The organism is Cupriavidus sp. H18C2 (genome assembly GCF_049393795.1).
GTDB lineage: Bacteria > Pseudomonadota > Gammaproteobacteria > Burkholderiales > Burkholderiaceae > Cupriavidus > Cupriavidus pauculus_C.
This window is the reverse complement of record NZ_CP186010.1, coordinates 1-56624: the sequence shown is the minus strand read 5'-3', so window position 1 is coordinate 56624 and position 56624 is coordinate 1. Positions and strand designations below refer to the sequence as shown.

General features: G+C 68.8%; 50 protein-coding genes and 1 pseudogene (1 of these 51 running past the window's edge). 12 read left to right on the top strand and 39 right to left on the bottom strand.

What is annotated here, in order from left to right:
* From pxpA to EPAKOI_RS00230, 6 genes are all read right to left on the bottom strand, one after another.
* Positions 1 to 289, bottom strand: partial view of a 5-oxoprolinase subunit PxpA gene (gene pxpA, locus EPAKOI_RS00255; RefSeq protein ID WP_313838829.1) — the beginning only. 449 nt of this gene lie to the left of the window's left edge; only the first 289 of its 738 coding nucleotides appear in the window; the start codon lies at positions 287 to 289; its stop codon lies off the left edge, out of view.
* A gap of 35 nt (positions 290 to 324) precedes the next feature.
* Entirely contained in the window at positions 325 to 1344 is a 1020-nt protein-coding gene (locus EPAKOI_RS00250; protein ID WP_124682749.1) for a biotin-dependent carboxyltransferase family protein, read from the bottom strand.
* Positions 1341 to 1991, bottom strand: coding sequence for a 5-oxoprolinase subunit PxpB (gene pxpB / locus EPAKOI_RS00245; protein WP_313838825.1), 651 nt, complete (start codon positions 1989 to 1991; stop codon positions 1341 to 1343). The genes EPAKOI_RS00250 and pxpB overlap by 4 nt, the downstream gene beginning before the upstream one ends.
* Before the next feature lie 354 nt (positions 1992 to 2345).
* Complete coding sequence (gene lipA, locus EPAKOI_RS00240; RefSeq protein WP_313838823.1) at positions 2346 to 3353, bottom strand: lipoyl synthase; 1008 nt, start codon at positions 3351 to 3353, stop codon at positions 2346 to 2348.
* 64 nt (positions 3354 to 3417) lie between these two features.
* On the bottom strand, positions 3418 to 4140 hold the full coding sequence (lipB, locus tag EPAKOI_RS00235) for a lipoyl(octanoyl) transferase LipB (RefSeq protein WP_124682752.1): 723 nt from the start codon (positions 4138 to 4140) through the stop codon (positions 3418 to 3420).
* 163 nt (positions 4141 to 4303) lie between these two features.
* Positions 4304 to 4672 (bottom strand): DUF2917 domain-containing protein, encoded by a 369-nt coding sequence (locus EPAKOI_RS00230; protein ID WP_423192679.1) that lies wholly within the window; start codon positions 4670 to 4672, stop codon positions 4304 to 4306.
* 192 nt (positions 4673 to 4864) lie between these two features.
* Here EPAKOI_RS00230 and EPAKOI_RS00225 point away from each other — a divergent pair, with 192 nt between their 5' ends.
* Positions 4865 to 5821: a transcriptional regulator GcvA gene (locus EPAKOI_RS00225; RefSeq protein WP_124682754.1), complete on the top strand. Its 957-nt coding sequence runs from the start codon at positions 4865 to 4867 to the stop codon at positions 5819 to 5821.
* A 9-nt stretch (positions 5822 to 5830) separates the two neighbouring features.
* Here the strand turns inward: EPAKOI_RS00225 and EPAKOI_RS00220 are convergent, their stop codons facing one another.
* The 7 genes from EPAKOI_RS00220 to EPAKOI_RS00190 all read right to left on the bottom strand — a co-directional run bounded on the left by EPAKOI_RS00220 (position 5831) and on the right by EPAKOI_RS00190 (position 13922).
* The gene (locus tag EPAKOI_RS00220) at positions 5831 to 6892 is read right to left on the bottom strand and encodes a tyrosine recombinase XerC (protein ID WP_423192678.1); all 1062 of its coding nucleotides are present in this window, start codon (positions 6890 to 6892) and stop codon (positions 5831 to 5833) included.
* Between the two features lie 29 nt (positions 6893 to 6921).
* Complete coding sequence (locus tag EPAKOI_RS00215; RefSeq protein WP_124682756.1) at positions 6922 to 7593, bottom strand: DUF484 family protein; 672 nt, start codon at positions 7591 to 7593, stop codon at positions 6922 to 6924.
* A gap of 68 nt (positions 7594 to 7661) precedes the next feature.
* Positions 7662 to 8804, bottom strand: a complete 1143-nt coding sequence (rodA, locus tag EPAKOI_RS00210) for a rod shape-determining protein RodA (RefSeq protein WP_313838814.1) — start codon at positions 8802 to 8804, stop codon at positions 7662 to 7664.
* A gap of 12 nt (positions 8805 to 8816) precedes the next feature.
* Entirely contained in the window at positions 8817 to 11210 is a 2394-nt protein-coding gene (gene mrdA / locus EPAKOI_RS00205; RefSeq protein WP_423192677.1) for a penicillin-binding protein 2, read from the bottom strand.
* A gap of 34 nt (positions 11211 to 11244) precedes the next feature.
* Positions 11245 to 11757, bottom strand: coding sequence for a rod shape-determining protein MreD (mreD, locus tag EPAKOI_RS00200; RefSeq protein ID WP_124682759.1), 513 nt, complete (start codon positions 11755 to 11757; stop codon positions 11245 to 11247).
* Entirely contained in the window at positions 11754 to 12740 is a 987-nt protein-coding gene (gene mreC / locus EPAKOI_RS00195; RefSeq protein WP_124682760.1) for a rod shape-determining protein MreC, read from the bottom strand. The genes mreD and mreC overlap by 4 nt, the downstream gene beginning before the upstream one ends.
* A 138-nt stretch (positions 12741 to 12878) precedes the next feature.
* Positions 12879 to 13922 carry a rod shape-determining protein gene (locus tag EPAKOI_RS00190; protein ID WP_019450345.1) on the bottom strand — a complete coding sequence of 348 codons (1044 nt, stop codon included), beginning with the start codon at positions 13920 to 13922 and terminating at the stop codon, positions 12879 to 12881.
* Between the two features lie 847 nt (positions 13923 to 14769).
* Here EPAKOI_RS00190 and gatC point away from each other — a divergent pair.
* The 5 genes from gatC (at position 14770) to gatB (ending at position 19747) form a co-directional block, all read left to right on the top strand.
* On the top strand, positions 14770 to 15069 hold the full coding sequence (gatC, locus tag EPAKOI_RS00185) for an Asp-tRNA(Asn)/Glu-tRNA(Gln) amidotransferase subunit GatC (RefSeq protein ID WP_124682761.1): 300 nt from the start codon (positions 14770 to 14772) through the stop codon (positions 15067 to 15069).
* 49 nt (positions 15070 to 15118) lie between these two features.
* Positions 15119 to 16618 carry an Asp-tRNA(Asn)/Glu-tRNA(Gln) amidotransferase subunit GatA gene (gene gatA / locus EPAKOI_RS00180; protein WP_423192676.1) on the top strand — a complete coding sequence of 500 codons (1500 nt, stop codon included), beginning with the start codon at positions 15119 to 15121 and terminating at the stop codon, positions 16616 to 16618.
* Positions 16619 to 16634: 16 nt separating this feature from the next.
* Positions 16635 to 17114, top strand: coding sequence for a hypothetical protein (locus EPAKOI_RS00175; RefSeq protein WP_124682763.1), 480 nt, complete (start codon positions 16635 to 16637; stop codon positions 17112 to 17114).
* Positions 17115 to 17139: 25 nt separating this feature from the next.
* On the top strand, positions 17140 to 18216 hold the full coding sequence (locus EPAKOI_RS00170; protein ID WP_423192675.1) for a dienelactone hydrolase family protein: 1077 nt from the start codon (positions 17140 to 17142) through the stop codon (positions 18214 to 18216).
* A gap of 76 nt (positions 18217 to 18292) precedes the next feature.
* The gene (gene gatB, locus EPAKOI_RS00165) at positions 18293 to 19747 is read left to right on the top strand and encodes an Asp-tRNA(Asn)/Glu-tRNA(Gln) amidotransferase subunit GatB (protein WP_313838808.1); all 1455 of its coding nucleotides are present in this window, start codon (positions 18293 to 18295) and stop codon (positions 19745 to 19747) included.
* Positions 19748 to 19830: 83 nt separating this feature from the next.
* On the opposite strand, the gene EPAKOI_RS00160 is transcribed toward gatB, so the two are convergent.
* From EPAKOI_RS00160 to EPAKOI_RS00110, 11 genes and pseudogenes are all read right to left on the bottom strand, one after another.
* Complete coding sequence (locus EPAKOI_RS00160) at positions 19831 to 20913, bottom strand: YadA family autotransporter adhesin (RefSeq protein ID WP_423192674.1); 1083 nt, start codon at positions 20911 to 20913, stop codon at positions 19831 to 19833.
* 202 nt (positions 20914 to 21115) lie between these two features.
* Positions 21116 to 21817, bottom strand: a complete 702-nt coding sequence (locus EPAKOI_RS00155) for a tetratricopeptide repeat protein (RefSeq protein ID WP_423192673.1) — start codon at positions 21815 to 21817, stop codon at positions 21116 to 21118.
* Positions 21818 to 21948: 131 nt separating this feature from the next.
* Complete coding sequence (locus EPAKOI_RS00150) at positions 21949 to 22932, bottom strand: YadA family autotransporter adhesin (RefSeq protein WP_423192672.1); 984 nt, start codon at positions 22930 to 22932, stop codon at positions 21949 to 21951.
* 173 nt (positions 22933 to 23105) lie between these two features.
* Positions 23106 to 23801: a two-component system response regulator KdpE gene (gene kdpE, locus EPAKOI_RS00145; protein ID WP_423192671.1), complete on the bottom strand. Its 696-nt coding sequence runs from the start codon at positions 23799 to 23801 to the stop codon at positions 23106 to 23108.
* A 1-nt stretch (position 23802) separates the two neighbouring features.
* A pseudogene (locus EPAKOI_RS00140) lies at positions 23803 to 26737 on the bottom strand (DUF4118 domain-containing protein).
* Between the two features lie 442 nt (positions 26738 to 27179).
* Positions 27180 to 27800 (bottom strand): potassium-transporting ATPase subunit KdpC, encoded by a 621-nt coding sequence (gene kdpC, locus EPAKOI_RS00135; protein WP_423192670.1) that lies wholly within the window; start codon positions 27798 to 27800, stop codon positions 27180 to 27182.
* Positions 27801 to 27815: 15 nt separating this feature from the next.
* Positions 27816 to 30029, bottom strand: a complete 2214-nt coding sequence (kdpB, locus tag EPAKOI_RS00130; RefSeq protein ID WP_423192669.1) for a potassium-transporting ATPase subunit KdpB — start codon at positions 30027 to 30029, stop codon at positions 27816 to 27818.
* A 16-nt stretch (positions 30030 to 30045) separates the two neighbouring features.
* Entirely contained in the window at positions 30046 to 31878 is a 1833-nt protein-coding gene (gene kdpA / locus EPAKOI_RS00125; RefSeq protein WP_313838794.1) for a potassium-transporting ATPase subunit KdpA, read from the bottom strand.
* Positions 31878 to 31967, bottom strand: a complete 90-nt coding sequence (kdpF, locus tag EPAKOI_RS00120) for a K(+)-transporting ATPase subunit F (protein WP_124682774.1) — start codon at positions 31965 to 31967, stop codon at positions 31878 to 31880. The genes kdpA and kdpF overlap by 1 nt, the downstream gene beginning before the upstream one ends.
* Positions 31967 to 32122 carry a hypothetical protein gene (locus EPAKOI_RS00115; protein ID WP_423192668.1) on the bottom strand — a complete coding sequence of 52 codons (156 nt, stop codon included), beginning with the start codon at positions 32120 to 32122 and terminating at the stop codon, positions 31967 to 31969. The genes kdpF and EPAKOI_RS00115 overlap by 1 nt, the downstream gene beginning before the upstream one ends.
* A gap of 503 nt (positions 32123 to 32625) precedes the next feature.
* A complete protein-coding gene (locus EPAKOI_RS00110; RefSeq protein ID WP_124682775.1) occupies positions 32626 to 33597 on the bottom strand; it encodes a magnesium and cobalt transport protein CorA in 972 nt (323 codons plus the stop codon).
* A gap of 239 nt (positions 33598 to 33836) precedes the next feature.
* On the opposite strand from EPAKOI_RS00110, the gene minC reads away from it, so the two are divergent.
* The 4 genes from minC to EPAKOI_RS00090 all read left to right on the top strand — a co-directional run bounded on the left by minC (position 33837) and on the right by EPAKOI_RS00090 (position 37290).
* Complete coding sequence (gene minC / locus EPAKOI_RS00105) at positions 33837 to 34655, top strand: septum site-determining protein MinC (RefSeq protein ID WP_313837446.1); 819 nt, start codon at positions 33837 to 33839, stop codon at positions 34653 to 34655.
* A 52-nt stretch (positions 34656 to 34707) separates the two neighbouring features.
* The gene (gene minD / locus EPAKOI_RS00100) at positions 34708 to 35520 is read left to right on the top strand and encodes a septum site-determining protein MinD (protein WP_124682777.1); all 813 of its coding nucleotides are present in this window, start codon (positions 34708 to 34710) and stop codon (positions 35518 to 35520) included.
* Positions 35521 to 35536: 16 nt separating this feature from the next.
* A complete protein-coding gene (gene minE, locus EPAKOI_RS00095) occupies positions 35537 to 35791 on the top strand; it encodes a cell division topological specificity factor MinE (protein ID WP_008645119.1) in 255 nt (84 codons plus the stop codon).
* Between the two features lie 410 nt (positions 35792 to 36201).
* The gene (locus tag EPAKOI_RS00090; protein WP_124682779.1) at positions 36202 to 37290 is read left to right on the top strand and encodes a porin; all 1089 of its coding nucleotides are present in this window, start codon (positions 36202 to 36204) and stop codon (positions 37288 to 37290) included.
* Between the two features lie 8 nt (positions 37291 to 37298).
* On the opposite strand, the gene EPAKOI_RS00085 is transcribed toward EPAKOI_RS00090, so the two are convergent.
* Entirely contained in the window at positions 37299 to 38096 is a 798-nt protein-coding gene (locus tag EPAKOI_RS00085; RefSeq protein ID WP_124682780.1) for a response regulator transcription factor, read from the bottom strand.
* Positions 38097 to 38282: 186 nt separating this feature from the next.
* Between EPAKOI_RS00085 and EPAKOI_RS00080 the strand changes: the two genes are divergently transcribed.
* Positions 38283 to 39008: a response regulator transcription factor gene (locus EPAKOI_RS00080; protein ID WP_124682781.1), complete on the top strand. Its 726-nt coding sequence runs from the start codon at positions 38283 to 38285 to the stop codon at positions 39006 to 39008.
* 42 nt (positions 39009 to 39050) lie between these two features.
* Here EPAKOI_RS00080 and EPAKOI_RS00075 read toward each other — a convergent pair whose 3' ends face one another.
* The 3 genes from EPAKOI_RS00075 to EPAKOI_RS00065 all read right to left on the bottom strand — a co-directional run bounded on the left by EPAKOI_RS00075 (position 39051) and on the right by EPAKOI_RS00065 (position 41741).
* The gene (locus EPAKOI_RS00075) at positions 39051 to 40034 is read right to left on the bottom strand and encodes a Bug family tripartite tricarboxylate transporter substrate binding protein (RefSeq protein WP_423192667.1); all 984 of its coding nucleotides are present in this window, start codon (positions 40032 to 40034) and stop codon (positions 39051 to 39053) included.
* Positions 40035 to 40118: 84 nt separating this feature from the next.
* Positions 40119 to 40400 (bottom strand): hypothetical protein, encoded by a 282-nt coding sequence (locus EPAKOI_RS00070; RefSeq protein WP_313837437.1) that lies wholly within the window; start codon positions 40398 to 40400, stop codon positions 40119 to 40121.
* Positions 40401 to 40526: 126 nt separating this feature from the next.
* Positions 40527 to 41741, bottom strand: a complete 1215-nt coding sequence (locus EPAKOI_RS00065) for an MFS transporter (protein WP_124682784.1) — start codon at positions 41739 to 41741, stop codon at positions 40527 to 40529.
* A 230-nt stretch (positions 41742 to 41971) separates the two neighbouring features.
* Between EPAKOI_RS00065 and EPAKOI_RS00060 the strand changes: the two genes are divergently transcribed.
* A complete protein-coding gene (locus tag EPAKOI_RS00060; protein WP_124685001.1) occupies positions 41972 to 42790 on the top strand; it encodes an AraC family transcriptional regulator in 819 nt (272 codons plus the stop codon).
* Positions 42791 to 42825: 35 nt separating this feature from the next.
* On the opposite strand, the gene EPAKOI_RS00055 is transcribed toward EPAKOI_RS00060, so the two are convergent.
* The 11 genes from EPAKOI_RS00055 to dnaA all read right to left on the bottom strand — a co-directional run bounded on the left by EPAKOI_RS00055 (position 42826) and on the right by dnaA (position 56624).
* Positions 42826 to 44073 carry a M20 aminoacylase family protein gene (locus EPAKOI_RS00055; RefSeq protein WP_124682785.1) on the bottom strand — a complete coding sequence of 416 codons (1248 nt, stop codon included), beginning with the start codon at positions 44071 to 44073 and terminating at the stop codon, positions 42826 to 42828.
* A gap of 210 nt (positions 44074 to 44283) precedes the next feature.
* The gene (locus EPAKOI_RS00050; protein ID WP_423192666.1) at positions 44284 to 45132 is read right to left on the bottom strand and encodes a fumarylacetoacetate hydrolase family protein; all 849 of its coding nucleotides are present in this window, start codon (positions 45130 to 45132) and stop codon (positions 44284 to 44286) included.
* A 103-nt stretch (positions 45133 to 45235) separates the two neighbouring features.
* Positions 45236 to 45892, bottom strand: coding sequence for a glutathione peroxidase (locus EPAKOI_RS00045; protein ID WP_423192665.1), 657 nt, complete (start codon positions 45890 to 45892; stop codon positions 45236 to 45238).
* A gap of 89 nt (positions 45893 to 45981) precedes the next feature.
* Entirely contained in the window at positions 45982 to 47544 is a 1563-nt protein-coding gene (locus tag EPAKOI_RS00040; protein ID WP_423192664.1) for an MDR family MFS transporter, read from the bottom strand.
* Between the two features lie 254 nt (positions 47545 to 47798).
* Positions 47799 to 48239, bottom strand: a complete 441-nt coding sequence (locus tag EPAKOI_RS00035; protein ID WP_124682787.1) for a CBS domain-containing protein — start codon at positions 48237 to 48239, stop codon at positions 47799 to 47801.
* 211 nt (positions 48240 to 48450) lie between these two features.
* Complete coding sequence (locus tag EPAKOI_RS00030) at positions 48451 to 49140, bottom strand: DEAD/DEAH box helicase (protein WP_124682788.1); 690 nt, start codon at positions 49138 to 49140, stop codon at positions 48451 to 48453.
* A 28-nt stretch (positions 49141 to 49168) separates the two neighbouring features.
* On the bottom strand, positions 49169 to 50140 hold the full coding sequence (locus EPAKOI_RS00025) for a DUF72 domain-containing protein (protein WP_423192663.1): 972 nt from the start codon (positions 50138 to 50140) through the stop codon (positions 49169 to 49171).
* A 114-nt stretch (positions 50141 to 50254) separates the two neighbouring features.
* Positions 50255 to 50587, bottom strand: coding sequence for a nucleotide pyrophosphohydrolase (locus tag EPAKOI_RS00020; RefSeq protein WP_124682790.1), 333 nt, complete (start codon positions 50585 to 50587; stop codon positions 50255 to 50257).
* A 133-nt stretch (positions 50588 to 50720) separates the two neighbouring features.
* Positions 50721 to 53246, bottom strand: a complete 2526-nt coding sequence (gene gyrB, locus EPAKOI_RS00015) for a DNA topoisomerase (ATP-hydrolyzing) subunit B (protein ID WP_124682791.1) — start codon at positions 53244 to 53246, stop codon at positions 50721 to 50723.
* A 184-nt stretch (positions 53247 to 53430) separates the two neighbouring features.
* A complete protein-coding gene (gene dnaN / locus EPAKOI_RS00010; protein ID WP_124682792.1) occupies positions 53431 to 54546 on the bottom strand; it encodes a DNA polymerase III subunit beta in 1116 nt (371 codons plus the stop codon).
* Between the two features lie 329 nt (positions 54547 to 54875).
* Positions 54876 to 56624 carry a chromosomal replication initiator protein DnaA gene (dnaA, locus tag EPAKOI_RS00005; RefSeq protein WP_423192662.1) on the bottom strand — a complete coding sequence of 583 codons (1749 nt, stop codon included), beginning with the start codon at positions 56622 to 56624 and terminating at the stop codon, positions 54876 to 54878.

Sequence of the window (56624 nt, the reverse complement as noted above, 5' to 3'; positions counted from 1 at the left end):
CCTGCGCGCGCACCATGGCGTCGAGCGCGCCGATCTGGTACAGCACGTCGGCGTAGACGGCCTCGGGGTCGCGTTGCATCTCGGTGCGGCCGAAGTTGTCGCGGTCCGGAAAGCTCGGGTGCGCGCCGATGGCCACGTTGTTGTCCAGCGCCCACTTCACGGTCTGCAGCATCGTGGCCGCGTCGCCGGCGTGCCAGCCGCACGCGACGTTGGCGGAACTGATCAGCTTGAGCAGGGCTTCGTCGTTGCCGCAGCCTTCGCCAAGGTCGGCGTTCAGGTCGATTTGCATGGGAACGTTCTCCGGATGGATGGGGGCGGGGGAATTCATGCGACGAACCGCGTGGTGGTGCGGCGGCGCGCGGCAATCTGCATGCCGCCGTCCTGCCAGCGCAGCGCCTGGTCGATCTGGCGCAGGTAGCGGTCCACCTCGGCCTGCGCCGCGGCGGCCTGGTCCAGCGTCACCTGCGCAAACCGCACGGTGGCGCCCAGCGGCACCTGCGCCAGGCGCCACAGGTCGGCGCCAATCACGGTGCCGATCTTCGGGTAGCCGCCCGTGGTCTGCGCGTCGCTCATCAGCGCGATGGGCTGGCCGTTCGGCGGCACCTGCATCACGCCCGGCACCACGCCGTGCGACAGCAGGTCCGCAGACCGCTCGGCGCGGCGCGCCAGCGCGGGGCCTTCCAGCCGCAGGCCCATGCGGTTGCTCTGCGGCGTGATGGTCCAGTCAGCCGACCACAGCGCCTGCTGCGACGCGGGCTCGAAATCGGGATACTCGGGGCCGGGCAGCAGCCGGATGGTCAGCGCGTTGCCCTGGCGGTTGGCCGGCAGCGCCCAGCCCGGCGCGGCCACGCCGACCCAGTCCTGCGGCGCGGCCAGCCCCGGCCGGCCGGCGGGCAGGCGGTCGCCCTCCTTGAGCACGCGGCCTTCAAAGCCGCCGTAGCCGGACTTCAGGTCGGTGCTGCGCGATTGCATGACCAGCGGCACGTCGATGCCGCCGGCCACGCAGAGGTAGGTGCGGGTGCCGCCGCGCGGTGCGGGCAGCGTCAGGGTCTCGCCACGGCGCACGTCGAACGCATGCCAGGACCAGACCGGCACGCCGTCCAGGTTGGCGCTGCATTCGGCGCCGGTCAGCGCCACGCGCATGTCGGCGTCGAACCGCAACGCCGCGCGGCCGAGCGTGAATTCGATGGCCGCCGCGTTGGGGTCGTTGCCCAGCAGCCGGTTGCCCACGCGCAGCGCCAGGTCGTCGGCGGCGCCGGAGCGGCCCACGCCAAAGCGCCGGAAGCCCACGCGGCCCAGGTCCTGCACCGACGCCTGCGCGCCGGGTCGGATGATCTCGATCACAGCAGCACCTCCTCGGCAACGAAGCGGACGGTATCGCCCGGCGCGAACAGCGACGGCGGGTCGCGGTCGGCGACGAACAACTGGGCGTCGGTGCGGCCGATCAGCTGCCAGCCACCGGGCAGCACGGCCGGATAGATGCCGGTCTGCTCGCCGCCGATGCCCACGGCCCCGGCCGGCACGGCCAGGCGCGGCTCGCGGCGGCGCGGCGTGGCCAGCTCGGGCGCCAGCCCGCCCATGTAGGCAAAGCCGGGCTGGAAGCCCAGGAAATAGACCACGTACTCGCCCGCCGCATGGCGGCGCACCACTTCCTGCGGCGACAGGCCCGTGTGCGCGGCAACGTCGGCAATGTCGGGGCCGAACTCGCCGCCGTAGCGCACGGGGATCTCCACCAGCTTGCCCGTGGCGTTACGCGTCTCGCCGGACGCCCAGGCCAGCTTCAGGTTGCGCTCCAGCGCGTCGACGTCGGCGCTGGCGTCGAAGGTCAGCGTCAGGTTGTTCATGCCCGGCACCACGTCCACCACGCCGCGCCAGTCGGCGGCGCGCTCGGCCATCGCCCAGATGCGTCGCTGGACGTCCAGCGACGCGGGCGGCGCCACGCTGTACAGCAGCGCCTGCTCGGCCAGACGGTGAACGGTGCAGTGGGGCATGGACGGGCTCACAGGTTGGATCGGGTTCGGTGCATGCAGTGTAGGCGCCACAAGCACCGCGTTCCGGCGTCGTCGGGAATCCCCGCGTGACTCAAGAAAATTTCATCGACGATTTATCGATAAATTCATGGTATCGAAACATGGTCATGCCCGGCACCTCGGGGGAACCCTAGGTCGTTTTGCACGGAAATGCGGCAAACGGCGCCGAAACGGGGAGAAAGCGGCGCGGCGGGCGCCCCCGCTGAAAGGTGGCTGAAAGGCGCGATGCAGACATCCAGCCCCCATCAAGCAAAAAAGCCGCGCCCCCGGAGGGACGCGGCTTCTGTGCGGGGCAGGACGGGCCGGAGGGGCCGGTCAGGCAAACCCGGCCTGATGGGCCTGCTGGTCGGCGTGGTACGAACTGCGGACCATGGCACCCACGGCGGCATGGGTGAAGCCCATCTTGTACGCCTCTTCCTCGAACATCTTGAAGGTGTCCGGATGGACGTAGCGCATCACCGGCAGGTGGTGGTTCGACGGCGCCAGGTACTGGCCGATCGTCAGCATGTCGATGTCGTGGGCGCGCATGTCGCGCATGACTTCCAGGATTTCCTCGTCGGTCTCGCCCAGGCCCACCATCAGGCCAGACTTGGTCGGCACGTCCGGGTTGCGGCGCTTGAACTCCTGCAGCAGTTTCAGCGAGTGCGCGTAGTCGGCGCCCGGGCGGGCCTGCTTGTACAGGCGCGGCACCGTTTCCATGTTGTGGTTCATCACGTCGGGCGGCGACACCTGCAGGATGTCTAGCGCCTTGTCCAGGCGGCCGCGGAAGTCCGGCACCAGCACCTCGATGCGCGTGTTCGGCGACAGCTCGCGCGTCTGCGAGATGCAGTCGACGTAATGCTGGGCGCCGCCGTCGCGCAGGTCGTCGCGGTCCACGCTGGTGATCACCACGTAGTTGAGCTTGAGCTGGGCGATGGTGCGGGCCAGGTTGCCGGGCTCGTTCACGTCCAGCGGGTCCGGGCGGCCATGGCCGACGTCGCAGAACGGGCAGCGGCGCGTGCACTTGTCGCCCATGATCATGAACGTGGCCGTGCCCTTGCCAAAGCACTCGCCGATGTTCGGGCAGCTGGCTTCCTCGCAGACGGTGACGAGGTTGTTGGCGCGCAGGATGTCCTTGATCTCGTAGAACCGCGAATTGCCGGTGGCGGCCTTGACGCGGATCCAGTCCGGCTTCTTGAGCTTTTCGGCCGGCACGATCTTGATGGGGATGCGCGCGGTCTTCTCGGCGGACTTCTGCTTCTTCGTGGCGTCGTATTCGGCAGGGCTTTGCGCGGCAGGGCTTTGCGGGGCTTCGCTGGACGTGGCGATCAGGGCGTCGCTCATACTGTTCTCCGCACGCGCAGCCGCGTGCATGTTGGGCGTTGAATCGGGGCCGGGCGTGCCACGGTCAGGCAGCCTCGGCGGCGGCATTTCCGTGGGCCTGCCGCGCGCGCGACTCGCGCGCCGACAGGACCTCGCACAGGGCCGCCGCCAGGCGTCGTGCGATTGCGGGTTGTTGTGCCGCGGTAACGGGCAGCGGGCCGGCATCGTCCGCCGCCGCGAAGGTGGCGCCCGCCGTGGCCATGTCGACTGTTTCCAGCCCGGCATAGCCGCACGGGTTGATGCGCAGGAACGGGCCCAGGTCCATCTGCACGTTCAGGCTGACGCCGTGGTAGCTGCAGCCGTTGCGGATCTTGAGCCCGAGCGCGGCAATCTTGGCGCCCCGGTGGGGTCCGTCGGTCAGATAGATCCCGGGCGCGCCGGCCTTGCGTTCGGCTGCGAGATTATACGCCGCGAGCGTGTCCAGCACGGCCTGCTCGATATCGTGCACCAGCTCGCGCACCATCAGGTGGCGGCGGCGCAGGTCCAGCAGCAGGTAGGCCACGACCTGGCCGGGGCCGTGATAGGTGATCTGTCCGCCACGGTCGATCTGCACGACCGGAATGGCGTCGTCCGGGGCCAGCAGGTGGGCCGGGTCGCCGGCCTGCCCGAGCGTGTAGACGGGAGGATGCTCGACCAGCCAGATCTGGTCAGGCGTCTCGGGCGTGCGGGCCGCGGTGAAGGCCCGCATGGCGTCGAAACAGGGCGCGTACGGCTGGCGGCCCTGGTCGATGACTTGGATCGGATGCATGCCCGAGAGTGTAACGAAAAGGGCCGGGCTGCGCTGGCAGTCCGGCCCTGTGCCGGGTGGTGCGAGGGGGGCGCCAAGGTGCCGCGAAGATCACCTGCGCGGCTGCCCGCCTTCGCGGGGTGGCCACACCTGCTCCAGGTGCGGCCGGCCGTCGGCAGCGCGCTCAGGAGGCGTGTACCTTGTCTTTCCCCGGCGTCGATTCGGTGCCTCGAACCAGACGCTTCACGGCGCGGTACACCAGGTGCGGCACGTCGGCCAGCGTCAGCACCGGGCGGCGGGCTTCGGCGATCAGGGCCAGCCGCACCGGTCCGCTGGCGCGCGGGTCGATGCTCAGCACGATCTCGTCCCCGCGCCGCAGCAGCAGGCTGCCGCCGCAGCGCAGCCAGTAGTCCTCGGAATCATTCTCGCGGGTCACCCATACGTCCACGCCTTTGGCATCTTCCACGAACAGGCGCTGGGCGGCGTGCACCGACAGCGGTGCCACTTCGCCGGGGTTCAGCGTGAAGACGGTCGTTGTGAGTAGGGCTTTCATGATCGGTTCTCCGTGAGTCCGGGGCCCGGCGCGCGGCCGGCAGGTCCGGAACTGGCTTGGTCATTGGACCAGCACAGTTGGGGGCGCGTGTGGCGGGGTCCGGTGCATTGGATTCTAGGGAGGTCCACGCCACTATCAAAACGATATATATTCTTGGGTCTTGTTAGCTCATCTCACATAGCCGAGGTCATCATGGTCTGGAGCGGCGCCTGGCATCCCGACGAACCCCGTAGCTGGAAACGCGAATTTCCGCGCCTGCCCGCGCTGGCCGCGCTGCGCACGTTCGAGGCCGCCGCGCGCCACGAAAGCTTCTCGCGCGCGGCGGCCGAGCTGTTCGTCACCCATGGCGCGGTCAGCCACCAGATTCGCGCGCTGGAGGAGGAACTGGGCCAGCCGCTGTTCGAGCGCCGGGGCAAGCGCGTGATGCTGACCGCCAACGGCCGGCTCTACGCCGAGCGCGTGCGCGACGCGCTGCTGCAGATTGCCGACGCCACGCGCGCGCTGCAGGCCGGCAACCGCGAGAAGCGCCTGACCATCAGCACCATGCCGTCGTTTGCCGCGCGCTGGCTCACGCCGCGCATCGGCAGCTTCATCGAGCAGCACCCCGAGTTCGACGTGGAGCTGCTGTCGTCGAACTCTCTGGTCGACTTTGCCTCGGAGGAGGTGGACGTGGCGCTGCGGATGGGGAGCGGCCAGTATCCGGGCCTGTATGTGGAGCGGCTGCTCGACGACGTGTTCTTTCCGGTCTGCAGCCCGAACTTCAACGGCGGCCGCCTGCCCGAGCAGCCCGCGCACATGGCCGGCATGCCGCTGCTGCGCGGCGAGGGCGATCCGTGGAAACCGTGGTTCGAAGCCGCCGGGCTGACCTGGGCCGAGCCGACCAAGGGCCTGATGATGCAGGATTCGTCGCTGCTGCTGCAGGCCGCCGCCGAGGGCCAGGGCATCGCGCTGATCCGCTCGTCGCTGGCCTATAACGACCTGCTGTCCGGGCGCGTGGTGCGGCTGTTTGACGTGAGCATCCCGTGCCCGTGGCTGCTGCACTTTGTCTGCACGCACGCCAGCCTGGAAACCCCGAAGGTGCAGGCGTTCCGCCAGTGGCTGCTGCCCGAGATGGAGCGCTTCCGGAACATCCTGTCGCAGTGGACCTAGCCGACTGACCTACTCGTCGGCATCCGGCGCCTCGGCTGCCGGAGGCGGCGCGCTGGCGGCACCCTTGGCTGACCGCCCGGCGCGCGGATGGGCCTGGTCGTAGACCTTGGCCAGGTGCTGGAAGTCGAGTGAGGTGTAGACCTGCGTCGTGGCGATGCTGGCGTGGCCGAGCATTTCCTGCACCGCGCGCAGGTCGCCCGACGATTGCAGCAGGTGCGTGGCAAACGAGTGCCGCAGCATGTGGGGATGGACGTTGGTCGGCACGCCGGCCGCCAGCGCCTGTTGCTTGATCCGCGTCTGGATCGTGCTGCCCGACAGCCGCCGGCCGCGCGCGCCCAGGAACAGCGCGTGGGCGTCCTCGGGCAGCGCGCCGGGGCGCAGCAGCGTATCGCGCACCGCCAGCCATGCCCGCAGCGCCTCGATCGCCTTGCTGCCCACCGGCACGGTGCGGCGCCGCGACCCCTTGCCGATCACCGTCACCTCGGCGCCGGCCAGGTCCAGCCAGCCGGCCGAGCGGTAGTCGCCGTCCTCGGTGTAGCGCACGTCTAGCTGGGTCAGTTCGGACAGCCGCAGCCCGCTGGAATAGAACAGTTCGAAGACGGCCTGGTCGCGCGCGGCGTCGGCCGTGTCGCCGCGCCGGTGCGCCACCAGCGCCACCGCGTGCTCCACCGACAGCGCCTTGGGCAACGGCTGCCCGCGCTTGGGCGCGCGCACCCCATCGACGGGATTGGCGGCCACGCCATGCCCATGCCGCGCTGCCCACAGATAGAAGCCGCGCCACGCCGACAGCGCCCGCGCGATGGTCCGGGCCGACAGCCCGCCACCGTGCAGCCGGGCGGCGAACGACCGGATATGGCGCGTTTCCAGCGCCAGCAGCGGCACGCCGGGCGCCAGCCGCATGGCCGATTCCTGCAGCACGGCCAGGTCGTGGCCGTAGCCGACGAGCGTGTATTCCGAAAGTTTGCGGTTGGTTGCCAGCCAGTCCAGGTAGCGCGCCACGAGCGGATCGGGCGGCGGCTTCGGGGCCGTATCGGCCGCGGCGGGATCTGGCTTGGCCGGACGGCGGATCATGGCGGGAAGGTGGCGGCCCGGCAGGCCGCTCAGTCGCGCAGGCGGTTCAGGGCCGCGCCGGCCACCTCGCCAATCTGCGACAGGTAGGCCGTGCCCATGCCTTCGTGGAAGCGGCGCGGCTCGGGCGATCCCAGCACCAGCAGGCCGAACGCCGGGCCGGCGTCCTCCTCGGCCGAGCGGGCCGGCGCGCGCAGCGTCACCATGGCCAGCGACGCGATGTCGTCGCGCTCCAGCAGCCCGGCCGCCTCGAAGCCGCTGTTCGCGCCGCAGTACGGCGCGCGCAGCCCTTCGGCAAACAGGCGCAGGTCATCGCTGGCGCCCTGGGCCACTTCCATGTGCGCGAACGGCTCGGCCACGTTCCACAGGCGCAGGGCCACGGCCGGCACGTCGAACACCTGCTGCAGGCCGTCCTGCACCGCGTACGGCAGCGCGTGGGAATCGGCCTCGGCCAGCAGGCGCAGTTGCCACGCGTGCATGCGCTGCTGCGTGCGGTCGTTCTCGTGGCCGTGGCGTACCAGGTCGGCCAGCTTCAGCTCCAGGCCCTTGTTCTTCTCGCGCAGGATTTCCATCTGGCGCTCCTGCAGCGACACCGCGCGGTGGCTGTGCGGGCTGGTGAGCTGCACGGTGGCCAGCAGCTCGGCGTGGTCCTCGAAGAACTGGGGGTTGTTCTGCAGGAAAGCGGCAACGTCTTGCGCGTTCATAAGCTTCTACCGGTACGAATTCAGGTTTTTTCGGCTGGCAGTGTAGCAAAGTGCCTTTGCGGGCGGCTTCAGGTCTGGATCAGCCGCTTCTGCCGCGAAATACTCATCAGGATGCCGATGCCCATGCCCAGCGTCACCAGCGCCGTCCCGCCATAGCTCAGCAGCGGCAGCGGCACGCCCACCACGGGCAGGATCCCGCTCACCATGCCCATGTTCACGAACGCATAGGTGAAGAAGATCAGCGTGATGGCCCCGGCCAGCAGCCGCGAGAACAGCGTGGGCGCGTTGGCCGCGATATACAGCCCGCGGAAGATCAGCAGCAGGTACAGCACCAGCAGCACCGCGTTGCCAATCAGCCCGAACTCCTCGGAAAACACCGCGAAGATGAAGTCGGTGTGCTTTTCCGGGATGAATTCGAGGTGGGTCTGGGTGCCCTTGAGCCAGCCCTTGCCCGTCACCCCGCCCGAGCCGATGGCGATGATCGACTGGATCGTGTGGAAGCCCTTGCCCAGCGGGTCGGTGGTCGGGTCCAGCAGCGTGCAGACGCGGTGCTGCTGGTAGTCGTGCAGCACGGGCCAGTTCACGCCCGGCGCGCAGATCTGGCTCTCGTAGGCCACCAGCAGCGTGATGGCCACCACGCCCACCGCCAGCAGCGGCAGGATGATCTTCCACGACAGCCCGGCGAAGTAGATCACGTACAGGCCGGCGGCCAGCACCAGCAGGCCGGTGCCCAGGTCTGGCTGCTTGGCGATCAGGCCCACCGGGACGCCCAGGATGGCCAGCGCCACGATGAAGTCGAACCACTTGATCACGCCCTCGCGCTTCTGGAAGTACCACGCCAGCATCAGCGGCATCGAGATCTTCATGATCTCGGACGGCTGGATCACCATGCCCACGTTCAGCCAGCGCCGCGCGCCCTTGCGGATCAGGCCGAACATCGCCACGGCCACCAGCAGCGCCACCCCCACCGTGTAGAGCGGCACGGCAACCCGCATCAGCAACTGCGTGGGCATGTACGCGATGACGATCATCACCACGTACGACAGCAGGATGTTGCGAAGTTGGTCCTCCACGCGGCCGGGCATGTCGATGGCGGCCGAATACAGCGCCACGATGCCCGTGGCGAACAGCAGGAAGACGATCAGGGCCAGCGGCTTGTCGAAGCCGGTCAGGGCCGTCTTGATCATCGATGCGACGCGGCGTTTGTCCATGGCGCGTCTCCTTTACTCTGAAGCGGATTGGCCGGCGCCGGCCGGGGCGGCCTGCGCCACCTTGGCGGGCCGGGCCGGCTGGGTGCGGGGCTTGGGTGCCGGCGCCGACGCGGGCGTGGCCTTGGGGGCCGGGGCCTGCGGTGCCGACGCGGGCGGCTTGCTGTGGCCCAGCGCCTGCAGCATGCGGGCGTCGAGCGTCACCACGGCCGATGCCGGGGCGATCGCGGCGGGATCGAGCTGCGCGGCGATCGACTCCGACGCCGTGCGCGCCGCCGGCACCGCGCCGGACGCGGCGGCCACGGCGCTGGCCGCTCCGGCCGCACCGGCCACGGCGGGCGCGCTGGCCCCGGCGGCCGACGCCGCGGCAACGGTGCCCGGCGCGGTCTGCATGACCGTGGCCGTGGCCGCGTTGGCCGTGTCGCCGGTCGTGAACACGCTGGGCGTGTCCACCGGCGGGCGGTTGCCGGCCCGCAGCGCCTCCTCGGGCGGCGGCGCGGTGGCCTGCAGTTCCTCGGGCCATTTGCGCAGCAGGTAGTAGTCCATCACCTTGCGCGCGATCGGCGCCGCCACGGCCGCGCCAAAGCCGGCGTTCTCGACGATCAGCGCCAGCGCGATCTTCGGCTTGTCAGCCGGCGCGAAGGCCGTGTAGAGCGAGTGGTCGCGCTTGCGTTCGTCCAGCGCGTGGTGGTTGTACTTCTCGCCCTTGGCCAGCGTGTAGGTCTGCGCCGTGCCGGTCTTGCCGGCCGATTCGTACGCCGCGCCCGCGAACACGCGCGCCGCCGTGCCCGAATGGGTCACCGCCACCATCGCCTTCTTGATCACGTCGATGTCGGCCTGCTTGAACGGCAGCCGGTAGCTTTCCTTGGGCACCGTCAGCGCCCGCTGGCGCGTGACCGAGTTCTCCACCGCCTTCACCAGGTGTGGCTTCATCGCCACCCCGTTGTTGACGATGATCGACACCGCGTTGGCCAGCTGCAGGATCGTGAAACTGTTATAGCCCTGGCCAATGCCCAGCGAGATCGTCTCGCCTTCGTACCACTTCTGCTGCTCGGGCTTGCGGTACGCCTTGCGCTTCCATTCCGTGGAAGGCAGGATGCCGCGGCTTTCGCCCTCGATGTCGATGCCCGTCAGCTGGCCAAAGCCCAGCGGCTTCATGAAGTCGTGGATGCCGTTGACGCCCATGTCGCGCGCCAGCGCGTAGTAATAGGTGTCGCACGACTGCACGATGGACGTCTGCATGTCCACCCAGCCGTGGCCGCCCGGCTTGTCGTCGCGGAACGTGTGGTTGCCCAGCGTGAAGAATCCCGGGTCGTGCATGCCCCACGCGGCCGTGCGCTTGCCCGTCGTCAGCGCAGCCAGCGCCATGAACGGCTTGTAGGTGGACCCCGGCGGGTAGGTGCCGCGCAGCGGGCGGTTCAGCAGCGGCTTGTCGGGCGAATTGTTCAGTTCGTCCCAGGTCTTCGAGTCGATCCCCTCGACGAACAGGTTCGGGTCGTAGGTCGGCTTGGAGACGAACGCCAGGATGTCGCCGGTATCTGGTTCGATGGCCACCAGCGCGCCGCGGCGGTCGCCAAATAGCTGTTCGGCCAGTTGCTGCAGCCGGATATCGAGCGACAGGATCAGGTTGTTGCCCGGCGTGGCCGGCGACGTGGACAGCGTGCGGATGGGCCGCCCGCCCGCGCTCACTTCCACCTCTTCGAAGCCGGTCAGCCCGTGCAGTTCGGTCTCGTAGCTCTGCTCCAGGCCGATCTTGCCGATGTAGTTGGTGCCCTTGTAGTTGTCGGCGTCCTTGCGCGGGTCGTACCTGGCGGGATCGGCGTCGTTGGCCTCGTCCATCGCGTCGATGCGCTCCTGGTCGCGCTGCGAGATGCGGCCCAGGTAGCCCACCACGTGGCTGGCCGACTCGCCCAGCGGGTACTGGCGGAACAGCCGCGCGCGCACGTCCACGCCCGGAAAGCGGAAGCGCTGGGCCGAAAACTTCGCCACTTCCTCGTCGGTGAGCTGGCTGCGGATCGGCAGGCTCTCGAAGCTGCGCGATTCCTCCAGCAGCCGCTTGAAGCGGCGGCGGTCGCGCGGCTGGATGTCGACGAGCCGCGCCAGTTCCTCGATGGTGTTGTCCAGCGTGTCGGTCAGCTTGGACGGCGTGATTTCCAGCGTGTACGCCGAATAGTTGCGCGCCAGGATCACCCCGTTGCGGTCCATGATGATGCCGCGGTTGGGCTCGATCGGCGCCACGGAGATGCGGTTGTCTTCGGCCTTGGCCGAGTACTGGTCGTGCTTGTACCACTGCAGCCACAGGAAGCGGGTGAACAGCAGGCCAAAGCAGATGACCGTGAACAGGGCGGCCGCCGCCACGCGGATGCGGAAGCGGCCGATTTCCAGTTCGACGTTGCGGATTTCGGTCATGGCGGTACTGCGGCGGCTGGGCGGTAGGGTTGGACTAGATCGGCCGCGTCTCGTCGACGTCGGCCGAACGGCGCTGGGGCGCCAGCAGCAGCGCGGTGGCCATCGGCCAGAGCACCGCCTCGATCACCGGGGCCACCAGCAGTGGCCAGCCCGGCAGCGGCGCACCCATCGCCAGCCGGATCACTACCGGCACGGCATGGGTGATGAACAGCAGCGGCATCACGTGCAGCGCCTGGGTATAGACCGAGAACCACAGCACGCGGCGGTGGATGGTGATCGCAAAGTAGGCCAGCAGCGTGTAGGCCAGCGCGTGCTCGCCCAGCAGCCGGGCGTCATGCACGTCCATCAGCAGGCCCAGCAGGAACGCCACGCCCATGCCCACCTTGCGCGGCTGGTGGATGTTCCAGAACACCAGCACCAGCGCCACCATGTCCGGGATCCAGAGCGTGGTGCCCCACGGCATCAGGTTCCACAGGAAGGCCAGCACGAACGTCAGCGCGATGAAGACCGGGTTGACCGGACGCAACAGGTATTGGGACGTCGTCACTGGGCTCGCTCCAGGGATTTCTGGCGATCGGTGGACTTGTCGCCGGGCTTGTCGGCCGCCTTCTGCTCGGCGCCGGCGCGGGCGGCGGCGGAACGGGCGCCCTTCTCGGCCTTGGCCGGGGCGGTTTCCTCCTGCGGGCGCGGGCCCAGGCCCGACTCGTAGCGCACCACCAGCAGTTGCCGGTGCGAGCGCACGCCCGCCACCGGCTCGCAATAGACGCGCGAGAACGCGGTATCGGCCTTGCGCTCGATCTGCACGACCTTCGCCACCGGCAGGCCCGGCGGATAGGTGCCGTCCAGGCCCGACGTCACCAGCAGGTCGCCCTGCTGCAGGTCGGCCGATGCCGCCATGAAGCGCAGGTCCAGCAGCCCGGCGCGCGACCCGCCAAACGCCACGCTCCGCAGCCCGTTGCGCACCACCTGGACGGGGATGGCCTGGTCCTTGTCGGTCAGCAGCGTCACTTCGGACTGGAACGGCGACACCCGCGTGACCTGGCCGATCACGCCGCGCTCGTCGATCACGGGATAGCCGGTGCGCAGGCCCTGGGCGCTGCCGCGGTCGATCACGATGCGCTGGCTGTACGGGTCGCGGGCGTCGTAGAGAATCTCGGCCGCCGTGACCGGCGTGGCCGACTGCTGCTGCAGGTTCAGCAGCTTGCGAAGCTGGCCGTTCTCGGCCTCCAGCTGGGACTGGCGCACGTAGGCGTTGGCCTGCTCCACCGCGTGGCGGCGCAGTTCGCGGTTTTCATTGGCCAGCGTGACCGATGACTGGGCGTAGTCGAAGACGCCGCGCAGGGCGTCGCGCGGCACCAGTACCAGCCGCTCCACCGGCATCAGCACGGTAGCGGCCACCTGGCGGGCGATGCGCATGGCGTCGAAGCGCGCGTCGACGATCAGCAGCGCCAGCGCGATCGCCACGAAGACGACCAGCCGGGCGACAGCGGACGTGCCTTGCTTGAAGAGCGGCGGTGGAGAGTAATCCATTTACCGGTGGGCAGGCGAAACCCATCCGCCAGCGCGTCCGCGCCCCCCGGGCGGGGCGGGGCGGAACGGGCTGGCGGGCGTAGACATCGAAGGGCGCGGGGACGGGGCGACGCGGGTCACCACGGTCCCAGCCACGTATTACTCGTAGGAGAAGATGCTGCCGAGCTTGTCCATGCGCTCCAGGGCCATGCCCGAGCCGCGCACCACGCAGGTCAGCGGGTCTTCGGCCACCAGCACCGGCAGGCCGGTTTCCTCGGCAAGCAGGCGGTCCAGGTCGCGCAGCAGCGCGCCGCCGCCGGTCAGCATCATGCCGCGCTCGGCAATGTCGGCGCCCAGTTCGGGCGGGGTCTGTTCCAGCGCGATCTTCACGGCCGACACGATCTGGTTCAGCGGATCGGTCAGCGCCTCAAGGATTTCGTTGGACGACACGGTGAAGGCGCGCGGAATGCCTTCGGACAGGTTGCGGCCCTTCACTTCCATTTCGCGCACTTCCGAACCCGGGAACGCGGAGCCGATTTCCTTCTTGATCGCCTCGGCGGTCTGCTCGCCGATCAGCATGCCGTAGTTGCGGCGGATGTAGTTGACGATGGCCTCGTCGAACTTGTCGCCGCCCACGCGCACCGAACCCTTGTAGACCATGCCGCCCAGCGAGATGATGCCCACCTCGGTGGTGCCGCCGCCGATGTCCACCACCATCGAGCCCGACGGCTCCGAGACCGGCAGCCCGGCGCCGATCGCGGCCGACATCGGCTCCTCGATCAGGTACACCTGGCTGGCGCCGGCGCCCAGCGCCGATTCGCGGATGGCACGGCGCTCCACCTGGGTCGACCCGCACGGCACGCAGATGATGATGCGCGGGCTCGGGCGCAGCAGCTTGGTGTCGTGCACCATCTTGATGAACTGCTTGAGCATCTGCTCGGTCACCGTGAAGTCGGCGATCACGCCGTCCTTCATCGGCCGGATGGCCTCGATGTTGCCCGGCACCTTGCCCAGCATCTGCTTGGCTTCCTTGCCGACGGCGGTGATGGTCTTCTTGGCGTTGGGGCCGCCTTCCTGACGGATGGCCACGACCGACGGCTCGTCCAGGACGATGCCCTTGTCGCGCATGTAGATCAGGGTGTTGGCGGTGCCCAGGTCGATGGCCAGGTCGTTGGAGAAATAGCTGCGGAGAAATCCGAACATCAGGAATCCTGTCTTCTGTTGGTTCGCGGGTATGCGAAGCGGCCGGTGCCTGCGGCGGCCCGGCCACGAATACGTTTGCAAGGGTGATGGTTCACGGTTCCCCGGCGTGCGCGGCCGCGCCGGCCTGGCCGGCGCGCCCGGTACCCCTGGCACGGCAAAACCCCCGGTGCGCCAGCGGCGATCCGCTCGGGCCGGCGCGGTGTTGCACGCCGGACCTACGGGAACCTTTGATTAGACTCTGCGCGAAAGTTCGCCGCCAGATGCGCCGGACAGGACGAATACGTGAAGTACGCCTGACGATTGCAGTAGCCTAATCGGAGGAACCAGTTTCTTACGACCGAAAAAACGACGAAAACGGGCCGCTAATTGACGGCCAGGCCACGATCATGGCGCATTACTGTTGCATGCTCGCGACGCCCGGCGGTGCATGCCGTCCGTCTGGGTCCATCGGCACCGCTGGCGACGCTGCCTGCCGCGGTCTGCCGATGCGCGAACTGTGCCGACCGCATCACCGCCCGGCCGCCGCGCCGAAACCCAAGTGGAGCGCGCGCTGCGGCAAGACAGCAGCGCGTAATGATACCTTATAATTCCGGCTGTTTCGGGGCGTTCGGGCCCTGAAAAACTTGTAACTTCGACGATCCTGGGGTGCCCCCCGGGCGCACCCGTCCGGCACCCCCTGGCCATGGCGCCAGTTGCCGGACGCGCGGCGTCCTTGCGGGCCCCCCCGACGGCCACCCGACGACGGTTGGGTGGACGCCGGTCCGCGAACCGGCGCCCACCCGCGCGTCACGGCCGCAACACCCCCCGGTCCGCAGGACCGAACCCGGCGCGCGCGCCGTACCACGCCATGGCTCTCGAACTCTCCGACGTCAAGCGCATCGCGCATCTGGCCCGCATCGAAACCAGCGATGCCGAGGCCGAGCAGACGCTTGCCCAGCTCAACAACTTCTTCTCCCTGGTGGAACAGATGCAGGCGGTGGACACCACCGGCATCGAACCGCTGGCCCACCCGCTGTCGGCCGTGCGCGACATCGCCCAGCGCCTGCGCGACGACGCCGTGACCGAGTCCGACCGCCGCGACGACTACCAGCGCCCCGCGCCCGCCACCGAAGGCGGCCTGTACCTGGTGCCGAAGGTCATCGAGTGACGACGCCCGCCCAGCCGTCGCCCACCCTCCAGCCGCCTGCCGATCCGACATGACCTTTTCCGCCGACCAACAGATCTCCCTGCGCCAGATCGCCGACGCGCTGGCCGCCCGCACCATTTCCGCCGAGGAACTCGCGCGCGACTACCTGGCCCGCATCGACGCGGCCCGTGACCTGAACGCCTTTGTCGACGTCGACGCCGGGCGCACGCTGGCCCAGGCCCGTGCCGCCGACGAGCGGCGCGCCAACGGCCAGGCCGGCCCGCTGACCGGCGTGCCGATCGCCCACAAGGACGTCTTCGTGACGCGCGGCTGGAAGTCCACCGCCGGCTCGAAGATGCTGGCCGGCTACGAGAGCCCGTTCGACGCCACCGTGGTCGAGCGCCTGGCCGCCGCCGGCATGGTCACGCTGGGCAAGACCAACATGGACGAATTCGCGATGGGTTCGTCCAACGAGAACGCCTGGCAGGGGCCGGTGCGCAACCCGTGGGACACCAGCCGCGTGCCGGGCGGGTCGTCGGGCGGGTCCGCCGCCGCCGTGGCCGCGGGCCTGGCCCCGGCCGCCACGGGCACCGACACCGGCGGCTCGATCCGCCAGCCGGCGTCGTTCTCGGGCATCACCGGCATCAAGCCGACGTACGGCCGCGTGTCGCGCTACGGCATGATCGCGTTCGCGTCGTCGCTGGACCAGGGCGGCCCGATGGCCCACACGGCCGAGGACTGCGCGCTGCTGCTCAACGCGATGGCCGGCTTCGACCCGAAGGATTCCACGAGCCTGTCGCCCGAGCAGGGCGGCGTGGACGAGGACTTCACCCGCCTGCTGGGCCAGCCGCGCGCCGGCGCCAGCGCGTCGCAGCCGCTGGCCGGCCTGCGCATCGGCCTGCCGCGCGAGTACTTCGGCGAGGGGCTGTCGGCCGACGTCGAGCAGGCCGTGCGTGCCGCGCTGGCCCAGTACGAGAAGCTGGGTGCCACGCTGGTCGACGTCTCGCTGCCCAAGACCGAGCTGTCGATCCCGGTGTACTACATCATCGCGCCGGCCGAGGCGTCGTCGAACCTGTCGCGCTTCGACGGGGTGCGCTACGGCCACCGCGCCGCCGAGTACCGCGACCTGCTGGACATGTACAAGAAGAGCCGCGCCGAGGGCTTCGGCCCCGAGGTCAAGCGCCGCATCATGGTGGGCACCTACGTGCTGTCGCACGGCTACTACGACGCCTACTACCTGCAGGCGCAGAAGATCCGCCGCATCATCGCCGACGACTTCCAGCGCGCGTTTGCCGAGTGCGACGTGATCATGGGCCCGGTGGCGCCCAGCGTGGCCTGGAAGCTGGGCGAGAAGACCGCCGACCCGGTGCAGATGTACCTGGCCGACATCTTCACGCTGTCCACCAGCCTGGCCGGCCTGCCCGGCATGAGCGTGCCGGCCGGCTTTGGCGACGGCAACATGCCCGTCGGCCTGCAGATCATCGGCAACTACTTTGACGAAGCGCGCCTGCTGCAGGTGGCCCATGCCTTCCAGCAGGCCACCGACTGGCACCTGCGCCGTCCGGCCTGAACGGGGCGCCCGGACCATGCGCCTGCACGCCCTGCCCCGCCTGCCGCTGCGGCTGGCCGCCGCGCTGACGCTGGCCGTGATGGCCACGCTGCTGGCCGGCTGCCAGATCCCGTTCGTCGGCCGCTCCACGCCCATCGCGGCGCGTGACATCGACCTGGTCGGCAACTGCCAGCGTACCGAGGAAGATGGCTTCCGCGAGGACGCGCAGTTGCGCGTGGCCGACAACACCGTGCAGCAGCTGAACTGGAAGCTGTGGGTCGGCAAGCGCGGCTCGTGCAGCTTCAACCTGGCCGAGTTCCGCCAGGTGCGCAAGACGCCACACATCGAGCTGCGCGCCAACGACGGCAGCGCCTGCAAGCTGATGGTCTGGCAGGACCCGCGCCGCGTCACGCTGGCGCACGCGGGCTGCCAGGCGCGCTGCACGCCGGGCATCTACGAGGAAGCCTGGCCCGTGATGTTCGAGCCGGGCACCGGCGCCTGCGCCAGCACGCGCTAGCGGCCCGCCCAACCAGACCCAGACCATGGCGCTGCCCCAGCCCGCCTCTGCCCGGCCACCGACGGTTCCCACCGTGGTGGGCCGCTGGCTGCGCGGCACGCTGGCGGCGGGCGCCATCGCCATCGCGCTGATGCCATCGGCGCCGGCCCAGCCGACCGTGGCGCTGGCGCCGATGGCGCCCGCCGCGCCGCTGCCGGCCCTGTCGGCACCGGCCAGCACGCCGCTCGCGATGCCTGCCACGGCCAGCGAACCCGCCACCGCGCGCGTGCGCCTGCCCGCCGAGCCCGGCATGCCGGCGCTGACCGCTTACTGGTTCATGCCGCGCGAGGGCTCGGTCGCCCGCAGCCAGCCGCTGCCCGTGGTGGTGGCGCTGCACGGCTGCGGCGGGCTGGTCGACATGAAGGTGGCGGCCCGGCGCGCCGGCACCATCGAGGAAGTCATCGACCCGGCCGGGGGGCTGCAGACCCGCTACCGCGACTATGCGCACTGGCTGACCGAGCGCGGCTACGCGGTGCTGATGCCCGACAGCTTCAGCCCGCGCGGCAAGGCGCAGGGCATCTGCACCGAGGCGCTGGACAACCGCGCCATCGACGAGAAGACCCGCCGTGCCGACACGCTGGCCGCGCTGCGCTGGGTGGCCAGGCAGCCCGGCATCGACACGCGGCGCATCGTGCTGCTGGGCTGGTCCAACGGCGCGCAGGCCGTGCTGGCGACGATCGACGCCAGCCGCCCGTGGCCCGAAGGCACGCCCACCGTGGACCGCGCCGTGGCGTTCTACCCCGGCTGCAAGCGCGCCGTGCAGCAGCACGACTTCCGGCTGCGCACGCCGCTGCTGCTGATGATTGGCGGCGCCGACGACTGGACGCCCGCCACGCGCTGCGCGATGCTGCAGAATGCGGTGCAGAGCCGGCAGCCCAAGGCCCGTTTCCGCCTGGAGATCTATCCCGGCGCGTACCACGGCTTCGACGGCACCAGCGAACTACACGTGCGGCGCGACGTTGCCGCGCGCCAGGGGTCCGGTGTCACGGTCGGCGGCGACGCCGTGGCGCGCGTGGCCGCGCTGGCGCAACTCGATTCATGGCTGGCGAGCCCGGACCCCTGACGACACCCAGACGCGGGACCCGGATTCGACACCAAACGCACACCGATACAGCAAGACTTCATACAGGAATACCGCCATGCAATGGGAAGTGGTGATCGGCCTGGAGACGCATACGCAGCTCTCCACGGCCTCCAAGATTTTCTCCGGCAGCTCCACCGCGTTCGGGGCCGCCCCGAATACGCAGGCGTCGCCGGTTGACCTGGCGCTGCCGGGCGTGCTGCCGGTGCTGAACAAGGGCGCCGTGGAGCGCGCCATCCAGTTCGGGCTGGCGATTGGCGCCAGGATCGCGCCGCGCAGCATCTTCGCGCGCAAGAACTACTTCTACCCCGACCTGCCGAAGGGCTACCAGATCAGCCAGTACGAGATCCCGGTGGTGCAGGGCGGCCAGATCACGATCCAGGTGGAAGGCAAGCAGGGCGTCTACGAGAAGACCGTCAACCTGACGCGCGCGCACCTGGAGGAAGACGCCGGCAAGTCGCTGCACGAGGACTTCGCGGGCATGACCGGCATCGACCTGAACCGCGCCGGCACGCCGCTGCTGGAAATCGTGACCGAGCCCGACATGCGCAGCTCGGCCGAGGCCGTGGCCTACGCCCGGGCGCTGCATTCGCTGGTGGTGTGGCTCGGCATCTGCGACGGCAACATGCAGGAAGGCAGCTTCCGCTGCGACGCCAACGTGTCGGTGCGCCCGGTGGGCCAGGAGAAGTTCGGCACCCGGCGCGAGATCAAGAACCTGAACTCATTCCGCTTCCTGCAGCAGGCCATCGACTATGAAGTGCAATGGCAAATCGCCGAGATCGAGGACGGCCGCGAGATCGTCCAGGCCACCGTGCTGTTCGATCCGGACACCGGCGAGACGCGCGCGATGCGCACCAAGGAAGACGCGCACGATTACCGCTACTTCCCCGACCCGGACCTGATGCCGCTGGAGATCGACGCGGCCTGGATCGAGCGCGTTCAGCGCGACCTGCCCGAGCTGCCGGCCGCCATGCAGGCGCGCTTCGTGTCGCAGTACGGCCTGTCGGCCTACGACGCCAGCACCATCACGGCGACCAAGTCGATGGCCGCCTACTACGAGGCCGTGGTGCAGGCCGTGGGTGCCGCCAGCGCCAAGCCGGCCGCCAACTGGCTGATGGGCGACGTGGCGTCGCAGCTCAACCGCGACGGCATCGCCATCGACGAGGCGCCGGTCCAGCCGGCCCAACTGGCGAAACTGCTATCGCGCATTGCCGACGGCACGGTGTCGAACAACACCGCCAAGAAAGACGTCTTCCCGGCGATGTGGGCCGGCGAGAGCGACGGCGACGCCGACGCGATCATCGCCGCCAAGGGCCTGAAGCAGATGTCCGACACGGGCGAGCTGGAAAAGATCATCGACGACGTGCTGGCCGCCAACGCCAAGTCGGTCGAGGAATTCCGCGCCGGCAAGGAAAAGGCGTTCAACGCGCTGGTCGGCCAGGCCATGAAGGCCACCAAGGGCAAGGCCAACCCGGCCCAGGTCAACGAACTGCTGAAGAAGAAGCTGGGCTGAGCGGGATCGGCATCCTGGAATGAAAGCCGGCCACGCCCGAGAGGGGGTGGCCGGCTTTTTTCATGGGTGCGGATGGCTGCCGGTCAGCCCCGCCCTTCCAGCGCGGCCAGCCGTGTCTGCAAGCCGGCCAGTTGTTCCAGCAGGGCGTTGAGCTGCCCCAGGTTCACGGCGTCGTTGGCCTCGGTGCCCGCCGCCACGTTGACGATCTGCCGCGGCACATCCGGCGCGCCGACGGAAACGGCCTGCGCGCGGTCGCACGTGGAGCCAGCGCCAAGTGCCACGCTGCCGGTTGCGGTCGCCGATGCCGCGCTGCCGAGTGCCACGGTGTTGCCGCTGGTGGCGCTGGCGTTGGAACCCACGGCGAGCGCCGCGTTGCCCGCGCCGCTGGCGCGGGCACTGACGCCCACCGCAACGTCGCCGGTGCTGGACGCGTGCGCGCGGCCGCCGATGGCCTGCGCGCTGTCGGCGGTGGCGGCGGCGCCGGACCCGATCGCCATCGCGCTTTCCCCGCCCGGCGCCAGCGCGCCCCGGCCGATGGCGATGCTGTTGGGGCCGCCCGCGCCGGCACCGGGGCCGAAAGCGATCGATTCGGTGCCCGCGGCCACCGAATCGCGCCCGGCGCTGTTGACGTGCAGGTACTTGGGACCCCGCGTGCCATCCTCCAGCGCGGTCACCCGCTTGGCGGTGGCATCGAGCTGGCTGCCGTTCACGGCATCGGTACTGGTTTCGGAGACCGCGCCCGGCGCCACGTTGACGATTATCCGGCGCGTATTGGCGTTGCCCACCGATACCACGTCGTCGGCGTCGGCCGTGCTGTGGGCGCCCAGCGCCACGCTGCGCGCGCCGGCCGCCGAGGCGTGATAGCCCAGCGCCAGCGCGCTTTCGGCGTTGGCCGACGCATCGACGCCGAACGCCTGGGCCGCGTGGGCGGCCGCCACCGAATGCCCGCCGATGGCCAGCGCCCGCGTGCCGCTGGCCTGCACCACGCCGCCGATCGCAATCGAATTGTGTTCGCCGGTGGCCCGGGCCATGACGCCGAATGCCATGTTCTCGACGCCGCTGGCCACCGCCACCGGCCCCACGGCCACCGAATCGGCGCCAGATGCATTGGCATCCTCGCTCCAGCCCGGGTTCACTCGAAAGTACTTGATGCCTTCCTGCGCCATCGCGTTGCTCCTGATCGTCCGTATTTGTAGGGATGCCCGCCGTCTCGGCCTGCGATGGCCGGCGACGTGGCAAGGCCATCGTGTCAGACAACCTTTTCGGACGACATGGAAGCGGATGGAGCAACACTGACCCATGCCGCCTGCCGCCGGCATGGCAGCGCGGAGGCGGCAACCAGGGCGATGGGACGGCCGTCGCGGCCGGTTACATCGGGCTCTTGGCGCGCAAGCCCTCTTCCAACAGCGACCGCAGCTTGGCCAGCGCGCCCGGGTCGCCATGCGCGGCGGCGCGGGCGTACCAGATCTTGGCCTGCTCGATGTCCTTGTCGACGATGCCGGGATAGCCGCGCTCGTAATAGCTGCCGACGATGTACTGCGCGCCCCCGTCGCCGGCCGTGGCGGCCTTGCTGTACCACGTGAACGCCTGCCCGTGGTCGCGTGGCACGCCGCGCCCGGTGAAGTAGTTGGTCGCCAGCGCCATCTGGGCCTGCGTGTGGCCGCCCTGCGCGGCACGGGCGTACCAGCGGTTGGCATCCTCCAGCGATTTCGGCACCAGCTCGCCGCGCTCGTGCAGGTCGCCTAGCGTGTACTGGGCGTGGGTCATCTGGTTGTCGGCAGCCTTGCGCAGCCAGACCAGCGCCTCCTGCGGCTTGGCGGTCGTGCCTTCGCCGCGCAGCAGCATCATCGCGTAATTGAACTGGGCGAGCCGGTTGCCCTTCTGCGCGGCGGCGGCAAAGCCCTGCAGCGCGGCATCGAAATGGCCAGCCTCGTAGGCGGCCACGGCGTCGCGGGTCTGGGACTGGGCGACAGCGGGTGGCTCACCCGCCGCATTCACGCTGCCGGTCAACAAGGCGGCATAAAGGATGGCGATCAGGCAGAGACGGGCGTAGGCGGGGGTCCGTGGCATGGAAGGCTCCGGAACCTCTGTCGAGTCGAGGTCCTGATTTAGTGTAGGCGGCTTCCAGGCGCCCTCTTATGCCACGGACAAATTACTTAGATCTCGCTATCCCATTTATATTCTTCGCGCGAATATCAATCTCAACTCGCCCCGGTCAGGCTGGCAACGCGGTCGCTCAACGCGGTCAACTGCGCCTGCAGCGCCTGAAGCTGATCGACGTTCACGGCGTCCGTCCCCTGCTCACCGGGTGCCACATTGACGATCTGGCGCGTACGCGCGCCTTCGGCGCCGACCGAGACCGCGCCCGCGCGATCGCATACCGAACCGTAGCCAATCGCCACACCGTAGTCCACATTGACCCGCGACTGGCTGCCGAGCGCCGATCCATAGAGCGCGGGAGCCGCCGAACTGGCGCCCAGCGCCACAGTGCCAACCTGGCTCGCCTGGGTGTTGGCGCCGATCGCGCACGCGAACATCTGGCTGGCGCCCGAATTCGCGCCCAGCGCCACACTCTGCGATGCCGTCACCGACGATTGGTCGCCGATTGCCACGGCCCGCACCGCCGAGGCAACGGCGACGCCGAGGGCAATGGCATTGGCGCCCGATGCGCTGGCCTTGCTGCCGACAGCGACGGCGTCGTTGCTGCTGGCCACCGCGCCTGCGCCGGAAGCCACGCTGTACGGTGCCGATGCATTGGCTTGTCGCCCGAAAGCCGAGGCACCCTCGGCAGCGGCCACCGCCAACGTGCCCACGGCCGTGGCGAACAGCGCCGTGGCCGACGTCGTAGACCCCACGGCCGTGCTGCGGTCGCCCGATGCGTTGGCCTCGGCGCCCAAGGCCGATGCGCGCCCCACCGTGGCCTGCGCGGCGCGTCCCACCGCCACGCTGTAGATGCCGGAGGCGCGCGCTATCGTGCCGACTGCCACGGCATTGTTGCTTCCCTCGGCCACCGATTCGGTCCCGATGGCAATGCCGTCGGCGCCGGGGGCATTGGCCGACTGCCCGATCGCGATCGCCGTGCTGCCCGTCGCCGTGGCGTCCGGCCCGGTCGCGTTGGCGCGGAAGTAGGGAATGCCGCTCGCGAGCGCGGCCGAGGTAGCCGTTGCTTGGAATTGGTCTGCCATTGTCTGCTCCACAGGTTCGATATCTGGAAGCCATCGGCCCTGCCGATGGCGGACCCCCATCGTTCCAAAGGGCGTTGGCAGTTGCCATGGAAAGGGATGGAACAGACCGCTTCCATCGCCACGCCGCAAACGTGGCGCGAATTCTCCGGCGATGGATTCCCGCGTTCCCCGCCCTACCCCGCAAACCGGTACCCCACCCCCACCTCTGTCAGCAGGTGCACCGGCTGCGCCGGGTCGGCTTCGAGCTTGTGGCGCAGGTGGCCCATATACACGCGCAGGTAGTGGCTGCTTTCCGAATGCGACGGCCCCCAGACCTCGCGCAGCAGTTCGCGGTGGGTCATGACCTTGCCGCGATGGGCGATCAGCACGGCCAGCAGCCGGTATTCGATCGGCGTCAGGTGCACGGCCGCCTCGCCGCGCGTGACCAGCCGGTTGGCCAGGTCCACGCGCACGTCGCCAAACGCGATCTGCGGCGTGCCCTGGGGGTTGGCCCTGGCGTGGCGGCGCAGCAGCACGCGCACGCGCGCCACCAGTTCGCCCACGCCAAACGGCTTGGTCAGGTAGTCGTCGGCGCCGGCGTCCAGCGCGGCGATCTTGTCGGCCTCGTCGGTGCGGGCGGACAGCACCAGCACGGGCACCTCGGTCCACGTGCGCATCTCGCGGATCAGCGTCATGCCGTCGCCGTCGGGCAGGCCCAGGTCCAGGATGACGATGTCCGGCTGGCGCGTGCCGGCGTCGATCAGGCCGCGCCGCAGCGTGTCGGCCTCGTGCACGGCGCAGCCCTCGGCCTGCAGCGACTCGCGCACGAAGCGGCGGATATGGGGTTCGTCCTCGACCAGCAGGACGGTCGGCGAATAGTCGAAAGGCATCTCAGTGCGGCGTGGGTTGGGGCGGCGCGGCCAGCCCGGGCTGGTCGGACGATTCTGGCGATTCGGGGGCGATGTCGGGCGGATTGCCGCGCGGCAGCGCCATGACGAAGCGCGCGCCGGGGCGGCCGGGCTCGACCCAGATGCGGCCCCCCGTGGGCCTGCACGATGGCCTCGCAGACGGCCAGCCCCAGCCCGACGCCGGCCGTGGCCGACTCGCGCTCGCCGCGCGTGAATTTCTCGAAGATCCGGCGCTCCTGGCCGGCCGGCACGCCGGGGCCGTCATCGGCCACCACCAGCCGCACCTCGCCGTCGCCGGGCGCGCCGGTGGCCTCGCCCGACACGCGGATCGTGCTGCCCGGCGGCGTGTACTTGGCGGCGTTCTCGAACAGGTTGCACAGCACGCGCTCGACCAGCACGGCGTCGCACTCCACCAGCGGCAGCGCCGACAGGTCGTCCACCTGCACGCGATGGCCGCGCAGCGTGTCGCGCATCGACGCCAGCGCCGCGCCCACCAGTTCTTCCAGCGACTGCCAGCCGCGCTGCAGCGCCACGTCGTGCTGCTGCAGCCGCGCCATGTCGAGCAGGTTGACCACCATCGTGCGCATGCGCCGCGCCTGCGCGTGCAGCGCCGCCACCGTCTCGGCGGCCGCCGGCGGCAGCGGCGGGCTGGCGCGCTGCAGCGTCTCGGCCATGCCCAGCAGGCCGGTCAGCGGCGTGCGCAGGTCGTGCGACACCGCGGCCAGCAGCGAACTGCGCAGCCGTTCCGATTCGATCGACAGCAGCGCGCGCTGCGCCACGTCGACGTAATGCAGCCGCTCGATGGCGATGGCCACCAGCGTCGCGAACACGTCGGCCTGCCGGCGCAGTTCGGGCCGCGCCAGCGCGTGCCACGCGCTTGGCTCCACGGCCAGCACGCCGCGCGTCTGCATCGGCGCCTTCAGCGGCAGGTACAGCACGGTGCTGCCGGGCAGCGTGTGCGTGCCGGTGCCGGCCGGCTCGCCGTGGTCGTAGACCCACTGCGCCAGCACCGTGTCCACGGCCTCGCGCCGGGCCGTGCGCGAGCCGGCATCGGGCGACGACGGACCCGCCACCGGCGCCAGCCGGCCGCCCGCATCGGGCAGGAAGAACGTGGCGTGCGCGTCCAGCGCGGCGCGCAGGAACCGGCTGCCGATCTCGACGATCTGGTCCGGCGTCAGCACCGCCGACAGCTCGCGCGCCAGTTCGTACAGCGTGCGCGCGTCGGTCTCGCGCTGCACCGCCACGCGCGCCTGCTCGCGCAGCCCGGCCGTGAGCTGGCCGATGACCAGCCCCACGGCCAGCAGCACCAGGAAGGTCAGCAGGTACTGCACGTCGCTGACCGCGAACGACAGCCGCGGCGGCACGAAGAAGAAATCGAACGACGCCACGGCCAGCACCGACGCCAGCGCCGCCGGGCCGCGCCCGTGGCGCAGCGCCACGCCGACCACGGCCACCAGGAACAGCATCGCGATATTGACGATGTCGAACCACGGCCGCGCCAGCGTGGAAACCCCCGTGGCGCCGGCGCACCACACCACGGCCCAGGCGTAGTCGCGGCGACGCAGGCCGGGGCGGGGGGCGGCGTCGGCATCGGACAGCGCCACGCCGGGCGGCGGCGCGATGCCGGGTGCCATGCCGGGGGTGATGCCGGGCGCATCGAGCCGGGTGGCGTCGGCGCGCGTGGTATCGGCGGCCACGCGGATCACGTCGATCTCGGGACAGTTCGCGGCCAGCGCATCGGCAAACGACGGCCGGCCGATCAGCCGCCCGCCCGCGCCCAGCAGCGGCGCCATCGTCCGCGCCAGCCACATGCGCGCGCGTTCGACCGGGCCGCCGTCGGCACGCCATTCCGTGGGCGCGCGGCCCACCAGCACCTTGGTGAGGTTGTGGCGGCGGATATAGCCGGCCACGGCCGCCACCATGTCGTGCCCGGCCAGCGTCTCGGTGCGGGCGCCGAGCGATTCGGCCAGTTCCAGCGCGGCGCGCAGCCGCACGCGCGGCGGCTCGGCCGGCGGCAGCAGGTGCGACGCCGCCACGGTCACCACGTGCCAGTCGCAGTCGAGCTGCCCGGCCAGCCGGTGCGCGCTGCGCACGACCTGCGCGGCATCGTCGCCGGGGCCGATGCACGCCAGCACGGCCTCGCGCGTGCGCCAGACCGGCGTGATGCGCTCGGCGTCGCGGTACGCGCGCACATCGTCGTCCACGCGGTCGGCCGTGCGGCGCAGCGCCAGCTCGCGCAGCGCGATCAGGTTGCCCTTGCGGAAAAAGTTGCGCGCGGCGTGGCGGGCCTGCTCGGGCAGGTAGACCTTGCCTTCGCGCAGGCGCCGCAGCAGTTCGTCGGCCGGCAGGTCCACCAGCACTACTTCGTCGGCGCCATCGAACACGGTGTCGGGCACGGTTTCCCAGACGCGCACGCCGGTGATGCCGCCCACGGCCTGGTTCAGGCTGTCCAGGTGCTGCACGTTGACGGTGGTCCAGACGTCGATGCCCGCGGCCAGCAGCTCGTGCACGTCCTGCCAGCGCTTGGGATGGCGGCTGCCCGCCGCGTTGGAATGCGCCAGTTCGTCGACCAGGATCAGCGCCGGCCGCCGGCCCAGCGCACCATCGAGATCGAACTCGCGCAGCACGCGGTCACGGTACGGCACGTCGCGCAGCGGCAGTTGCGCCAGGCCGTCGAGCAGCGCCTGGGTCTCGGCCCGGCCATGCGTCTCGACCACCCCGACCACCACGTCCACGCCCTGCTCGCGCTGCGCCCGCGCCGCGGTCAGCATCGCATACGTCTTGCCGACCCCCGCCGATGCACCAAAGTAGACCCGCAACCGCCCCCGCGCCGCACGCACGTCTTCCGCCTGCATGCGTTGCAGCAGGGCGTCGGGGTCCGGGCGATGGGGGTCAGTCATGGTTGGGGATTTTGCCATGGGGCGCGGGACGACATCGCGGGTATGGTTTGGCTTCCCTCTCCCGCAGCGCGGGAGAGCGGAGCGAAAACCGTGCGATGTGTCATACGTTCCCGCTTGTTGGCTCCCCTCTCCCGCCTTGCGGGAGAGGGGTCGGGGGAGAGGGCCGGCGGTTCAACTTGCGATGTGGTTGGCAAGCAGAACCTCGACGCCCTCTCCCCCAGCCCCTCTCCCGCGTTGCGGGAGAGGGGAGCGAGAACCGTGCGATGCGTCATGCGTTCCCGCTTGTTGGCTCCCCTCTCCCGCGTTGCGGGAGAGGGGTCGGGGGAGAGGGCCGGCGGCTCAACGTGCGGCGTGGTCGGCAAGCAGAGCCTCGACGCCCTCTCCCCAGCCCCTCTCCCGCGTCGCGGGAGAGGGGAGCGAGAACCGTGCGATGCGTCATGCGTTCCCGCGTGTTGGCTGCCTACCCCCCAACCTTCGCGCTATCGAGCGCCAGGTTCAGCTTCAGCACGTTGACCCCTGACTCGCCGAGGATGCCCAGCGTCGGGGTTTCGGTGTTGGCGGCGATCAGCGCTTGCACCGTTGCCAGGGGCAGCCCGCGCAGGCGGGCCACGCGGCTGGCCTGGTAGCGGGCGGCGGCCGGGCTGATGTGGGGGTCCAGGCCGCTGGCCGAGGCGGTGACCAGGTCCACCGGCACCGGCGCCGTGTTGCCGGGATCGGCGGCGCGCAGGGCGTCCAGGCGGGCGCGGGCGGCGTCGGTCAGGGCGGGGTTGGTCGGGCCCAGGTTCGAGCCGACCGAGGCCGCCGCGTTGTACGGCATCGGCGCCGTGGCCGAGAGTCGGCCCCAGAAGTATTTCGGGTCCGAGAACGGCTGGCCGATCAGCGCCGAGCCGACGGTCTTGCCGTCCTGCACGATCAGCGAGCCGGCGGCCTGCTGGGGAAACACCGTGCGGGCGATGCCGGTCACCACGCCCGGATAGAGCAATCCGGTGAGCACCGACAGCCCCACGAAAATCGTCAGCGCCGGGCGCAGCATGCCGGCCTGGCGCGCCGGTTCGGTCATGGGATGGGCTTGCGTAGACATAGCAATTCTCCTAAATCAGATCCAGCCGAACATCGTCAGCAGCAGGTCGATCAGCTTGATGCCGACAAACGGCACCAGGATGCCCCCCAGCCCGTAGACCAGCAGGTTGCGGCGCAGCAGCACGGCGGCGCCCAGCGGGCGGTACACCACGCCGCGCAGCGCCAGCGGAATCAGCACCACGATGATCAGCGCGTTGAAGATCACCGCGGACATGATGGCCGACGCCGGCGTGGACAGGTGCATCACGTTCAGCAGGTTCAACTGCGGATACGTGGTGGCGAACGCGGCCGGGATGATTGCGAAGTACTTGGCCACGTCGTTGGCCACGCTGAACGTGGTCAGCGACCCGCGCGTCATCAGCATCTGCTTGCCGATCTCGACGATCTCGATCAGCTTGGTGGGGTTGCTGTCCAGGTCGACCATGTTGCCGGCCTCGCGCGCGGCCTGGGTGCCGCTGTTCATCGCCACGGCCACGTCGGCCTGGGCCAGCGCCGGGGCGTCGTTGGTGCCGTCGCCGGTCATGGCCACCAGCCGGCCCTGGCCCTGGTATTCGCGGATCAACGCCAGCTTGGCCTCGGGGGTGGCTTCGGCCAGGAAGTCGTCCACGCCGGCTTCCGCCGCGATGGACGCCGCCGTCAGCCGGTTGTCGCCCGTGATCATCACGGTGCGGATGCCCATCTTGCGCAGTTCGCCAAAGCGCTCGCGGATGCCGGTTTTGACGATGTCCTTGAGCTCCACCACGCCCAGCACGCGCACGGTGTCCTCGGTGCCCTGGGCCACCGACTCGGCCACCACCAGCGGCGTGCTGCCGGCGCGCGCCACGTCGTCAACAGCCTGCATCACGGCGTCCGGGAACTTGCCGGCGCGCTCGGTCACGTAGCGGCGCAGTGCATCGGCCGATCCCTTGCGCACGCTGCGCACCACGTGGCCCTGCGCCACGTCCACGCCGCTCATGCGCGTCTGCGCCGTGAACGGCACGAACACGGGCGCGGCCACGCCCCGGCCGCCCATCTCGGGCGACGCGGTGCCGGGACGCTGGCGGGCCAGCGCGACGATGCTGCGGCCCTCGGGCGTCTCGTCGGCCAGCGACGCCAGCCACGCGGCCTCGGCCAGCTGGCGCTCGGTCACGCCCGGCGCGGCGATGAAGCGCGACGCCTGGCGGTTGCCGTGCGTGATCGTGCCGGTCTTGTCGAGCAACAGCACGTCGACGTCGCCGGCCGCTTCCACGGCGCGGCCCGACGTGGCGATCACGTTGGCCGCCATCATCCGGCTCATGCCGGCCACGCCGATGGCAGACAGCAGCCCGCCGATCGTGGTCGGGATCAGGCACACCAGCAGCGCCACCAGCACCGTCACCGACACCGGCACGCCCGCCTTGGTCACCAGCACCGCGTAGAGCGAGTACGGCTGCAGCGTGGCGGTGGCCAGCAGCAGCACCAGCGTCAGGCCCACCAGCAGGATCGTCAGCGCCAGCTCGTTGGGCGTCTTCTGGCGGCGCGCGCCCTCGACCATGCCGATCATGCGGTCGATGAAGCTTTCGCCGGGGTTGGTGGTGATGCGCACGACGATCCAGTCGGACAGCACGCGCGTGCCGCCCGTGACCGACGAGAAATCGCCGCCCGATTCGCGGATCACGGGCGCCGATTCGCCTGTGATGGCGCTTTCGTCGACCGAGGCGACGCCTTCGATGACCTCGCCGTCGCCGGGAATCATCTCGCCGGCCTCGACCAGCACCACGTCGCCGCGCCGCAGGTCGGTGGCCGGGCGCGGCTCGGTGGCGCCGGTGGCGCGGGCGTCGGCGCAGCCCTGGCGCACCACGCGGGCCATCGTGGTGGTCTTCAGCCCGCGCAGCGCGGCGGCCTGCTGCTTGCTGCGGCCCTCGGCCAGTGCCTCGGCAAAGTTGGCGAACAGCACCGTGAACCAGAGCCAGACCGTCACGGCCAGGATGAAGCCGGACGATTCGCCGCCCGGCGACGGCTGCAGCCAGGCGCGCAGGAACAGGATCGTGGTCAGGATGCTGCCCGCGTAGACCACGAACATCACCGGGTTGCGCAACTGCGCGCGCGGGGTGAGCTTGCGCAGCGCGTCGAGCATGGCCGGCTTGACCAGCTCTGGCGCGAACATGCCGCGCGCCGGGCGCGGATGGTGCGGCACGCCGGCAACGGTGGTGGCGGGTTGGCGGGACGGCGCGGCGGCGGGGGTGCGGCTGGCCGGAGTGTGTTGTGACATGCGAATTCTCCGCGGATTACCGGGCAGCCGCCGAGGCGGACTGCAGTTGCTCTGCCACCGGCCCCAGGGCCAGCGCGGGCACGTAGGTCAGCGCGCCAACCAGCAGCACGGACCCCGTGAGCAGCACCACGAACAGCGGGCCGTGGGTGGGCATCGTGCCGGACGTGGCCGGCGTGCGGCGCTTGGCGGCCAGCGATCCGGCCATCGCCAGCACGGGCACGATGATCCAGAAGCGGCCGAACCACATGGCCGCGGCCAGCAGCACGTTGTAGAACGGCGTGTTGGCGGACAGCCCGGCAAAGGCGCTGCCGTTGTTGTTGGCGGCCGACGACAGCGCGTACAGGATTTCAGAGAAGCCGTGGGTGCCCGGGTTGAACACGCCCGCGCGCCCGGCCCCGGCCATCACCGCGATGGCCGTGCCCACCAGCACCAGCAGCGGCGTGACGAGGATGGCCACGGCGGTCATCTTCATCTCGTACGCCTCGATCTTCTTGCCCAGGTACTCGGGCGTGCGGCCGATCATCAGGCCGGCGATGAACACGGCCAGCACGGCGTAGACCAGCATGCCGTAGAGCCCCGATCCCACGCCGCCGAACACCACCTCGCCGAGCTGCATCAGCAGCATCGGCACCAGCCCGCCGATGGCCGTGAACGAGTCATGCATGGCGTTGACGGCGCCGCACGACGCGGCCGTGGTGATGGTGGCGAACAGCGCGCTGGCCGAGATGCCGAAGCGCAGTTCCTTGCCTTCCATGTTGCCGCCGGCCTGCAGCGCCGACGCCGCGTGGTCGATCGGCAGCCCGGCCAGCGCGGCGTTGACCTGCGATTCGGACGCCATGGCCGCCAGCGCCATCACCACGAAGATCACTGTCATCGACGCAATCACGGCCACGCCCTGCCGGCGGTCCTTGACCATCTCGCCGAACGTGAAGCACAGCGCGGCGGGGATCAGGAAGATCGCCAGCATCTCGATCAGGTTCGCCAGCGGCGTGGGGTTCTCGAACGGATGCGCCGAGTTGGCGTTGAAGAAGCCGCCCCCGTTGGTGCCGAGCATCTTGATGGCCTCCTGCGACGCCACCGGGCCCATCGCCAGCGTCTGCGTGGCGCTGCGCGCGGCCTCGGTCACGGGCTGGCCGGCGGCGTCCAGCACCGGCTGGCCGGCCGCGTCCACCTTGGGCTGCGTGTATTCGACCGGCGTGACGAGCTGCACGTCGCGGTATGCATCGAAGTTCTGGATCACGCCCTGGCCGACCAGCGCCACGGCGACGACCACCGACAGCGGCAGCAGCACGTAGAGCGTGGTGCGCGTCAGGTCGACCCAGAAGTTGCCGATGGTCTGCGCACTGTGCCGCGCGAAGCCGCGGATCAGCGCGAACACCACGGCGATGCCGGTAGCGGCCGAGACGAAGTTCTGCACGGTCAGCGCCAGCATCTGCGTCAGGTAGCTCATCGTCGACTCGCCGGCATAACCCTGCCAGTTGGTGTTGGCGACAAAGCTGACGGCCGTGTTGAACGACGAGTCCGGCGAGACCGCGCCAAACCCCTGCGGGTTCAGCGGCAGCACGCCCTGCAGCCGCTGCAGCGCGTACACGGCCACCACGCCGAGCACGTTGAAGACGATCACGGCGATGGCGTACTGCTTCCAGCCCATTTCGGCATCGGCGCGCACGCCGGCCACGCGGTACAGCCCGCGCTCCAGCGGACGGCCCCAGGCCGTGAGCCGGTAGGTGCCCTCCTCGATCGCGCGGCGCATGTAGCGCCCCAGGAAGGGGCCGGCGACGAACAGGATCGCCAGGAACAGGGCCAGCAGACCCAGAAACTGGGCCCAGGGAATGGCAGGCGTCGACATCAGAATTTCTCCGGCCGGAACAGGGCTACGAGCAGGTAGACAAAAAGCGCGACGGCCAGGCCGCCGCTGAGCAGGTCGGTCCAGTCCATCAGAGCCCCCTGTCGGCGGCCGACTGCTTGGAAGACGCACCGTCGGCGCCATTGCGCCCCGCCGGCAGGTTGGCGCCCAGCGCGGCGCACAGGGCCAGCAGCGCACCCGTCAGCGCGCCAAAGGCCAGCAATACGAGGAAATAGATCCCGTCCATGATGTGTTTGCAGGCCGGGCGCCTGCAGAGTGATTCACGGATTGGAGGTTAGGGACCGGGGGGTAAAAACGGGGTAGAGAGGGAGGGAGGGGGTGTAAAGGAGATATAAAAATGCGGGTGGGCTGGTGGGCTGGTGGGCTCGAAGGCTGGGGGGCTGGTAGCTGGTAGCTGGTAGCTGGTAGCTGGTGGTTGGGGGGCTGGTGGTTGGGGGCTGGTGGTTGGGGGCTGGTGGTTGGGGGCTGGTGGTTGGGGGCTGGGGGGCATCCGCCTGCCGCCGGGTTGCTCCCCTCTCCCGCCTGCGGGAGAGGGGGTTGGGGGTGAGGGCCGGCGGCTCAAGATGCGACAGTGGCAGTTTTGGACCGCTGGCCCTCACCCCCGGCCCCTCTCCCGCGCGCGGGAGAGGGGAGCAAACCAGCGGCCCAGGTTCACGCCGGCACAACAACCAACCAGAGGCCCGCACTACAACCACCCGCGACCCACCCTACAGTAACCCGCGGCCCACCCTACAACCACCCCGCCCGCCTCAGCTTGCTCCACAGCAGCCCGCAGGCCGTGGCGGTGACGCCGATGACCACCGGGTAGGCGTAGTGCCACTTGAGCTCGGGCATGAAGTCGAAGTTCATCCCGTACAACGAAAACACGACGGTGGGAATGGCCAGGATGGCGCCCCAGCCGGCCAGGCGCTTGACCACCTCGTTCTGCCCCACGGTCACCAGCGCCAGGTTGACCTGCACGGCCGTGGTCAGCATCTCGCGCACCACGTCCAGCGAGCGGACGATGCGGCTGCAGTGGTCCTCGATGTCGCGGAAGTAGGCGCGCAGTTCCTTGGGTACCAGGTCCTCGTGCAGGCGGATCAGCTGGCCGCACATGTCCTCCACCGGGTAGACGGCGTTGCGCAGGCGCAGGACCTGGTGCTTGACGTGGTAGAGCCGCTGGATGGCCTCGCGGTCGAATTCGTCGCGGAAGATGCCCTGCTCCAGCTGCTCGAAGGCGTCTTCCAGCCGGGTGACGATGGGCAGATAGTGGTCCACCACGAAGTCCATCAGCGCATAGAGCACGTAGCCGGGGCCGTTGGCCAGGCCCTGCGGGTCCTGCTCGCAGCGCTCGCGCACCGGCGCGTAGGTGGAGCTGGCCCCGTGCCGCACCGACACCACGTAGTTCGGGCCGACGAACAGGTGGGTCTCGCCGACCACCACTTCCTCGCCCACGAGCTGGGCGGTGTTCAGCACCACGAAGACCGAATCGCCGTAGGTTTCGAGCTTGGGCCGCTGGTGGGCGTCCAGCGCGTCCTCGACGGCCAGGTCGTGCAGCCCGAACGACTGCTGCACGCGGCGCAGCAGCGCCAGGTCCGGCTCGTGCAGGCCCAGCCAGACAAAGGTGCCGGGCTCGGCCAGCACCGGGCCGATGTCCGCGAAATCGACCTTGCCCAGCTTCTTGCCCTGGCGATAGGCCGCGCAGTTGACGATGGCGCCCATGGGTGCTCCGCTTCAAAAGATGCGCCATGCTAGCAAGCGCGCGCCGGGTGCGCGATAGGCGTTGCGCTGACAGCCCGATGCGCCCGGCGCGGCCGCCGGCGGACCGGTGCGCGGCCCGCGCGGCGCACCCGGCGCGGGCATATGGTCCGCATCGTCCACCCCCGGCCGGCGAACCAACATTTGTTACAGTTCCCCCGAAATCCGACGTTAGAATGTCCCATTTCCACGGTCACCCGGCTATGTCCCAGAAGAAATCGCCACGTTTCGAGCTGCGCAGTGGCAATGTCGACGCCCTCCTTCTCGCACTGCAGACCGCGGACATGGACGCGCTGCGGGACGATCTTCTCTCCCGCTTCGAATCGACCCCTGACTTCTTCTCCGACGATGTGGTGGCGCTGGACCTGCGCCGGCTGGACGGCGACGGCGCGCTGGCGCTGGACCGCGTGATCGACACGCTGGCCACGCTGAACGCCCGCGCCATCGGCGTGGTGGCCCGCGCCGACCAGCGCGCCTGGGCCGGCGGCTTCGGCCTGCCGCTGCTGGACAGCCAGAGCCGGCGCGGCGGCCGCGAGGAACCAGCGGCCCAGCCAGACGCCGCCGCTGCCAGCGAGGCCCCGGCCGATGGCGCCCCGGCCAGCGGCAGCACGCCGGTCAATGGCGCGGCGTCCGAGATTGCCGAGATCATGGCCGCCGCCAACGCCGCGGCCGCCACGCCGCGCGCCATCCCCACCCTGCTGATCGACAAGCCGCTGCGCTCGGGCCAGCAGGTCTACGCGCAGGGCGACGTGGTGATCCTGGACCTGGTGAGCTACGGCGCCGAGGTCATCGCCGAGGGCAACATCCATATCTATGCCCCGCTGCGCGGCCGCGCGCTGGCCGGGGTCAAGGGCAACCCGGACGCGCGCATCTTCTGCACGTGCCTGGAGCCCGAGCTGATTTCCATCGCCGGCATCTACCGGACCGCGGAGCAGACGCTCCCGCCCGACGTGCTCGGCAAGTCGGCCCAGGTGCGCCTGGCCGACGAGAAGCTGATTCTCGAACCGCTGCGGATGAAATGACCGCCGCGCCTGTCAGAACGAACCAGATCCACACATACCGGACCCAAGAGCCATGGCAAAAATCATCGTAGTGACCTCCGGCAAGGGGGGCGTTGGCAAGACCACCACCAGCGCGAGCTTCGCGGCCGGCCTGGCCCTGCGCGGCCACAAGACGGCCGTGATCGACTTCGACGTCGGCCTGCGCAACCTCGACCTGATCATGGGCTGCGAGCGCCGCGTGGTGTACGACCTGATCAACGTGGTGCAGGGCGAAGCCAACCTGAACCAGGCGCTGATCAAGGACAAGAAGTGCGAGAACCTGTTCATCCTGCCGGCCTCGCAGACGCGCGACAAGGAAGCGCTGACCCGCGACGGCGTGGAAAAGGTCATCAACGACCTGAAGGCCATGGATTTCGAGTACATCGTCTGCGATTCGCCGGCCGGCATCGAGACCGGCGCGCTGATGGCCATGTACTTTGCCGACGAGGCGCTGATCGTGACCAACCCCGAAGTGTCGTCGGTGCGCGACTCCGACCGCATCCTCGGCATCCTGGCGTCGAAGACCAAGCGCGCCAGCGAGGGCGATCCGATCAAGGAACATCTGCTCATCACGCGCTATAACCCCAAGCGGGTGCACGGCGGCGAGATGCTGTCGCTGACCGACATCCAGGAAATCCTGCGCATCAAGCTGATTGGCGTGGTGCCGGAATCGGAAGCCGTGCTGCATGCGTCGAACCAGGGCACGCCGGCCATCCACCTCGACGGCACCGACGTGGCCGACGCCTACGGCGACGTGGTGGACCGCTTCCTGGGCAAGGACAAGCCGCTGCGCTTCACGGACTACCAGAAGCCGGGACTGTTCTCGCGCATCTTCGGCAACAAGTAACGGAGGGCTCATCCACATGTCGATCCTGTCCTTCCTGCTGGGGGAGAAGAAGAAGTCCGCGTCGGTCGCCAAGGAGCGGCTGCAGATCATTCTCGCCCACGAGCGGTCCGGCCATTCGGCGCCGGCCGACTATCTGCCGGCCCTGCAGCGCGAGCTGGTGGCCGTCATTTCGAAATACGTGAAGATCAGCGACCAGGATCTGCGCGTGAGCCTGGAGCGCCAGGACAACCTGGAAGTGCTCGAGGTCAAGATCGAGATTCCGCAGGCCTGAGCCTGCCGTGCCCCGGTCATCGCGCGCCGATGACCGTTCCCTGATCCCGTTCGAGGGATAACCCTGCCCCACGTTCGTTGGGGTTTTTGCACCGCAGCAACCGCCCCGCGTGGCGGTTGCCACGCGTGCCGGCGTACGCCGCCATCCCCGCCCTCTTCTGGCCTGTTCCCGCCGATGCACCGCCGTGGCGCGTGCTGCCATGCACCATTTCGTCAGCCCTCAGGCATTGTGTAGCGGCAAACCAACGAATTTGCACCAAATGTCTTCTCGAAGCCTGCCTCGGCTTCGGATTTATGTCGGAACTATCCGCGTTTTGTTAAATTTTCGCGGCGTTTAGTGCAAACGTTATCCACAAAGCTGGACGCGCCGTGATCCGGGGCGATCCAACCACAAGACAGAAAAGGAGCACCATGAAGAAATCGCTACTGACCCTCGCCATTGGCTCGCTGTGCTGCGGCAGCGCCTTCGCCCAGACGTCGGTCACGCTGTACGGGATTGCCGACGTCAGCGTCCGCTGGACCAACCACGCCAACGCCGCCGGCAACAGCCAGGTTCAGATGACGGACGGCGCCGTGACGCAAAGCCGTTGGGGCCTGAAGGGTTCGGAGGCCCTGGGCAACAACCTGAAGGCCATCTTCCAGCTGGAAGGCGGCTACAGCCTGGACAACGGCACGATGAACTCGTCGGGCCAGATCTTCAACCGTCAGGCATACGTCGGCCTGGCCGGTGACTTCGGCGCCATCAAGCTGGGCCGCCAGTACACCGAGGGCTTCAACCTGTTCGGCGACTTCGACCCGCTGACCATCGGCAACTACACCGCCAACGCCTGGCCGTTCTTCCTGACGCAGTTCCGTCAGAACAACGTCGTCAGCTACTCGGGTTCGTTCGCGGGCCTGAACGTCGGCGCCAGCTACGGCTTCGGCGAGCAGCCGGGCAGCCAGACGAAGAACCAGTACTGGGGCACCCGTGCCGCGTACGACATCGGACCGTTCGGCATCGGCGCCGTGTACCAGGAAATCAAGGACATCAACAGCAACAAGCAGCAGATGTGGGGCGTGGCCGGCAAGTACGGCATCGGCCCGGCCAAGCTGTTCCTGGGCTACGTTGGTGGCCGCGACAGCACCGGCGTGATCGACAACAGCTTCCTGAACCAGGCTGCCATCGTGTCGACCCCGGCTGCCCGCACGGCCATCGCCGCCGGCGCTGCCAGCAACCCGCGCAAGGACACGCTGGGCTACGTGGGCGTGACGTACAACGTCACCCCGGCCCTGGCCGTGACCGGCGTGTTCTATGCCGATCGCGTCGAGAACAAGAACGGCGTCAGCGGCAACGACGGCAACCGCTACACCGGCGTGCTGCTGGCCGAGTACTCGCTGTCCAAGCGCACCCAGGTCTACGGCACGGTCGACTACAACAAGCTGACCAAGGGCGTGGCGACCGAACTGCCGGGCAACGGCACCCAGATGGGCGTGGCCGCAGGTATCCGCCACATCTTCTGATCGCCGCTTCATCGGCTGTTTGGGGAAAGGCACCTTCGGGTGCCTTTTTTTCTTGGCGCGGGCGCCGGCGCGGCCGGAATGCCGGCGGCGGGCCGCTGGTCCTCCAGCAGTTCCAGCCGGTAGCCGTGGGTGTAGACCGGCACCACGCGCACGCCGTTCTCGTCCCACAGGCCGAGCTTGTTGCGCACGCGCGAGATGTGGGTGTCGATGGTGCGCGACATCGGCGAGAACTCGCGGCCCCAGACCGCCGTCACCATGTGCTCGCGCGGCACCACCCGGTTGGCGTTGCGGAACATCAGCAGCGCAAGGTCGAATTCCTTGGGCGTCAGCGGCACCGTCACGCCGTTGCGAGCGGTCTGGCGCGTGACGAGGTCGAACGTGTAGCGGCCCCAGCCCAGCCGGTCGTCGTCGCGCTGGCGCGTGTCCGGGTAGACCCGCCGCAGCAGCGCGTGGATGCGGGCGGACAGCTCCACGGCGCGGATCGGCTTGGCCATGTAGTCGTCCGCGCCGGCCGCCAGCGCCGCCGCGATCTCGGCCTCGCCGTTGCGCCGGGCCACGAACATCACGGGCAGGCGCGGGTCCAGGTGGGCGCGCGCCCAGTTGTGGACCTCCAGCCCGCTCACGTGCGGCGCGTCCCATTCCAGCAGCAGCAGGTCGAAGGCCACCTTGCGCAACGTCAGCAGCATCCGCCGGCCATCGGCAAAGGTCACGCATTCGTGCCCGGCGCCGGTGACAACGGCGCGGATCATGGCCGCCTGCGCGGCGTCGCTCTCCAGCGAGGCGACCCTGAGTCCTGTTCTTGTCATGCATCGTCGCGCCGTGCCGGGCGCGCAGGTAATGTGTCCAGCGCTCATTAGATGCCGAGACGCGCACAAACCCTATAAGACGATGCTCAAAATTAGATCCGCCACAAATGTTTACTTCGTCCGCAACGGGGCGCGGCCTACCATGGGCCGCACCCGAAGACTGAGCAAGGAACGGAAGGAACGACCGTGAAGATCGCCGCGCTTGAAGACAATCCGGCCCGCATCCTGGTGCTGCAGCGCGCCCTGGAGCGGGGCGGGCACTACCTGACGCGCTTTCGCGGCGCGCCGCCGCTGGTGTCCGCCATCCGCCGCCAACCGTTCGACATGCTGCTGCTGGACCGCGACGTGGCCGACGTCGATGCCGAGGCGTTGCTGGACTGGGTCCGACGCACGCTCGGACATGGCCTGCCGGTGATGATGCTGGGCGCCAGCGACGCCGAGGCCGACATCGCGCGCTGCCTGATGGCCGGCGCCGACGCCTACGTGCCGCAGCCGGTGCGCGACGGCGAGCTGCTGGCCCGCATCGAGGCGCTGGCCCGTCGCGCGGCCGCCGCGCCGATGCGGCCCGTGCCGGCACCGGCCGCCGCCGCGCTGGACAACGTGCCGGACCAGATCATCTGCGGCGAATACCGCTTCTCAGTGCCCGAGCGGCAGGTGTGGGTCAAGGGCGCGCCGGTGACGCTGTCGCCCAAGGAGTATGCATTGGCGCTTTTACTATTCCGGAACATCGGCACGCTGATCTCGCGCCGCACGATGATCGACAAGGTCTGGCACGGCGCGCCGATGCGCGAGCAGGCGCGCACCATCGACAGCCACCTGTCGCGCGTGCGCACCAAGCTGTCGCTCTGGCCGTTCAACGGGGTGATGCTGCGCACGGTCTACCGGTTGGGCAGCCGGCTGGACGTGGCCTGAGCCACGCCGGCCATGCGGGCGGGCGGGCGGTCGGTCAGGGGGTCAGTCGGCCTTGATGCCGGCTTCCTTGACGATGCGGGCGTTTTCCTGCGATTCGGCGCGGATGGCCGCGGCGAACTGCCTGGCCGAGCCGCCGGTGGGCACTTCGCCGCCGCGCATCAGGCGGTCGCGCACCTCGGGCTCGGCCAGCGCCTTGTTCAGCTCGGCGTTGAGCCGGTCGACGATAGCGGCCGGCGTCTTGCCGGGCGCGAAGACGCCGAACGTCGACGTCAGGTTGGCCTTCGGGTAGCCGAGTTCGTCGAACGTCGGCACGTTGGGCAGGCTGTCCAGCCGCTTGGGCGCGCCCACGGCGATGGCGCGCAGCCGGCCGGCCTGCATGTGCTGGGTCAGCATCGGGCTGGCGTTGGTGCTCATGGCCTCGAACTGGCCGCCCAGCGCGTCGTTGAGCTGCTGGCCGGCGCCCTTGTACGGAATCAGCGTGATGTCGGCCTGCGACTTGGCGCGAATCTGCTCCAGCATCACGTGGCCGACCGTGCCCAGGCCCGACGTGGCCCAGCGTACCGAGCCCGGCTTGGCCTTCGACTGGGCGATCAGGTCCTGGAACGTCTTGCCCGTGAAGCTGGACGTGGCCACCACCAGCACCGGCGAATACATGACGCTCATCACGGGCGCCACATCGCGCTGGGGGTCGTAGTTGACGTGGCCGACGTGGGGGTTGAGCGTGAGCGGGCTGGTCGACGCGAAGCCGAGCGTGTAGCCGTCCGGCGCGGCCTTGGCCACGGCGTCGATGCCGATGCTGCCGCCGGCGCCGACCTTGTTCTCCACCACGACCGAGGTGCCCATCTGGGCCGACAGCTTCTCGCCCAACGCGCGTGCCACGGCATCGCTGATGCCGCCCGTGGGATAGGCCACGATCATGCGGATCGGCCGGCTCGGGTAGTTGTCGGCGGCGAACGCGGGGGCGGTGGAAATCAGTGCGACGGCCACGCAGGCGGCGCGCAGCGGCAGGAGGCGGAAATCGGCCATGGTCGGGCTTCGAATGGGGATGAACGGGGGAGAGACGCGCGCTATCTTAGCCGATCGGCCTCTGCGGCCGGCCGCCGCGCGCGGCTATCGCACCAGCGGATGCTCGGGCACCCAGGAGACGAACAGCTCGTTGGCGCGGTCGTAGAGCCGCCACGCGGTGCCGCACTCGCGGCAGGTGAACGCCATCATGCTGAACGGCACCCCGGCCGCGCTCTGGCTGACCAGCGGCGCCGTGTTGCGCAGCGCCAGGCACGCATGCGGCTCGCGCCGGCGCGGATCGTCGGCCAGGGCCAGGCAGTGGGCGCAGGCGCGACGGGCGGGCACGGGGGGTGTGGCGGCGGAGGACGGGGGCACGGCGGACTTCATGACCGAGATGATGCCGCAAAACCGATGCCAGGGTATGCGCCGTGGCCGCCGCTGTGGTTTCCGCGCTGGTTTCTCCCCTCCCCCCGCGATGCGGGCGGAGGGAAGCCAGCCGTCGGCGCTGCCCCGTCAGGCCGCCTTGGCCCGCTCCCGCAGGTCTGGCAGGAATACCGCCAGCAGGCCCAGCAGCGGCAGGAAGGCGCAGAACTGGTAGACGGCCTCGATACCGTGCACGTCGGCCAGCTTGCCCAGCACCGCGGCACCGATGCCGCCCATGCCGAACGCAAAGCCGAAGAACAGGCCGGAGACCATGCCCACCTTGCCCGGGATCAGCTCCTGCGCAAAGACCAGGATGGCCGAGAACGCCGACGCCAGGATGAAGCCGATGATCACGGTCAGCACGGCCGTCCAGAACAGGTTGGCGTGCGGCAGCATCAGCGTGAACGGCGCCACGCCCAGGATCGACGCCCAGATCACGCGCTTGCGGCCGATGCGGTCGCCAATCGGGCCGCCCAGGATGGTGCCGGCCGCCACCGCGAACAGGAACAGGAACAGGTAGACCTGCGAGGTCTGGCGCTGGAGCCCGAACTTCTCCATCAGGTAGAACGTGTAGTACGTGTTCAGGCTGGCCATGTAGAAGTACTTGGAGAAGATCAGCAGCAGCAGCACCGTGATGGCGCGCACCACCGTGGACGTGGGCAGGCGGCTCGCCGCCACGCCGGCCGTCTTCTTCCTGGCGGCGCGCTCGGCCAGGTGCCGGCCGTACCAGCCGCCAATCTGCCACAGCACGGCGATGGCCAGCAGCGCGGCCAGCGAGAACCACGCCACGCTGCCCTGCGTATGGACGATCCACGCTGCCAGCAGCGGCCCCATGGCGCTGCCGCCGTTGCCGCCCACCTGGAAGATCGACTGCGCCAGCCCGTGCTGACCGCCGGACGCCAGCCGCGCCACGCGCGACGATTCCGGATGAAAGATCGACGATCCCGTCCCGACCAGCGCGGCGGCCACCAGCAGCACGCCATAGGTGGGCGCCACTGACAGCAGCAGCAGCCCGGCCAGCGTGAAGCCCATGCCGATGGCCAGCGAATGGGGTTTCGGATGCTTGTCCGTGTACAGGCCGACGATGGGCTGCAGCAGCGAGGCGGTGATCTGGTACGTCAGCGTCAGCAGGCCGATCTGCGTGAAGCTGAGGTTGAAGCCGCCCTTGAGCATCGGATAGATGGCCAGGATCAGCGACTGGATCATGTCGTTGAGGAAGTGCGCGAAGCTGATCGCGTACAGCACGCGGAAGCGCGTGCCTTCCTCGCGTTGCGCCGGGGTGGCGGATTGGACGGTTGTGCTCATGGTCGGGGGGCGCATTGGCCGAGGGCTCTTCGGAATTCCGTCCCGGCGGGCTCGTACGGCCTTCTGGACGTTTGGTGATGCTAATTGGCAAATCGGCGCCTGTCCTGCGAGAATGAGGCCGCAACCTTGGAGAAAAGGACATGCCCGGTGCCCAGCGCCCTCCTCCCGGCCGCGCGGCCGGCCGCCCGACGGTGCCGTGGGTGGATCACGACCCGCCCGGCAGCAAACCCCTGCCCGCCGACGCCCCGACCGACCCCGCCATGGCGGGCCGCGCCGACACCTACGCCGACCATCCCGCGTACCTGCGCTACGACCGCAGCCCGATGCCGGTCACGGCCATGGCGGCCGACTACGTGCCCGGCCACGTCACCAAGCCGCACCAGCATCCCCACGCCCAGCTGATCCATGCGATGCATGGCGTGATGGTCGTCTCCACGGCCGAAGGCCAGTGGACCGTGCCGCCCACGCGCGGCATGTGGATGCCCGGCGGCACCGTGCACTGGATCCGCATGGTCGGCCGCGTGCAGATGCGCACGGCCTATATCCGACCCGATGCGGCGCCGGACCTGCCCACCGGCTGCACCGTGCTTGGCATCTCGCCGCTGCTGCGCGAGCTGATCCTGGCCGCCATCGACATTCCGCCGCACTACGACGCCGACTCGCGCGACGGCCGGCTGATGCGGCTGCTGCTGGACGAGGTGAAGCTGGTGCCCACGCTGCCGCTGCACCTGCCCCGCCCGGCCGACGCCGCCCTGCGCAGCATCTGCGACCAGATCGTCGACACCCCGGACAGCGCGCTGACGCTGGCCGACTGGGGCGCGCGGCTGGGCGTGGACCCGAAGACGATCCAGCGGCGCTTTGCCAGGGAAACGGGGATGACCTTCGGCCAGTGGCGCCAGCAGGCGCGGCTGCTGGCCGCGCTGGAACGGCTGGCGGCCGGCGACAAGGTGCTGGATGTGGCGCTGGAGATGGGCTACGACAGCCCCAGCGCGTTTGCGACAATGTTCCGGCGGCAGTTTGGCGTGCCGCCGAGCGCTTTCTTCCGCTAGGCCGGCCGGGTCGGCTCGGTCGGCTAAGACAGCGCTCAGTCGGCCAGGTACCGCTCGACCAGGCGCGTCCAGTACGCGGCGCCGACGGTCAGGTTGTCGTCGTTGAAGTCGTAGCCTGCGTTGTGCAGCAACGGCTGGTTGGCGCCGTTGCCCATCCGCACGAAGCAGCCGGGCCGCTGCTGCAGGAAGTACGCAAAGTCCTCGCTGCCGGCGATGCGGTGGAAATTGCCGATGGCGCGCTCGGGGCCCACCAGTTCCTCGGCCACCTGCCGGGCGAACTCGGTCTCGGCCTCGCTGTTGACCAGCACCGGATAGCCACGCACGTAGTCGATCTCGGCCGTGGCGCCGTACCCTTCGGCGTGCGACGTCACCAGTTGGCGGATGCGCGCCTCCATCGACGCCCGCACCTCGGCGCTGAACGATCGCACGCTCACTTCCATGCGCGCGCTGTCCGGAATCACGTTCGGGGCATGGCCCGCGTGCAGCGTGCCGATGGTGACCACGGCCGTCTCGTTGGGGTCCACGTTGCGCGCCACGATGGACTGCAGCGCCATCACCAGGCTGCCGGCCACGAGGATCGGGTCGATCGACTGGTGCGGCCGCGCGGCATGGCCGCCCTTGCCCTTGATCGTGATGGCGACGGTGTCGCAGGCGGCCATGAACGGGCCGCTGCGGAACATGAAGGTACCGGCTTCGACACCCGGATGGTTATGCAGGCCGAAGATGGCGTCGCACGGAAAGCGTTCGAACAGGCCGTCGGCCAGCATCCGCTCGGCGCCGCCACCGGCGCCGATTTCCTCGGCCGGCTGGAAGATCAGGTGGACCGTGCCGTTGAAATGCCGCGTGCGGGCCAGCTGGCGCGCCGCGCCCAGCAGCACCGCGGTGTGGCCGTCGTGGCCGCAGGCGTGCATCTTGCCTTCGTTGACGCTGGCGTACGGCAGGCCGGAGCGTTCGTGGATCGGCAGCGCGTCCATGTCGGCGCGGATGCCGACACTGCGTTTGCCGCTGCCGGACCGCAGGGTCGCCACCACGCCGGTGCCGCCCACCCCGCGCGTCACCGTGAAGCCCCACCCTTCCAGCTTGCTGGCGACAAGCTCGGCGGTACGGACTTCGTTGAACGCAAGTTCGGGATGCTGGTGGATGCTGCGGCGGATGTCCTGCAGTTCGTCACGCGAGTCGAGCGTGTCGTGAACGGTGCAGTAGGAGCGCGTGGGGGCGTCCTTGGCGAGGCTGACCGATACGGTCTTCAGTATCGATTCGATTTCGGGGGCGTGTTCAGACATGGCATTGCTCTTATCTGGCAGACATGTATGAACAGTATTTCACGCAGGCTCCAGAGGGAAAACCCCGAATGCGTATTTCGTGCGAAAGCGCCCCATATGGGCCCAAAACCGTTGCCCTAATCGTACGCTTTGTTTGCAAACGCGACGCTTTGCAAGACTATGTTTCAGCGGGGAACCCCGTGGGGCCCCGCATTTTTCACATCGCAGAATCTAGCGTTCGCCGTAGGCCACCACGGCCTGCGACTGCTCGCCCAGGCCCTCGATGCCCAGGCGCATGACATCACCGGCCTTCAGGTAGCGCGGCGGCTTGAAGCCCATGCCCACGCCGGGCGGCGTGCCGGTGGCGATCAGGTCGCCGGGTTCCAGCGTCATGAAGCGGCTGACATAGCTGACGATGGTGGCCACGTCGAACACCATCGTGGCCGTGCTGCCCTTCTGCATGCGCTCGCCATTGACGTCGAGCCACATGCCCAGCTGCTGCGCGTCGGGCACCTCGTCGCGCGTCACCAGCCACGGGCCGACCGGGCAGAACGTGTCGCAGCCCTTGCCCTTGTCCCACGTGCCGCCGCGCTCAAGCTGGAATTCGCGTTCCGACACGTCGTTGACCACGCAGTAGCCGGCCACGTGTTCCAGCGCCTGGGCCTTCGACACATTGCGCGCCGTCGTGCCAATCACCACGCCCAGTTCCACCTCCCAGTCCGACTTCTGCGATTCGAACGGCAGCATCACCGCGTCGTTGGGCCCGTTCAGCGACGTATTGGCCTTCAGGAACACGATGGGCTCGGCCGGCAGCGGCATGCCCGCCTCGGCCGCATGGTCGGCGTAGTTCAGGCCGATGGCGATGATCTTGCCGATGCCGGTCCAGGGCACGCCGTGGCGCTCGCCGTCCAACACCGGCAGCGTGGCCGGGTCGATGGCGGCCAGCCTGGCCAGCGCCGCCGGCGCCAGTTCGGCGGGGCCGATATTGCCGATCACGCCAGACAGGTCGCGCACGCGGCCGTCACGGTCTACCAGGCCCGGGCGCTCGGCGCCGGGCTTTCCTACGCGGACAAGTTTCATGGTGTCTCCTCGGATAAACGTCAGCGCCGCGAGCTTGTCTGCCAGCGCGCGGCGTTGCCCGGCGCGGTTTCGGCGCGGGCCCAGCGGGTAATCAGGGGGCGGTTCAGCGCGTACCCAGCAGCGCCTCGATCTTCGCCACGAGCTGCTTGTCGTCGGGCTTGACCATGCTGTTGTAGCTGCCGACGACCTGGCCCTTGCGGTCGATCAGGTACTTGTAGAAGTTCCATTTCGGCGCGGTACCGGTTTCCTTGGCCAGCATGATGTACATCGGATTGGCCTCGTCGCCGCGCACGTGGGACTTGCCCAGCATCGGAAACTTGACGCCGTAGGTGTTGTAGCAGAAGTCGGAGATTTCCTTGGCCGAGCCGGGCTCCTGCGAGAAATCGTTCGACGGGAAGCCCAGCACCACCAGCCCGCGGTCGCGGTACTTGGCGTAAAGCTGCTCCAGCCCCTCGTACTGCGGCGTGAAACCGCAGTAGCTGGCCGTGTTGACGACCAGCACGACCTTGCCGGCGTACTGGCACAGGTTCTGCGGTGCCTCGTCCTGCAGGCGCGGAAAGCGGAAGTTCAACGCGGCGGGGCAGCTACCGGCCGCCTGCGTCGCCACCGGCGACGCGGACTTGTCGGCGGCACGGGCCGGCGGCGGCAGCAGCGCGGCCACGGCGGCCAGCCCCAGGGCGCCCAGCAGCGCGGCACGCTGGCGCGCGGGCTGCTTCCGATCCCTGTTCACTGCGGCGGCCGGGGTGGATTGGCGAGACATGGATTCAGGCTCCGATTTTCCGTTAGGTGGCAGGCAAGTCTACGCCTCCGGCCCTGCCGCGTCATGACGCGGGGCCGCAGCGCGGTGCTTCAATCCATATGGATCTTGGCCGCGTGCTCGGTCACGCTGCTGCGCAGTTCCAGGTCCGGCATGCGGCGGACGATCACGAGCGCCACGATGGCGGCCACGGCGCCGGCCGCAAAGATCAGGTGGAAGCCGGACTCGACGCCGCCGGCCAGCACCTGGTGCACGGCCGGCGACAGGTGGGCCATCGCCTCGCTGCCATGGCGCAGCGAGCCAAGGTCGAGCGGCTGGGTCACGCCCGAGCGCGCCAGCGCATCGCGGAACTCCATGGCCAGCAGCGTACCGGCAAGCGCGCCGCCGAGCGCGCTGCCCAGCGACCGGATCACCAGCAGGGCGCCCGTGCCGGCGCCCATGTCGCGGCGCTCCAGCGCGTTCTGGACCGTGATCAGCGTGCCGACCATCGCCATGCCCAGCCCGATGCCGGCAATCGTCATCGCCAGCAGCACCAGCGCGGTGGGCACCGCGGCGGTCACCGTCGCCAGCGACACCAGCCCGACCGACGCCGCCACGTAGCCACCCGTCAGGATCTCGCGCATGCGGCCCAGGCGGGGGGCCAGCCAGGCGACCACGAAGTTGCCGGCCACCGTGGACAGCAGGAACGGCACCACGAGCAGGCCCGACATCGACGCATCGGCATCGCGCACGAGCTGGAAATGCAGCGGCAGGGCGAAGATGCACAGGAAGATGTTCAGCGCGGCCAGCGCCGACGCGCCCACGCCCATCACGTACGCCCGGTTGGCAAACAGGCGCGGCGGCAGCATCGGATCGGGCGCGCGGCGTTCCTGCCAGGCCAGCAGCGCCACGGCCACCACGGTCACCAGCAGCAGGCCGGCCATTTCCAGCGAGATCCAGTCGAAGGCTTCGCCGGCCCAGCTCATCGCCAGCAGGAAGGCAACGATGGCCACCGCCAGCAGGCTGGCGCCCAGCCAGTCCACCTGCGGGCGGCCGCCGCGCGGGCGCAGATTGGCCAGCCCGCGGTAGCACATCGCCATCGCCAGCAGGCCCAGCGGCACGTTGATCCAGAACAGCCAGCGCCACGACATGTGGTCTGACACCCAGCCGCCGACCAGCGGCCCGGCAATCGACGAAACGGCCCATACCGTGGCCAGGTAGCCCTGGTAGCGGCCTCGCTGGCGGGGCGCCACCACATCGGCAATGGCCGCCTGCGCCAGCGACATCAGCCCGCCGCCGCCCACGCCCTGCAGCGCGCGGAACAGGATCAGTTGCGTGAGGCTCTGCGCCAGCGCGCAGGCCACGGACGCGGCGATGAACAGCGTGATCGCCAGCATCAGCAGGCGGCGGCGCCCGAAACTGTCGGACAGCTTGCCGTACAGCGGCGTGGTCACCGTCGACACGATCAGGTAGGCCGTGACGATCCACGACAGGTGGCTGAAGCCGTTCAGGTCGTTGGCGATGGCCGGCACGGCCGGGATCACGACGGTCTGGTCGAGCGCGGCCAGCAGGATGCAGAGCACGATGCCGCCGATCACGCGCATGATCGCGGCGTGGTCGTGGACGGGCGCGGCGGCGTCCAGGGCGGCTGACTGGGAAGAAGAGGGCGGAGACATGCGGTGACGAGGGAGGGGCTGGCGGACCCGCCGGCTGACGCCGGCTCGGACGATCCGGCCGCGTGACATCGACGCAGCCTTATTCAGCAACCGCATAATTATATGCATGCTCAGCATTTGGCGCTGAGGATGTATCTGCCGCCTGGGGCGGCACACCGCGTACGGGTGCCGTGCCCGTCACGCACGATGCGCGGCGGGCACGGCTTCCGATCTTGGGTAGGGCTGGGTGGGACGTCGGGAACAGGCGTGCGCCGTCAGCGCGCGCCGCCAGTGATGTAGTGCTCGAGTTGCTCGATGGTGAAGCGCTGCTCGCTGATGATGTCGTTCACGAGGTCACCGATCGACAGCATGCCGAGCAGCGAATCGCTGTCCATCACCGGCAGGTGGCGCAGGCGGTGGCGGGTCATCAGCGCCATGCAGTCGTCGGTCGTCTGGTCGGCGCGCACGTAGATCACGGCCGTGGTCATGATCTCCTTGACCAGCGTTTCGCGCGACGTACGTTGCATCAGAATCACTTTTCGCGCGTAATCGCGCTCGCTCAGGATGCCGACGATCTTGTCGTGCTCCATCACCAGCAGCGCCCCGATGCCCTTTTCGGCCATCAACTGCAGCGCCGCGTACACCGTCGCCGAGGGCGGGATGCTGTAGATAGCGTGGCTTGCCTTGTTTTCCAGAACCTGCCGTGCGGTCTTCATGTCACCGACTCCTTGTTGCCGTTTTGGAAACAGTTGCTGGCTGGCGTGGTTCGATCAGCGGTGCTGCGCGCGCCGCGCGCCCCCCGGGGCCGGCCAGCGTCTAACCAGATTAGCAAAGGATCGGCGCGGCTCACAGGGTGACTTTCACGAATCTTGGCGCCCGGCGTTCGCTGGCGCCCGCCCGTGGCGCCAGCACGCGCCGCCCTGCAACTCAGGCGCGCGCGCCCGGCAGCGCCACCAGCCGGGGCCGCCGGAGCCACTGGCGCGCCAGCCGCGCGAGGTCCGGCGGCAGGTCGGCATCGGCGCTGGCGTGGAACAGCAGCGTCTGACGGCCCTTGGGACAGCGGGTGGCGACGAACGCGATATCGTCAGCCAGTCCCATGTCGAGCATCGTGTCGGCCGCGTCGAAGATCAGCGTGTGGACGGCCCGCAGGTCGAGGCTGGCGGCATCGAGGTGGTCGAGCATCCGGCCCGGTGTGCCGACAACGATATGCGCGCCATGGATCAGGCTGTCGATCTGTGGCCGCATCGACGTGCCGGCCGACAGCACGGCCACCTTGACCTGTCCGGCCACGCGCACGAGGTCGCGGATGCGCTGCGCGACGGCCTCGGCACGGTCGCGCGTGGGGCAGAGCACCACGGTCTGGACGTCGAAGCGCTGCGGATCGAGCCGGTGGAGCAGGGCGACTGCCAGCATCGTCACGCTGCCCGCGCCGGGCCGGACCTGGACGACGAGGTCGTGGCCGGTCAACGCCAGGGGCAGGGCCACCGCCTGCAGCGGCGACATCGCAATGTGGCCAAGCTGCGCGAGCGCGTCGAGCCACATCGGCTCCAGCGGCAGCGCCGAGAACCGTTCGCGCCCGGGCCGGGCACGGAGGGCAGGGGGCTCGCGGACGCTCATGGCTGGCGGGTTGGCAGGAGCTTGCGCGTCAGGCGGCGGCCCGGTTGGCGGGCTTTTTGGCCGGGGCTTTCTTGGCGGCGGGTTTCTTCGTGGCCGCCTTCTTGGCCGGGGCCGTCTTCGCCGCCGCCTCGGCAGTCTTCGACACCGGCACCTTTACGGGCACGGTTTCCGTCGGCGTCCAGCCCAGCCTGGCCAACAGCGCACCGGCGGCGGCCGGCGCCCGTTCCTTGGCGCCGTTGATGAAGAAGAGGTACACCGCCTTAGGCTTGAGCCTGGCGCCGGGCGCGTCTTCCACACGCGGAAGATCGGTCGGGGCCGAACCCTTCGCCCACTGCCCGACGCGCTGGGCCCACTGGTCGAGATCAGCATCCTTGTACCCCGTGGCGACGGACGCCTCGGCGTTCAGCAGCCGCGCGTAGACAAAATCGGTCGTCAGGTCGGCAAACGACGGAAACTTCGGCGAATCGGTGAAGACCGTTGCGGCCTTGTACTTACGCGCAAGCTTCAGAAATTCATCACACATGAAACTGTCGTGACGCACTTCCAGCACATGGCGCAACGTCACGCCTTCGACCGAATCTGGCAGCAGGGTCAGGAATGCCTCGAAGTCGTCGGGCACGAACTGCTTGGTCGGCGCGAACTGCCAGACCACGGGGCCCAGCTTGTGCCGCAACTCGGCGATGCCGCTGTCGATAAACCGGTGAATCGAATCGGCGCCCTCGGCCAGCACGCGCCGGTTCGTGGCAAAACGCGACGCCTTCACCGAGAACACAAAGTCGTCGGGCGTGGCATCGCGCCAGTTCGCGAACGACGTCCGCTTCTGCGTGCCGTGATAGGTGCAGTTGATCTCGATGGCCGTCAGGTGCCGGCTCGCGTATTCCAGTTCGCGCGCCTGCGGCAGGCCGGCCGGATAGAAGTTGTCGCGCCACGGCGCAAAATTCCAGCCACCAATACCGATGTGGATATTTGTCGCTATCTTCGCTGGCTTGCGCGCTGCCATGGCCGGATCTCCCCATCTGGGAACAGACAATGGGGAAAGTCTAGCTGGATTTGGGGCACGAAGCTGTCAGCAGGACGGCCAACCGAGGGAGCGTGACGCCGGCGCAGCCCGCCGTCAGCCTTCCGCGCCCGGCGCCGGGTACTTGCGCGCATTCATCGCCATCTTGGCCCGGACGGCGGCATCGAGGTCGACCCCGAGCGCCGTGACAAGCTGCGTCAGGTAGATCGTGATGTCGGCCAGCTCCTGCTCCACATGCGCGCGCTCGTCGGTCGACATGACACCCCGCGATTCCTCCTCGGTCTGCCACTGGAATATCTCCACCAGCTCCGCCACCTCGACACTGAGCGCCATCGCCAGATTCTTCGGACTGTGATACTTGCCCCAGCCACGCGCCTCGCCAAAGTCGAACGCGGCTTGCTGGAGATTTTTCAGGTCGATGAGGGGCATGGGGACAGCGGCGGGTGGGCGGGAAAGTGGGGATTCTTGCATGGATCACAGGCGCCGCAGAGTGATGCAATCGGCGCTGGAAAGAAAAATCCCGGCCGGGGCCGGGATTTGGGGTCAGGCGGGAGCGACCCCCTCAAACATCAATATTCCGCGCCACCAGCGCGTTTGACTCGATGAAGTTGCGGCGCGGTTCCACTTCGTCGCCCATCAGCGTCGTGAAGATCTGGTCGGCGGCGATGGCATCTTCGATCTGGACCCGCAGCAGACGGCGCTGCGTCACGTCCAACGTGGTTTCGAAGAGCTGCTCGGGGTTCATTTCGCCCAGGCCCTTGTAGCGCTGGCGCGAGACGCCGCGTTCGGCCTCGGTCAGCAGCCATTGCATGGCCTGATGGAAGTCCGCCACGGTCTGTTCACGCATCTTTTCGCCTTCGCCGCGGCGTACCTTGGTGCCGTCCGGGATCAGGCCCTGGAACGTGGTGGCGGCGCGGGCCAGCGCGGCGTAGTCGGCGCCGTGGACGAAATCGGCGTCCAGGTGCGACAGCCGCACGTTGCCGTGATGGCGGCGCGCGATCATCAGGCGGTGCTTGTCGGTTTTCTCGTCGAACTGCGCGTAGACGTCGGCCGTGCCGTCGTCGTTCACGGCGGCGCCGATCAGCGTCTTGGCGTGCATCTCGGCCAGCTTGGCCTTGAGCGCCACGGCCGATGCCTCGGCGGCGGCCGCGCTGTCCAGGTCCAGCACCACGCCGTCGGCGATGGCGCGCAGCGCCTCGACGTCGACGATGCGCGACAGCCGGCCGATCACGCCTTCGGTCAGCTGGTACTGGCGGGCCAGCTCGCCCAGCGCGTCACCGGCGATCTCGCTGCCGTCCGGACGCACCAGGCCGGCCTTTTCCATCGCCAGCTTCAGCATGTAGGCGTTCAGCTCGTTGTCGTCCTTGATGTAGCGCTCTTCCTTGCCATGCTTGATCTTGTACAGCGGCGGCTGCGCGATGTAGACGTAGCCGCGCTCGATGATGTCGGGCATCTGGCGGTAGAAGAACGTCAGCAGCAGCGTGCGGATGTGCGAGCCGTCCACGTCCGCATCGGTCATGATGATGATGCGGTGGTAGCGCAGCTTGTCGAGGTTGTAGTCTTCCTTGCCGATGCCGGTGCCCAGCGCCGTGATCAGCGTCAGCACTTCCTGGCTCGACAGCATCTTGTCGAAGCGGGCGCGCTCCACGTTCAGGATCTTGCCCTTGAGCGGCAGGATTGCCTGGAACTTGCGGTCGCGGCCCTGCTTGGCCGACCCGCCTGCGGAGTCGCCCTCCACCAGGAACAGCTCGGACTGCGCCGGATCCTTTTCCTGGCAGTCGGCCAGCTTGCCGGGCAGGCCCATGCCGTCCATCACGCCCTTGCGGCGCGTCATCTCGCGGGCCTTGCGGGCGGCCTCGCGGGCGCGCGCGGCGTCGACGATCTTGCCGCAGATGATCTTGGCGTCGTTCGGCGTTTCCAGCAGGAAGTCCGTCAGCGCCTTGCTGACCAGTTCCTCCACGGGCAGCCGCACCTCGGACGACACCAGCTTGTCCTTGGTCTGCGAGCTGAACTTCGGCTCGGGCACCTTGACCGACAGCACGCAGGCCAGGCCCTCGCGCATGTCGTCGCCGCTGGTTTCCACCTTGGCCTTCTTGGCGATCTCGTTTTCTTCGATGTACTTGTTGATCACGCGCGTCATCGCCGCGCGCAGGCCGGTCAGGTGGGTGCCGCCGTCGCGCTGCGGGATGTTGTTCGTGAAACAGAGCACCTGCTCGTTGTAGCCGTCGTTCCACTGCATGGCCACTTCCACGGCGATGCCGTCCTTCTCGGCGTTCGCGTAGAAGATGGTCGGGTGCAGCACGGTCTTGGCGCGGTTGATGTATTCGACAAAGCCCTTCACGCCGCCCGAGAACGCGAAATCCTCTTCCTTGCCCGTGCGCTGGTCCACCAGCTTGATGTGCACGCCATTGTTCAGGAACGACAGCTCGCGGATGCGCTTGGACAGCACCTCGTAGTGGAACTCCACGTTCGTGAAGATTTCCTCGTCGGCCAGGAAGTGGACCTCGGTGCCGCGCTTGTCGGTGGCGCCGACGATCTTCATCGGCGACACTTCCACGGGCTGGCCGTCCGGGCCGGTCACGGTTTCGACGATGCGGTTCTGGACCTCGCCCTTGGCGAATTCGATCAGGTTGACCTGGCCGTCGCGGCGCACGGTCAGGCGCAGCCATTTGGACAGCGCGTTCACGCACGACACGCCCACGCCATGCAGGCCGCCGGACACCTTGTAGCTGTTCTGGTTGAACTTGCCGCCGGCGTGCAGCTCGGTCATGGCGATTTCCGCCGCGCTGCGCTTGGGCTCGTGCTTGTCGTCGAACTTCACGGCCGGCGGGATGCCGCGGCCGTTGTCCACGATCGAGATCGAGTTGTCGCTATGGATCGTGACCAGGATCTCGGTGCAATAGCCGGCCAGCGCCTCGTCGATCGAGTTGTCCAGCACCTCGAACACCAGGTGATGCAGGCCGGTGCCGTCCGACGTATCGCCGATGTACATGCCGGGACGCTTGCGCACCGCTTCCAGGCCTTCCAGGATCTGGATCGAAGAGGCGCCGTAAGTGTTTTCCTGCTGCGGTTTCTGCTGATCGGTCATGTTTTCCTACTCACGATACTCACTGCAAAAGCGGCCATGGCCGGACCTGCGCCAGGGGCGGCGGGTGCGGCCGGTCCGCGTCTTGCGGGTTACTTAAAAACGGCAAAAGGGGCGGATCCCGTGGATCCGGCCCCTGCTGCGGAGTGTGCCCGATTGTGTATGGATGGCGACTCGGTGCGGGCCATCAAATGCGCATCGGCATCACGACGTACTTGAAGTTGTCGTCTTCCGGCACGGTAATCAGCGCACTCGAATTGGAGTCGCCGAGGCTGACCTGCACCTGCTCGCTCTTCAGGTTGGCAAGCACGTCGAGCAGGTAGGTCACGTTAAAGCCGATATCGAGCGCATCGCCCGAATAATCGAGTTCCAGCTCTTCCTGCGCCTCTTCCTGGTCGGCGTTGGTCGAGCTGATCTTCAGCACATGGGTGTCGAGGATGCAGCGCACCCCCTTAAACTTGTCCGTGGTCAGGATCGCCGTCCGCTGCAGCGCCTGCTGCAGCTGCACGCGGTCGATCGCGAACGCATTCTTGTAGCCCTTGGGGATCACGCGCTGGAAGTCCGGGAACTTGCCTTCCACGAGCTTGCTGATCAGTTCCACGTTGGCGAACGTGAACTTGATCTGGTTCGCGGCAAGCTGCACCTGCACAGGATCGTCGTTGTCCTCCAGCAGGCGCTGCAGTTCCAGGATGGTCTTGCGCGGGATGATCACTTCCTGGCGCGAGCCGACGCCGGCCGCCTCGTTTTCCAGTTCCACGCCGCAGTAGGCCAGGCGGTGGCCGTCGGTTGCCACGGCCATGACCTTCTTGCCGTCCACCACCAGCAGCATGCCGTTCAGGTAGTAGCGGATGTCCTGCTGCGCCATCGCAAAGTGGACCATCGCCAGCAGGTGCTTGAACGTCTTCTGCGGCAGGCTCACGCTCGCGTTGAACTCGGCGGCCTCGGCAACGGTCGGGAATTCCTCGGCGGCCAGCGTCTGCAGCGCGAAGCGGCTCTTGCCCGATTGCACGGTCATGCGCTTGTCGTTCAGCGACAGCGCCACGTCGCCGTCGGGCATCGCGCGCAGGATGTCCAGCAGCTTGCGCGCGGCCACGGTGGTGGCCACGTCGTCGCTGCCGACGCCGCATTCGGCATGGGTGGTGATCTGGATCTCGATGTCGGTCGAGAGGAAGGACACGTTCGAGCCGGACTTGCGAATCAGCAGGTTGGCCAGGATCGGGAGGGTGTGGCGGCGCTCCACGATGCCGCTCACGATTTGCAGCGGACGCAGCAGATTGTCTCGCGAGGTTTTGACCAATTGCATTGAATTTATCCTTCGTCGTTTGTCGTCGGCGACCGCGGAATCGGGTGAAAACGCGCGATATCCAAAATCACTTTGGAATCAACGAGTTAATGCCGGATTGTACCAAGGATAAGCCGCTGCGGTGAAGCGGGGCGAATCCGGCGCTGCGCCGGGTTGTGCACAAAATGCCACGCCCGGCCGACAATCGGCGCCAACTCGTCCCGACTCACCGCAAAGCCTTATCTGAGGCCGGAATCCCGCGATACAACAGTTGTTCAGACGCCCGTTTGCCGCCGGGCGCGCACCCAGTAGTATGCCAGCCCGGCAAGGCCGGCCGCCAAAAAAGCCGGTCAGCCCTTGAGCGTCTGTTCCAGCACGTGCAGTTCGTGGTTCAACTGCGCGTCCTTGCCGCGTTCGTCGGCAATCTTGCGCACCGCGTGCAGCACCGTGGTGTGGTCCCGGCCGCCAAACAGCTCGCCGATCTCGGGCAGGCTCTTCTGCGTCAGTTCCTTGGCCAGGTACATCGCGATCTGGCGCGGCCGCGCGATATTGGCGGGCCGCTTCTTCGAATACATGTCCGCCACCTTGATGTTGTAGAAATCGGCGCAGGTCTTCTGGATGTTTTCCACGGAGATCTGGCGGTTCTGCACGGTCAGCAGGTCCTTCAGCGCCTCGCGCGTGACCTCGATCGTGATGTCCTTGCCGTGGAAGTTCGAGAACGCCAGGATCTTGCGCAGCGCCCCTTCCAGCTCGCGGACGTTCGAGCGCAGGTGCTTGGCCACGAAGAAGGCAACTTCCTCGGGCACGCTCACGTTCTCGGCCGCGGCCTTCTTCATCAGGATGGCCACGCGCATTTCCAGCTCGGGCGGCTCGATCGCCACGGTCAGGCCCGAATCGAAGCGCGAGATCAGCCGGTCGTCGATGCCGGTGATTTCCTTCGGGTACGTATCGCTGGTGATGATGACCTGCGCCCGGTTGGCGATCAGCGCCTCGAACGCGTAGAAGAACTCTTCCTGCGTGCGGTTCTTGCCGGAGAAGAACTGGATGTCGTCGATCAGCAGCAGGTCCAGCGAGTGGTAGTAGCGCTTGAATTCGTCGAACGCCTTGCGCTGGTACGCCTTGACCACGTCGGACACGTACTGCTCCGCGTGGATGTAGCGGATGCGCGCGCGCGGGTTCTCCATCAGCATGAAATTGCCGATGGCGTGGATCAGGTGGGTCTTGCCGAGGCCCACGCCGCCGTAGAGGTAGAGCGGGTTGTAGGACTTGCCGGGATTGTTGGCCACCTGGATGGCCGCGGCGCGGGCCAGCTGGTTGGCCTTGCCGGTCACGAAGTTGTCGAACGTCAGGATCGGGTTCAGGCGCGAGCGCTCGTGCACCGTGTCGTTCGGCTGGGCGCCGGCCGCGGCGGGCTGCTGCTGCGGCACGCGGTACGAGCGCGCGCTGGCCTCGGCGGCGTCCATCTGGGCCACGTCGATGTCGCCCATGTCCTGCATCGGCGCGCCGGCGCCGCCCTGGAGCGGATGGCCGGTGGGCGCGGCGCCGCGATGCGGCATGCCGCCCGGTGCGCCGTGGTGCGATGGATGCGAGGGGTAGGGCGCCTGCCCGCCGGGCACGCCGTAGCCGGGCTGGGCGCCACTGGCATGGCTGTCATGGCCGGGATAGCCGCCCGCCTGGGACGGCGCCGGCTGCGACGCACCCGGGCCGAAGCCCTGGCCCGGCATGCCGGCCGATGCCGCGCCCGGGGCGCCCGGATAGCCCGCCGCGCCCGTACCCATTGCAGCGTGGGCCATGCCGTTGTCCTGCCCCTGCTGCATCGCCTGCTGCGTATAGGTGGCCGCACGGCCCGACGCGGCGGGATCCAGGACAAAGTGAACGCTAACCTGCGTTTCCCAGTATTCGCAAGCGAGCGCGGTGATGCGGCCCGAGAACTGGCTCTTGACCCAGTCGAGCTTGAAGCGGTTGGGCGCGGCAATCCGCAGCGCATGCGCTTCCTCGTCGAAGGCGACGGGCGCCAACGGCTTGATCCAGGTTTTGAATTGTTGGGGCGTCAGTTCGCGCTCGAGTTGCGCGGCTGCCGCCTGCCAGAAATCTTGCAT

Bases quoted from the DNA above. Each gene is read 5' to 3' on its own strand.
- pxpB (WP_313838825.1), bottom strand. From the start codon at position 1,991: ATGCCCCACTGCACCGTTCACCGTCTGGCCGAGCAGGCGCTGCTGTAC.
- lipA (WP_313838823.1), bottom strand. From the start codon at position 3,353: ATGAGCGACGCCCTGATCGCCACGTCCAGCGAAGCCCCGCAAAGCCCT.
- lipB (WP_124682752.1), bottom strand. From the start codon at position 4,140: ATGCATCCGATCCAAGTCATCGACCAGGGCCGCCAGCCGTACGCGCCC.
- EPAKOI_RS00230 (WP_423192679.1), bottom strand. From the start codon at position 4,672: ATGAAAGCCCTACTCACAACGACCGTCTTCACGCTGAACCCCGGCGAA.
- EPAKOI_RS00225 (WP_124682754.1), top strand. From the start codon at position 4,865: ATGGTCTGGAGCGGCGCCTGGCATCCCGACGAACCCCGTAGCTGGAAA.
- EPAKOI_RS00220 (WP_423192678.1), bottom strand. From the start codon at position 6,892: ATGATCCGCCGTCCGGCCAAGCCAGATCCCGCCGCGGCCGATACGGCC.
- EPAKOI_RS00215 (WP_124682756.1), bottom strand. From the start codon at position 7,593: ATGAACGCGCAAGACGTTGCCGCTTTCCTGCAGAACAACCCCCAGTTC.
- rodA (WP_313838814.1), bottom strand. From the start codon at position 8,804: ATGGACAAACGCCGCGTCGCATCGATGATCAAGACGGCCCTGACCGGC.
- mrdA (WP_423192677.1), bottom strand. From the start codon at position 11,210: ATGACCGAAATCCGCAACGTCGAACTGGAAATCGGCCGCTTCCGCATC.
- mreC (WP_124682760.1), bottom strand. From the start codon at position 12,740: ATGGATTACTCTCCACCGCCGCTCTTCAAGCAAGGCACGTCCGCTGTC.
- EPAKOI_RS00190 (WP_019450345.1), bottom strand. From the start codon at position 13,922: ATGTTCGGATTTCTCCGCAGCTATTTCTCCAACGACCTGGCCATCGAC.
- gatC (WP_124682761.1), top strand. From the start codon at position 14,770: ATGGCTCTCGAACTCTCCGACGTCAAGCGCATCGCGCATCTGGCCCGC.
- gatA (WP_423192676.1), top strand. From the start codon at position 15,119: ATGACCTTTTCCGCCGACCAACAGATCTCCCTGCGCCAGATCGCCGAC.
- EPAKOI_RS00175 (WP_124682763.1), top strand. From the start codon at position 16,635: ATGCGCCTGCACGCCCTGCCCCGCCTGCCGCTGCGGCTGGCCGCCGCG.
- EPAKOI_RS00170 (WP_423192675.1), top strand. From the start codon at position 17,140: ATGGCGCTGCCCCAGCCCGCCTCTGCCCGGCCACCGACGGTTCCCACC.
- gatB (WP_313838808.1), top strand. From the start codon at position 18,293: ATGCAATGGGAAGTGGTGATCGGCCTGGAGACGCATACGCAGCTCTCC.
- EPAKOI_RS00160 (WP_423192674.1), bottom strand. From the start codon at position 20,913: ATGGCGCAGGAAGGCATCAAGTACTTTCGAGTGAACCCGGGCTGGAGC.
- EPAKOI_RS00155 (WP_423192673.1), bottom strand. From the start codon at position 21,817: ATGCCACGGACCCCCGCCTACGCCCGTCTCTGCCTGATCGCCATCCTT.
- EPAKOI_RS00150 (WP_423192672.1), bottom strand. From the start codon at position 22,932: ATGGCAGACCAATTCCAAGCAACGGCTACCTCGGCCGCGCTCGCGAGC.
- kdpE (WP_423192671.1), bottom strand. From the start codon at position 23,801: ATGCCTTTCGACTATTCGCCGACCGTCCTGCTGGTCGAGGACGAACCC.
- kdpC (WP_423192670.1), bottom strand. From the start codon at position 27,800: ATGTCTACGCAAGCCCATCCCATGACCGAACCGGCGCGCCAGGCCGGC.
- kdpB (WP_423192669.1), bottom strand. From the start codon at position 30,029: ATGTCACAACACACTCCGGCCAGCCGCACCCCCGCCGCCGCGCCGTCC.
- kdpA (WP_313838794.1), bottom strand. From the start codon at position 31,878: ATGTCGACGCCTGCCATTCCCTGGGCCCAGTTTCTGGGTCTGCTGGCC.
- kdpF (WP_124682774.1), bottom strand. From the start codon at position 31,967: ATGGACTGGACCGACCTGCTCAGCGGCGGCCTGGCCGTCGCGCTTTTT.
- EPAKOI_RS00115 (WP_423192668.1), bottom strand. From the start codon at position 32,122: ATGGACGGGATCTATTTCCTCGTATTGCTGGCCTTTGGCGCGCTGACG.
- EPAKOI_RS00110 (WP_124682775.1), bottom strand. From the start codon at position 33,597: ATGGGCGCCATCGTCAACTGCGCGGCCTATCGCCAGGGCAAGAAGCTG.
- minC (WP_313837446.1), top strand. From the start codon at position 33,837: ATGTCCCAGAAGAAATCGCCACGTTTCGAGCTGCGCAGTGGCAATGTC.
- minD (WP_124682777.1), top strand. From the start codon at position 34,708: ATGGCAAAAATCATCGTAGTGACCTCCGGCAAGGGGGGCGTTGGCAAG.
- minE (WP_008645119.1), top strand. From the start codon at position 35,537: ATGTCGATCCTGTCCTTCCTGCTGGGGGAGAAGAAGAAGTCCGCGTCG.
- EPAKOI_RS00090 (WP_124682779.1), top strand. From the start codon at position 36,202: ATGAAGAAATCGCTACTGACCCTCGCCATTGGCTCGCTGTGCTGCGGC.
- EPAKOI_RS00085 (WP_124682780.1), bottom strand. From the start codon at position 38,096: ATGACAAGAACAGGACTCAGGGTCGCCTCGCTGGAGAGCGACGCCGCG.
- EPAKOI_RS00075 (WP_423192667.1), bottom strand. From the start codon at position 40,034: ATGGCCGATTTCCGCCTCCTGCCGCTGCGCGCCGCCTGCGTGGCCGTC.
- EPAKOI_RS00070 (WP_313837437.1), bottom strand. From the start codon at position 40,400: ATGAAGTCCGCCGTGCCCCCGTCCTCCGCCGCCACACCCCCCGTGCCC.
- EPAKOI_RS00065 (WP_124682784.1), bottom strand. From the start codon at position 41,741: ATGAGCACAACCGTCCAATCCGCCACCCCGGCGCAACGCGAGGAAGGC.
- EPAKOI_RS00055 (WP_124682785.1), bottom strand. From the start codon at position 44,073: ATGTCTGAACACGCCCCCGAAATCGAATCGATACTGAAGACCGTATCG.
- EPAKOI_RS00050 (WP_423192666.1), bottom strand. From the start codon at position 45,132: ATGAAACTTGTCCGCGTAGGAAAGCCCGGCGCCGAGCGCCCGGGCCTG.
- EPAKOI_RS00045 (WP_423192665.1), bottom strand. From the start codon at position 45,892: ATGTCTCGCCAATCCACCCCGGCCGCCGCAGTGAACAGGGATCGGAAG.
- EPAKOI_RS00040 (WP_423192664.1), bottom strand. From the start codon at position 47,544: ATGTCTCCGCCCTCTTCTTCCCAGTCAGCCGCCCTGGACGCCGCCGCG.
- EPAKOI_RS00035 (WP_124682787.1), bottom strand. From the start codon at position 48,239: ATGAAGACCGCACGGCAGGTTCTGGAAAACAAGGCAAGCCACGCTATC.
- EPAKOI_RS00030 (WP_124682788.1), bottom strand. From the start codon at position 49,140: ATGAGCGTCCGCGAGCCCCCTGCCCTCCGTGCCCGGCCCGGGCGCGAA.
- EPAKOI_RS00025 (WP_423192663.1), bottom strand. From the start codon at position 50,140: ATGGCAGCGCGCAAGCCAGCGAAGATAGCGACAAATATCCACATCGGT.
- EPAKOI_RS00020 (WP_124682790.1), bottom strand. From the start codon at position 50,587: ATGCCCCTCATCGACCTGAAAAATCTCCAGCAAGCCGCGTTCGACTTT.
- gyrB (WP_124682791.1), bottom strand. From the start codon at position 53,246: ATGACCGATCAGCAGAAACCGCAGCAGGAAAACACTTACGGCGCCTCT.
- dnaN (WP_124682792.1), bottom strand. From the start codon at position 54,546: ATGCAATTGGTCAAAACCTCGCGAGACAATCTGCTGCGTCCGCTGCAA.
- dnaA (WP_423192662.1), bottom strand. From the start codon at position 56,624: ATGCAAGATTTCTGGCAGGCGGCAGCCGCGCAACTCGAGCGCGAACTG.